The organism is Micromonospora sp. NPDC049900, from assembly GCF_044461025.1.
GTDB lineage: Bacteria > Actinomycetota > Actinomycetes > Mycobacteriales > Micromonosporaceae > Micromonospora.
In genome coordinates this window covers 437-58,107 of the sequence record NZ_JBITKM010000021.1, presented here as the reverse complement: position 1 = coordinate 58,107, position 57,671 = coordinate 437, and the positions used below count along the sequence as shown (strand labels likewise).

The 57,671-nt window shown below is 72.2% G+C and carries 49 protein-coding genes and 1 pseudogene; 5 read left to right on the top strand and 45 right to left on the bottom strand.

The genetic code is table 11. The features are described 5' to 3' along the window. Positions 1 to 222: 222 nt before the first annotated feature. From aroQ to ACIBMZ_RS28045, 26 genes and pseudogenes are all read right to left on the bottom strand, one after another. Entirely contained in the window at positions 223 to 663 is a 441-nt protein-coding gene (gene aroQ / locus ACIBMZ_RS28170; RefSeq protein ID WP_396698932.1) for a type II 3-dehydroquinate dehydratase, read from the bottom strand. Positions 664 to 721: 58 nt separating this feature from the next. Beyond that, positions 722 to 1,798 (bottom strand): 3-dehydroquinate synthase, encoded by a 1,077-nt coding sequence (gene aroB, locus ACIBMZ_RS28165; protein WP_396698930.1) that lies wholly within the window; start codon positions 1,796 to 1,798, stop codon positions 722 to 724. 9 nt (positions 1,799 to 1,807) lie between these two features. After that, positions 1,808 to 2,329: a shikimate kinase gene (locus ACIBMZ_RS28160; RefSeq protein ID WP_396698928.1), complete on the bottom strand. Its 522-nt coding sequence runs from the start codon at positions 2,327 to 2,329 to the stop codon at positions 1,808 to 1,810. Then, on the bottom strand, positions 2,326 to 3,504 hold the full coding sequence (gene aroC, locus ACIBMZ_RS28155) for a chorismate synthase (RefSeq protein ID WP_396698926.1): 1,179 nt from the start codon (positions 3,502 to 3,504) through the stop codon (positions 2,326 to 2,328). Before aroC ends, ACIBMZ_RS28160 begins: the two co-directional genes overlap by 4 nt. Before the next feature lie 96 nt (positions 3,505 to 3,600). Continuing rightward, positions 3,601 to 4,521, bottom strand: a complete 921-nt coding sequence (locus ACIBMZ_RS28150) for a glycosyltransferase (protein WP_396698924.1) — start codon at positions 4,519 to 4,521, stop codon at positions 3,601 to 3,603. Beyond that, the gene (locus ACIBMZ_RS28145; protein WP_396698922.1) at positions 4,518 to 5,207 is read right to left on the bottom strand and encodes a glycosyltransferase; all 690 of its coding nucleotides are present in this window, start codon (positions 5,205 to 5,207) and stop codon (positions 4,518 to 4,520) included. Before ACIBMZ_RS28145 ends, ACIBMZ_RS28150 begins: the two co-directional genes overlap by 4 nt. Further along, positions 5,204 to 5,680, bottom strand: coding sequence for a UDP-N-acetylglucosamine--LPS N-acetylglucosamine transferase (locus ACIBMZ_RS28140; RefSeq protein WP_396698962.1), 477 nt, complete (start codon positions 5,678 to 5,680; stop codon positions 5,204 to 5,206). The genes ACIBMZ_RS28145 and ACIBMZ_RS28140 overlap by 4 nt, the downstream gene beginning before the upstream one ends. A 224-nt stretch (positions 5,681 to 5,904) precedes the next feature. Beyond that, positions 5,905 to 7,167, bottom strand: coding sequence for a hypothetical protein (locus ACIBMZ_RS28135; RefSeq protein WP_396698921.1), 1,263 nt, complete (start codon positions 7,165 to 7,167; stop codon positions 5,905 to 5,907). After that, a complete protein-coding gene (locus ACIBMZ_RS28130; protein ID WP_396698919.1) occupies positions 7,164 to 8,066 on the bottom strand; it encodes a sulfotransferase domain-containing protein in 903 nt (300 codons plus the stop codon). Before ACIBMZ_RS28130 ends, ACIBMZ_RS28135 begins: the two co-directional genes overlap by 4 nt. A gap of 7 nt (positions 8,067 to 8,073) precedes the next feature. Beyond that, the gene (locus ACIBMZ_RS28125; protein ID WP_396698917.1) at positions 8,074 to 9,657 is read right to left on the bottom strand and encodes a lipopolysaccharide biosynthesis protein; all 1,584 of its coding nucleotides are present in this window, start codon (positions 9,655 to 9,657) and stop codon (positions 8,074 to 8,076) included. Then, entirely contained in the window at positions 9,654 to 11,000 is a 1,347-nt protein-coding gene (locus ACIBMZ_RS28120; protein WP_396698915.1) for an O-antigen ligase family protein, read from the bottom strand. The genes ACIBMZ_RS28125 and ACIBMZ_RS28120 overlap by 4 nt, the downstream gene beginning before the upstream one ends. Positions 11,001 to 11,004: 4 nt before the next feature. Further along, positions 11,005 to 12,630 (bottom strand): lipopolysaccharide biosynthesis protein, encoded by a 1,626-nt coding sequence (locus tag ACIBMZ_RS28115; protein WP_396698913.1) that lies wholly within the window; start codon positions 12,628 to 12,630, stop codon positions 11,005 to 11,007. Continuing rightward, on the bottom strand, positions 12,623 to 13,165 hold the full coding sequence (locus tag ACIBMZ_RS28110; protein WP_396698911.1) for an acyltransferase: 543 nt from the start codon (positions 13,163 to 13,165) through the stop codon (positions 12,623 to 12,625). The genes ACIBMZ_RS28115 and ACIBMZ_RS28110 overlap by 8 nt, the downstream gene beginning before the upstream one ends. 94 nt (positions 13,166 to 13,259) lie before the next feature. After that, the gene (locus ACIBMZ_RS28105) at positions 13,260 to 15,161 is read right to left on the bottom strand and encodes a hypothetical protein (RefSeq protein ID WP_396698909.1); all 1,902 of its coding nucleotides are present in this window, start codon (positions 15,159 to 15,161) and stop codon (positions 13,260 to 13,262) included. 264 nt (positions 15,162 to 15,425) lie between these two features. Continuing rightward, positions 15,426 to 17,135 (bottom strand): glycosyl hydrolase, encoded by a 1,710-nt coding sequence (locus tag ACIBMZ_RS28100; RefSeq protein ID WP_396698907.1) that lies wholly within the window; start codon positions 17,133 to 17,135, stop codon positions 15,426 to 15,428. A 320-nt stretch (positions 17,136 to 17,455) separates the two neighbouring features. After that, positions 17,456 to 17,644 (bottom strand): DUF397 domain-containing protein, encoded by a 189-nt coding sequence (locus ACIBMZ_RS28095; RefSeq protein WP_396698905.1) that lies wholly within the window; start codon positions 17,642 to 17,644, stop codon positions 17,456 to 17,458. Continuing rightward, positions 17,641 to 17,736: pseudogene (locus tag ACIBMZ_RS28090) on the bottom strand (XRE family transcriptional regulator); the annotation flags it as partial. The pseudogene ACIBMZ_RS28090 and the gene ACIBMZ_RS28095, both read right to left, overlap by 4 nt. A gap of 817 nt (positions 17,737 to 18,553) precedes the next feature. Continuing rightward, positions 18,554 to 19,381: a shikimate dehydrogenase gene (locus ACIBMZ_RS28085; RefSeq protein WP_396698903.1), complete on the bottom strand. Its 828-nt coding sequence runs from the start codon at positions 19,379 to 19,381 to the stop codon at positions 18,554 to 18,556. Further along, positions 19,378 to 20,574, bottom strand: a complete 1,197-nt coding sequence (gene mltG / locus ACIBMZ_RS28080; RefSeq protein WP_396698901.1) for an endolytic transglycosylase MltG — start codon at positions 20,572 to 20,574, stop codon at positions 19,378 to 19,380. The genes ACIBMZ_RS28085 and mltG overlap by 4 nt, the downstream gene beginning before the upstream one ends. After that, positions 20,571 to 21,032 (bottom strand): Holliday junction resolvase RuvX, encoded by a 462-nt coding sequence (gene ruvX / locus ACIBMZ_RS28075; RefSeq protein WP_350695004.1) that lies wholly within the window; start codon positions 21,030 to 21,032, stop codon positions 20,571 to 20,573. The genes mltG and ruvX overlap by 4 nt, the downstream gene beginning before the upstream one ends. 73 nt (positions 21,033 to 21,105) lie before the next feature. After that, on the bottom strand, positions 21,106 to 23,784 hold the full coding sequence (gene alaS / locus ACIBMZ_RS28070) for an alanine--tRNA ligase (RefSeq protein ID WP_396698899.1): 2,679 nt from the start codon (positions 23,782 to 23,784) through the stop codon (positions 21,106 to 21,108). After that, the gene (locus tag ACIBMZ_RS28065; RefSeq protein WP_396698897.1) at positions 23,781 to 24,086 is read right to left on the bottom strand and encodes a hypothetical protein; all 306 of its coding nucleotides are present in this window, start codon (positions 24,084 to 24,086) and stop codon (positions 23,781 to 23,783) included. Before ACIBMZ_RS28065 ends, alaS begins: the two co-directional genes overlap by 4 nt. A gap of 20 nt (positions 24,087 to 24,106) precedes the next feature. After that, entirely contained in the window at positions 24,107 to 24,568 is a 462-nt protein-coding gene (locus tag ACIBMZ_RS28060) for a DUF948 domain-containing protein (RefSeq protein ID WP_396698895.1), read from the bottom strand. 149 nt (positions 24,569 to 24,717) lie between these two features. After that, entirely contained in the window at positions 24,718 to 25,374 is a 657-nt protein-coding gene (locus tag ACIBMZ_RS28055; RefSeq protein WP_396698960.1) for a hypothetical protein, read from the bottom strand. A 3,296-nt stretch (positions 25,375 to 28,670) separates the two neighbouring features. Beyond that, positions 28,671 to 30,209, bottom strand: a complete 1,539-nt coding sequence (locus ACIBMZ_RS28050; RefSeq protein ID WP_396698893.1) for a replication-associated recombination protein A — start codon at positions 30,207 to 30,209, stop codon at positions 28,671 to 28,673. Between the two features lie 75 nt (positions 30,210 to 30,284). Next, positions 30,285 to 30,488, bottom strand: coding sequence for a hypothetical protein (locus tag ACIBMZ_RS28045; protein ID WP_396698891.1), 204 nt, complete (start codon positions 30,486 to 30,488; stop codon positions 30,285 to 30,287). A gap of 118 nt (positions 30,489 to 30,606) precedes the next feature. Here ACIBMZ_RS28045 and ACIBMZ_RS28040 point away from each other — a divergent pair, with 118 nt between their 5' ends. Further along, positions 30,607 to 31,386 carry a GNAT family N-acetyltransferase gene (locus tag ACIBMZ_RS28040; RefSeq protein WP_396698890.1) on the top strand — a complete coding sequence of 260 codons (780 nt, stop codon included), beginning with the start codon at positions 30,607 to 30,609 and terminating at the stop codon, positions 31,384 to 31,386. On the opposite strand, the gene ACIBMZ_RS28035 is transcribed toward ACIBMZ_RS28040, so the two are convergent. From ACIBMZ_RS28035 to ACIBMZ_RS28020, 4 genes are all read right to left on the bottom strand, one after another. Continuing rightward, positions 31,305 to 32,591 carry an MFS transporter gene (locus tag ACIBMZ_RS28035; RefSeq protein ID WP_396698888.1) on the bottom strand — a complete coding sequence of 429 codons (1,287 nt, stop codon included), beginning with the start codon at positions 32,589 to 32,591 and terminating at the stop codon, positions 31,305 to 31,307. The two genes, ACIBMZ_RS28040 and ACIBMZ_RS28035, sit on opposite strands and share 82 nt — an antisense overlap. Next, the gene (locus ACIBMZ_RS28030; protein ID WP_396698886.1) at positions 32,588 to 33,181 is read right to left on the bottom strand and encodes a helix-turn-helix domain-containing protein; all 594 of its coding nucleotides are present in this window, start codon (positions 33,179 to 33,181) and stop codon (positions 32,588 to 32,590) included. Before ACIBMZ_RS28030 ends, ACIBMZ_RS28035 begins: the two co-directional genes overlap by 4 nt. 254 nt (positions 33,182 to 33,435) lie before the next feature. Next, the gene (aspS, locus tag ACIBMZ_RS28025; protein ID WP_396698884.1) at positions 33,436 to 35,241 is read right to left on the bottom strand and encodes an aspartate--tRNA ligase; all 1,806 of its coding nucleotides are present in this window, start codon (positions 35,239 to 35,241) and stop codon (positions 33,436 to 33,438) included. Between the two features lie 287 nt (positions 35,242 to 35,528). Beyond that, on the bottom strand, positions 35,529 to 36,581 hold the full coding sequence (locus ACIBMZ_RS28020) for a S1 family peptidase (protein ID WP_396698882.1): 1,053 nt from the start codon (positions 36,579 to 36,581) through the stop codon (positions 35,529 to 35,531). A gap of 246 nt (positions 36,582 to 36,827) precedes the next feature. On the opposite strand from ACIBMZ_RS28020, the gene ACIBMZ_RS28015 reads away from it, so the two are divergent. After that, positions 36,828 to 37,658: an SGNH/GDSL hydrolase family protein gene (locus ACIBMZ_RS28015; RefSeq protein ID WP_396698880.1), complete on the top strand. Its 831-nt coding sequence runs from the start codon at positions 36,828 to 36,830 to the stop codon at positions 37,656 to 37,658. A 93-nt stretch (positions 37,659 to 37,751) separates the two neighbouring features. Here ACIBMZ_RS28015 and ACIBMZ_RS28010 read toward each other — a convergent pair whose 3' ends face one another. Beyond that, on the bottom strand, positions 37,752 to 38,222 hold the full coding sequence (locus tag ACIBMZ_RS28010) for a winged helix-turn-helix transcriptional regulator (RefSeq protein ID WP_396698878.1): 471 nt from the start codon (positions 38,220 to 38,222) through the stop codon (positions 37,752 to 37,754). Positions 38,223 to 38,277: 55 nt separating this feature from the next. Between ACIBMZ_RS28010 and ACIBMZ_RS28005 the strand changes: the two genes are divergently transcribed. Further along, complete coding sequence (locus tag ACIBMZ_RS28005; protein ID WP_396698876.1) at positions 38,278 to 38,784, top strand: PaaI family thioesterase; 507 nt, start codon at positions 38,278 to 38,280, stop codon at positions 38,782 to 38,784. A gap of 134 nt (positions 38,785 to 38,918) precedes the next feature. Here the strand turns inward: ACIBMZ_RS28005 and hisS are convergent, their stop codons facing one another. Both hisS and ACIBMZ_RS27995 read right to left on the bottom strand, forming a co-directional pair. Further along, positions 38,919 to 40,247: a histidine--tRNA ligase gene (hisS, locus tag ACIBMZ_RS28000; protein WP_396698874.1), complete on the bottom strand. Its 1,329-nt coding sequence runs from the start codon at positions 40,245 to 40,247 to the stop codon at positions 38,919 to 38,921. 52 nt (positions 40,248 to 40,299) lie between these two features. Continuing rightward, the gene (locus tag ACIBMZ_RS27995) at positions 40,300 to 41,019 is read right to left on the bottom strand and encodes an MBL fold metallo-hydrolase (protein WP_396698872.1); all 720 of its coding nucleotides are present in this window, start codon (positions 41,017 to 41,019) and stop codon (positions 40,300 to 40,302) included. 247 nt (positions 41,020 to 41,266) lie between these two features. Here ACIBMZ_RS27995 and ACIBMZ_RS27990 point away from each other — a divergent pair, with 247 nt between their 5' ends. Together ACIBMZ_RS27990 and ACIBMZ_RS27985 are read left to right on the top strand one after the other, a co-directional pair. After that, on the top strand, positions 41,267 to 42,178 hold the full coding sequence (locus ACIBMZ_RS27990; RefSeq protein WP_396698871.1) for a peptidylprolyl isomerase: 912 nt from the start codon (positions 41,267 to 41,269) through the stop codon (positions 42,176 to 42,178). Between the two features lie 62 nt (positions 42,179 to 42,240). Continuing rightward, on the top strand, positions 42,241 to 43,080 hold the full coding sequence (locus ACIBMZ_RS27985) for a peptidylprolyl isomerase (protein WP_396698869.1): 840 nt from the start codon (positions 42,241 to 42,243) through the stop codon (positions 43,078 to 43,080). A gap of 358 nt (positions 43,081 to 43,438) precedes the next feature. Here the strand turns inward: ACIBMZ_RS27985 and ACIBMZ_RS27980 are convergent, their stop codons facing one another. The 12 genes from ACIBMZ_RS27980 to ACIBMZ_RS27925 form a co-directional block, all read right to left on the bottom strand. Beyond that, a complete protein-coding gene (locus tag ACIBMZ_RS27980; protein WP_396698958.1) occupies positions 43,439 to 45,883 on the bottom strand; it encodes a RelA/SpoT family protein in 2,445 nt (814 codons plus the stop codon). A 197-nt stretch (positions 45,884 to 46,080) separates the two neighbouring features. Further along, positions 46,081 to 46,647, bottom strand: a complete 567-nt coding sequence (locus ACIBMZ_RS27975) for an adenine phosphoribosyltransferase (RefSeq protein WP_350695032.1) — start codon at positions 46,645 to 46,647, stop codon at positions 46,081 to 46,083. Positions 46,648 to 46,750: 103 nt separating this feature from the next. Further along, positions 46,751 to 47,959 (bottom strand): protein translocase subunit SecF, encoded by a 1,209-nt coding sequence (gene secF, locus ACIBMZ_RS27970; RefSeq protein ID WP_396698867.1) that lies wholly within the window; start codon positions 47,957 to 47,959, stop codon positions 46,751 to 46,753. Position 47,960: 1 nt separating this feature from the next. Continuing rightward, positions 47,961 to 49,844, bottom strand: coding sequence for a protein translocase subunit SecD (gene secD, locus ACIBMZ_RS27965; protein ID WP_396698865.1), 1,884 nt, complete (start codon positions 49,842 to 49,844; stop codon positions 47,961 to 47,963). 290 nt (positions 49,845 to 50,134) lie between these two features. Then, on the bottom strand, positions 50,135 to 50,473 hold the full coding sequence (gene yajC, locus ACIBMZ_RS27960; RefSeq protein ID WP_350695037.1) for a preprotein translocase subunit YajC: 339 nt from the start codon (positions 50,471 to 50,473) through the stop codon (positions 50,135 to 50,137). A 135-nt stretch (positions 50,474 to 50,608) separates the two neighbouring features. Beyond that, positions 50,609 to 51,679 (bottom strand): Holliday junction branch migration DNA helicase RuvB, encoded by a 1,071-nt coding sequence (gene ruvB / locus ACIBMZ_RS27955; protein ID WP_396698863.1) that lies wholly within the window; start codon positions 51,677 to 51,679, stop codon positions 50,609 to 50,611. Next, positions 51,676 to 52,278 (bottom strand): Holliday junction branch migration protein RuvA, encoded by a 603-nt coding sequence (ruvA, locus tag ACIBMZ_RS27950; protein WP_396698861.1) that lies wholly within the window; start codon positions 52,276 to 52,278, stop codon positions 51,676 to 51,678. The genes ruvB and ruvA overlap by 4 nt, the downstream gene beginning before the upstream one ends. Next, complete coding sequence (gene ruvC / locus ACIBMZ_RS27945) at positions 52,275 to 52,802, bottom strand: crossover junction endodeoxyribonuclease RuvC (RefSeq protein ID WP_396698859.1); 528 nt, start codon at positions 52,800 to 52,802, stop codon at positions 52,275 to 52,277. Before ruvC ends, ruvA begins: the two co-directional genes overlap by 4 nt. Positions 52,803 to 52,940: 138 nt before the next feature. Beyond that, on the bottom strand, positions 52,941 to 54,053 hold the full coding sequence (locus ACIBMZ_RS27940; protein WP_396698857.1) for a sodium:proton exchanger: 1,113 nt from the start codon (positions 54,051 to 54,053) through the stop codon (positions 52,941 to 52,943). Positions 54,054 to 54,145: 92 nt separating this feature from the next. Next, positions 54,146 to 54,862: a DedA family protein gene (locus tag ACIBMZ_RS27935; RefSeq protein ID WP_396698855.1), complete on the bottom strand. Its 717-nt coding sequence runs from the start codon at positions 54,860 to 54,862 to the stop codon at positions 54,146 to 54,148. A gap of 216 nt (positions 54,863 to 55,078) precedes the next feature. Further along, positions 55,079 to 55,678, bottom strand: a complete 600-nt coding sequence (locus ACIBMZ_RS27930) for a TetR/AcrR family transcriptional regulator (RefSeq protein ID WP_396698854.1) — start codon at positions 55,676 to 55,678, stop codon at positions 55,079 to 55,081. Between the two features lie 19 nt (positions 55,679 to 55,697). Beyond that, the gene (locus ACIBMZ_RS27925; protein ID WP_396698852.1) at positions 55,698 to 57,260 is read right to left on the bottom strand and encodes an MFS transporter; all 1,563 of its coding nucleotides are present in this window, start codon (positions 57,258 to 57,260) and stop codon (positions 55,698 to 55,700) included. Positions 57,261 to 57,671 lie beyond the last annotated feature (411 nt).

The window sequence follows — 57,671 nt, the reverse complement described above, 5'->3', positions numbered from 1 at the left end:
CCGCTGCCCGCCGCCGTCCCACCCACCCCGCGACCCCCGATCCGGCAGCCCCGGCGGGCGACGATGGATGAGACAACGGGGACCAATCCGCCATTCGTTCGTCACGGTCAGTAGCGTGGCCCGGGCCACCAGGAACCGCCACCCCGAGACGATCACCCAGTACGACCATCACCCGTGGTCGTCGTCATGGTCCACGGGTCAGCGCAGGAGCGCCCTGGTGGGTCAGCCGTCCTGGTCGAGGTGGGTGGCCAGGTGGTGCAGCGCCAGGCGGTACCCGTCCACGCCGAGCCCGCAGATGACCCCGGTGGCCACCGCGGAGACGACCGAGTGGTGCCGGAACTCCTCCCGGGCGTGGATGTTGGAGATGTGCACCTCGACCAGCGGGGCGCGTAGCAGGGCGCAGGCGTCCCGGACGGCGATCGAGTAGTGCGACCACGCGGCCGGGTTGAGGACGACGGCCGCACCCTCGTCCGCGGCGTCGTGCAGCCAACCGAGCAACTCGTGCTCGGCGTCGGTCTGCCGGACGGTGACGCTGAGTCCCAGTTCCCGTCCGGTCGACTCGCAGAGTTCGACCAGGTCGGCGTAGCTGGTCATGCCGTAGACGTCGACCTGCCGGGTGCCCAGCCGCCCCAGGTTCGGCCCGTTGAACACGTAGACCTTCATGCTGAGCCTGCTTTCGTTCGCGACTGCGGGGCTCGCAACCCCGGCTCACTCCTCGCACTCACTGGGACACCGCGCGGTACGCCTCGAAGAGCAGCTCGTCGTCGGGGCCTTCGAGGATGGCCGGGCGGGCCAACCCGTCGAGCACCACGAAACGCAGGCGGCTGCCCCGGGCCTTCTTGTCGACCCGCATGGTGGCCAGCAGCCGGGGCCAGGCGTCGGCCGGATAGTCGGTGGGCAGGCCGAGTGCCGTCACCACGTCACGGTGTCGGCGGGCGGTGGGCTCGTCCAGACGCCCGGCCAGCCGGGCCAACTCGGCGGCGTACACCAGGCCGACCGCGACCGCGTGGCCGTGCCGCCAGCGGTACTCCTCGACCTTCTCGATCGCGTGGGCGAGGGTGTGCCCGTAGTTGAGCACCTCGCGTACGCCCGACTCGCGCAGGTCTCCGGCGACCACGTCGGCCTTCACGCGGATCGCGCGTTCGATGAGTTCCCGGACGACCGGGCCGGTCGGGTCGGTCGCCGCCGCCGGATCACGCTCGACCAGGTCGAGGATGGCGGGATCGGCGATGAAGCCGCACTTGACCACCTCGGCCATGCCGGCGGCCAACTCGACCTGAGGCAGGCTGTCCAGCGTGGTCAGGTCGGCGAGGACCCCGACCGGCGGATGGAAGGCGCCCACCAGGTTCTTGCCGGCGGCGGTGTTGATGCCCGTCTTGCCGCCGACCGCCGCGTCGACCATGCCGAGCAGCGAGGTGGCCACCGGCACCCAGCGGACCCCGCGCAGCCAGCAGGCGGCCACGAAGCCGGCCAGGTCGGTGACGGCGCCGCCGCCGAGCCCGACCACCGCGTCGGTACGCGTGAAGCCGGCCTCGCCGAGCCGGTCCCAGCAGTGCGCCGCCACGTCGACGTGCTTGCCGGCCTCGGCGTCCGGCACCTCGATCGTCAACGGCGTCACGCCGGCCCCGGCCAGCCGGGCACCGATCGCGTCGGCCGACTCCTTCAGCGACGCGGTGTGCAGCACCGCCACCCGGGTGGCGTCGGGCAGCAGGCCCGGCAGCGTGTCGAGCAGGTCCCGCCCGACGAGTACGTCGTACGGCCGTTCGCCGCCGACCGGGATCCGGGTCACCTCGTCCATCGCGGGAACCTAACCCTCCGTGCGCAAGAGCTGCGCGATCTCGGCGACGATCTCCTCCGGCGTCCGGTCGTCGGTCACCACCGTGTGGGTGGCCACCTCGGTGTAGAGCGGCCGACGCTGGTCCATCAGGTGTTTCAGGGTGGCCCGGGGGTTGATCGCGAGCAGCGGTCGTCCGGCACCGAGGCCGACCCGCCTGACCGCGTCGGGCAGCTCGACGGAGAGGTGCACAACCCGGTGCCCGACCAGCGCCGCCCGGTTCTCCTCGGCCAGCACCGCGCCACCGCCCAGGGCCAGCACGCCGGAGCAGGAGGCCAGTGCCGCCGCCACCGCGGCGCGTTCCAGGGCGCGGAAGTGCGGCTCGCCCTCGTCGACGAAGATCTCCGGGATCGGCTTGCCGGCGAGGCGTTCGATGTCGGCGTCGGTGTCGCGGAACTCGACCCCGAGCGTGGCCGCCAGCCCCTGCCCGACGGTGGTCTTGCCCGAGCCGGGCGCACCGACCAGGACACAGACCGGGCGGGTCGAAGCGGTCACCGGATCACCAGTGCGTCGAGGTAGCCGGCCAGGTTGCGCCGCATCTCGGCGACCGAGTCGCCACCGAACTTCTCCACCGCCGCCTCGGCCAGCACCAGCGCCACCATCGCCTCGGCGACGACGGCGGCGGCGGGCACCGCGCAGACGTCGGAGCGCTGGTTGATCGCGGTGGCCGGTTCGCCGGTGGTCACGTCCACCGTCGCCAGGGCACGGTTCAGCGAGGAGATCGGCTTCATCGCGGCCCTGACCCGCAGCGGCTCGCCGGTGGTGATGCCGCCCTCCAGGCCACCGGCCCGGTCGGTGACCCGGCGGACACCGGTGGCGGTCGGCATGATCTCGTCGTGCGCCTCGGAGCCCCGGGACCGGGCCTGCTGCCAGCCGTCGCCGATCTCCACACCCTTGATCGCCTGGATCGACATCAGCGCGGTGGCCAGTCGGGCGTCGAGCTTGCGGTCCCACTGCACGTGGCTGCCCAACCCCGGCGGTACGCCGTACGCCAGCACCTCGACCACGCCGCCGAGGGTGTCGGCGGCCTTCTTCGCGGCGTCGACCTCGGCGACCATCCGGGCGCTCGCCTCCGGGTCGAGGCAGCGCAGCGGGTCGGCGTCGATGCGCTCGGCGTCCTCGGGCCGGGGGCGCAGCCCCGGCTTGACGGCGACCGGCCCCAACTCGACCACGTGCGAGACGATCTCGACGTCGAGGGCCTGGCGGAGCAGGGCCTTGGCCACCGTGCCGACGGCCACCCGGGCGGCGGTCTCCCGCGCGCTGGCCCGTTCCAGGATCGGCCGGGCGTCGGTGTGGCCGTACTTCTGCATGCCGGCCAGGTCGGCGTGACCGGGCCGGGGCCGGGTCAGCGGGGCGTTGCGGGCCTGCCGGGCGAGTTCCTCCGGGTCGACCGGGTCGGCGGCCATCACGGTGCGCCACTTGGGCCACTCGGAGTTGCCGACCCGCATCGCGACCGGGCTGCCCAGCGTCACGCCGTGCCGCAGGCCGCCGATGATCTCGATCTCGTCCTGCTCGAAGGACATCCGCGCGCCTCGGCCGTAGCCGAGCCGGCGACGCGCCAACTCCCCGGCGACCTCGGTGGAGGTCACCTCGATCCCGGCCGGCACCCCCTCCAGCATCGCGACGAGAGCGGGCCCGTGTGATTCTCCTGCGGTCAACCAGCGCAACACAGCGGCCAGTCTGTCACGCCGGGTGCCCGCCGACGCGCACCGCCCGCCGCGTCCCGCCCTGCGGACGCGGCGAACGGCGCGACGGGTCCCGGTCGGTCAGATGCCCCGGCCGCGCTTGTGCAGCGTGCGCAGCACGGCGTCGGCGCGGACCACCCGTCCGGCCACGGCCAGTGCGAGGTACGCCCGGGGCTCCCGCGGGTTGCGGCGGATGGTGCGCCGTGCCCAGCGCATGGCGCCGCGACGGTCTCCCGAGGCGGCCCGGGCGAAGGCGATCTGCCCGGCGACCCGGGCCTCCCCCGCCGGCTGGGTGGCGAACTCGGGATACCGCTCCAGCAGCCACTGCAACGCCTCGGAGATGGTGTCCCAGCGTTGGGCGAAGTACGACCGCTTGTGCCAGCGCACCGTCACGTACGGGGTACGCAGGTTGACCAGCGGGGCGCTGCGGGCGGCCCGGAGCAGGAACTCGTAGTCCTCCGCGTAGCTGCCCGGGATCTCCTCGTCGACCAGCCCGAACCCGTCCCGCAACGCGGCCGTGCGGATCACGAAGGTCGACGGGTGCAGCTCGGTCATCCGGTCCCGCAGCAGGTCGGCCAGGCTGATCGAGTCGCGGTCCAGCACCCGCTCGACGGTGTGCCCGTCATAGGTGACCCGGATGCCGCAGCTCACGAACTCGGCGCCGGGCACCGCGTTCAGCGCGTCGACCTGGGCCAGCAGTTTCCCGGGCAGCCACTCGTCGTCGTCGTCGCAGAAGGCGATCAGCTCGCCGGTGGCCGCCAGCGTGCCCGAGTTGCGAGCCCCGGCCAGCCCCGGCGTACGGGTGTTGGTCACCACCCGGACCGTCCGGTCCGGGCCGGACAGGTTGACCAGCGACGGGTCCGGCTCGGACTGGTCGTAGACCACGACCACCTCGACCGAGCCGGGATAGTCCTGCGCCACGATCGCGCGGACTGCGGCCCGCAGCAGCTCGGGACGGTCCCGGGTGGGCACCACGGCGCTCACGCTCGGGTAGGAGGTCATCGGTTCCGCCTTCCGTTCGGACCGGGCGTTCGCCACGGCCGCCACCACGGCCGGTGACGCCGCTGCGCGGCCTCGGCCACCAACTCCTCGACGATGGTCCCCACCCGGCGGACCGCGGCCCGCTGCCCCTCGGCGGCCTCGGCGTCGACCGTCACGGCGAACCGGGACCGGTCGGCCCGCCCGGCGGCGAGCGCGTCGCGCAGCTCCTGCCGGGACTCGCAGAGCGCCACCAGCCCGGCCGTGCCGAGTCGGCGGGCGAACAGCAACTGGTGGTCGTCGACGTGCTCGCCCCGGGTCGGGTCGCGGGGCACCACGATCGGCAGGTGCCCGTGCCGACGCGCCTCCAGGATGGTGGCCGGCCCGCCGTGGCAGACCACCAGGTCGGCACCGGCCATCGCGGTCTGCAACTCGGCGTGGCCGAGGAACGGCACCGCGTCGGGCAGCCCGTCGGCGCGGGTGTGCCCGTGCTGCACGGTCAGCACCACCTCGCCGGCGACCTCGCCGTGCCAGTCCCGCAGCCAGTCGACCAGCCGGTCGAAGGGGTGCTTGTCGGTGCCGACCGCCACCAGGATGCGGGTCCGGCCGTCCGGGTGCGGCCCGCGTGGCGCCGGCACCCGGCCCGGCTCGGTCCGGGCGGGACGCGGGCGTACCGGCGCGACCCGGTGCGCGTCGCCGGCCGCGCTCACAGCAGCGTCCCGACGACGGTGGCCTCCGGGTACTGGCGGCGCTGCTCCTCCCACTGCACGAGCATCGCCGACAGGAACGGGCGGCACAGCCGGGCGGTCAGCGTCGGCGTGTCGATCCGGTCGTAGACCTCGATGTAGACGGTCGGGATCCGGCGCAGCCGGGCCAGCACCACGAACGGGACGGCCACGCCCGCGCCGGTGGTGACCACCGCCGCCACGTTGCGTCGGCGCAGTACCCGGGCCGCCAGCACCGCGTTGCGCAGCAGGTTGCGCACGTTACGGGTGGTCGGATGGTACGCCGGGACCACGTCCTCCCCGGCGAGCAGCGACACCGCCTCGGGTGTGTCGAAGGTGACCCAGCACCGTCGCCACGTCTCGTACCAGGGCCGCAGGGCCAGCAACTGGGCCAGGTGCCCGCCGCTCGAACCGACCAGCAGTATCACCGGCTGCTGGTCGGACCCGGGCTCGTCGATCTTCGCGTCCACGCGACTCCCCACAAGTTCGCTTGGAATTCCTGTCGGCGCCACGCAGCAGCAGACCACACGTCGCCCGGTGGTGAAAGGTGTGACCGGGTGTTACGTGATCTCCGTACGTGGCGGTTGCGGTAGGCCGAGTGGTCGACCGCCCGTCAACCACTGTCACCACCTGGAGTTCTCTCGTCACTGTCCGACGTCGACAGTGTGGTGCAGCGGACGGATCAGCCGCTATGTCGTTTCTCGATGGTGTCCAGCAGCGCGGGATGCAGCGCCGGATTCCACCCGGCCCCGGCGTCCGCCAGCCGCCAGGTCCGCAGCCACATCTCCACCAGGTACGCGTCGGCGACCAGCCGTTGCCGGGCCCGGTCCAGCCCGAGGGCGGCACCGTGTCGGGCCAACTCCGCGTCGACCTGTCCGGCGGCGTGCGCCGCCGGTTCGCCGCGCAGCACCACCGACCGCTGGAACGCGTCGTGGGCCAGGTCGAACCCGACGGGCACGTCCGGCCCGCTGTGCTCCCAGTCCCAGGCGATCAGGTCACCGTCGTGCCGACCGAGGTTCCACGGCACCCAGTCGCCGTGCCAGTGGCCGAACTCCACCGCCACGTCACCGTGTCGACGGGCCAGTGCGGCGACGGCGGCCACCGCGCGGTCGCCGATCCCCTCGGTCGCGGCCGACCGCTGCGCCTGCTCCGTCAACCGGGCCAGGAACACCGAACCGGCGAGCGGTCGGGACGCGGTCGTCGCCCCACCCCGGCGGGCCACCGCGAGCAGCGCCGCGATCTCCGGCGGCCCGTCGACCGGTACGCCCCGGATCCGGGCCGGCAACGGTTCGACCACCGCCACCACCTGCCCGGCGAAGCTCAACTCGGTGAGCAGCCGGGGAGTCCCGGGGTGCCCGTCGACCCCGGCCGAGGCGGCCACCTCCCGCAGCGCCGCCGCCTCGGTGGTGACCAGTGCGCGGGTGGCGTCGTTCCAGCCGATCTTCGCGTAGCAGCGCGGCGCACCGGTGCCGTCGAACAGTTGCAGGGTCGGCTTGTGGTTCGGGTCCGGTGGCCGCACCCCGCACGCCGCGTACAGCGGCTCGTCGCCGAGCGCGGCGGCCACCCGGGCGGCCAACAGCGCCTCGGCCGGATCCAGCCCGGTGGGCACCGCGACGGTGAGCACCGGAAACGAGGCCCGGTCGACGATGCCCACCCGCGCCGCCGCACCGAGCGCGGCCCGCATCGCCCGCACCTTCGCCGGCCGCAGCGCGTTGTACGCCAGCAGCGCCGCCGCGGTGACCCGGGGCACGCCCAGCGGCAGCAGGAACCGGGCCCGGGCGATCGACGGCACGACCGCGTACCGGGCCACCACGGTGTGCCCGGCGGGCGGCTCGGCGTCCACCGCGAGGGCGATCCGCTCGTCGCCGAAGACCGCCCGGGTGACCCAGCCCAGCCCGTCGCCGCGCGAGCGGGGATCGGCCGTCGCGGTGGCGGCCGTCGTCACGCGACCCGGTCCGGCCAGTCGAGCGACAGCCCCAGCCGTTGCCGCAGCGCCTCGTTGTGCGGACGGTAGTACTCGGTCAGCTCGGCGCGCAGGTCCGCCTCCAACGGCGCCGACCGCCGGTCGTTGTAGACCTTGAAGTCGGGCAGGTCGAACGCGGGCAGGCCGAGGAAGTCCAGGGTGCGACGGTAGGTGGCCCGCGCGTCGCCGTACAGGTCCTCGCTGGGCAGGAAGAGCAACTGCGAGCGGTCGAACCGCTCCAGCCACGGCTCCAGGTGCTCCAGGTAGCGGCCCCGGGCCCGGTAGGTGTACCAGTCGTACGCCTCGCTGAAGTACTCCGGTTCGGCGATCAGCCGTTCCCGCTCCCCCGCCGTACGCTCCGGCTCGGCGGCCAGCGCGGCGGCGAAGTCCAGCGGCTCGACGCCGTTGGTCCGCCGCTCCTTCCAGTGCGAGTACGCCCGCTCGACCGGATCCCGCAGCAGCACGATCAGCTTCACCGAGGGCATCAGCGCGGCGACCCGCTCGGCGGCCAGCGGGTGGAACATGTACAACGGTGCCGCCTCACCGACGCGCACCAGGCCGCCGTGGCGGCTCTCCAGCGCCTCCCGCTGGCGCACCGTCGGGAAGTGCGAGCGATACCACGCCTCGCCGCGACCCCAGTGCTCCTCGAAGTAGTGCGAGGACTTCGTGTTCCAGGCCGGGAAGAGCCGGGGCACCAGCGGATGCTGGATGAGGTAGTTCCAGAGCGACGTGGTCCCGCCCCGTTTGGTGCCGATGATGAGGAAGTCCGGCAGCGGACGCCGGTCGCTGGTGCGGACCCCGTAGTCGACGAGGCTCTCCCGCACCCGATTCGTCACCTGGGTCGGCACCAGTTGCTTCACCCGGTCCCGGATGGACGGCACGACGACCTCACCTGCCCTTCGACGGCGGGGGCGGGGTGCCCTGCGGCGACCCGCCCCGAATCTGCACCATGGTCGCCCGGATGCCACGTCGCACCCGGGGTAACGTCAACAAGCCGACGCAGCCGGCGGCGAGCACGGCCACCGCCACCAGCAGGCCGGGAATGCCCCGCCCGCCCACCACCAGGCCGACCGCCGAGGCCAGCCCGACGCCGCCGACGGTGGCCGCCGCCGCGCGCAGCATCCCCGCGTCGACCAACGGCTGGCCCACCACCAGCCGGGCGCAGGTGACGGCCGTGAGGTTCTCGGTGGCGATACCGGCCGCCCAGGCCAGGGCCGCGCCGGTCGCGCCGAACGCGGGGATCAGCAGCAGGCCGAGACCGACGGTGACCACCAGTCCGGCCAGCGCGCCGGCCAGATGCAGCCCGCTGCGCCCACCCATCAGCAGCAGGCTCTGCACGTTGCCGACACCGGTGTTGATCAGCATCGCCAGGGCGAGCACGGTCAACGCGGCGGCACCGGCGGTGAACTCGGGACCGAACAGTGCCAGGAAGGCCGGGCCGAAGACGGCGAGCAGCAGGTAGACCGGCCAGGACAGCACCAGCCCCCAGGTGGTCAACTGCCGGTGCACGGCGGCGGCGGCGACCCGCTCGCCCCGCCCCAGCAACCGCGACAGTTGCGGTGAGACCGCCACCCGCAGGCCCTGCATCGCCAACTGCCCGGCGAGCACGTACCGGCCCACCGCGCCGAACACACCGGCGTCGGCCTGGGTGGCCAGGGCCGAGGTGAGCAGGACGCCGACCCACATGCTGCCGGCGTCGATCGCCGCGGAGGCGGCCCGGGGCAACGCGAACCGCCAGAACGTGGCCCAGTCGGTCCGCTCCGGGCGCAGCCGGGCGCCGTGGCCCACACCGAGCGGCCGGGCGACCATCATCAGGCAGGCCAGCACCCCGACGGCGGCCGGCACCAGCCAGCCGGTCATGCCGGCGACCAGCCCGCCGCCGACCAGCAACGCCGCGCCGACCAACGCCGGTCGGGCCACCGGCAGCAGCAGGAACTGCACCGCCACGTACGAGCGGATCGGGCGTACGCAGCGCACCACGGCCAGCAGCAGGTTCATCGCGACCACCACCGGCACCGCGACGAACGTGACCACCAGCAGCGGCTCCCCCGCCGGGCCGAGCAACCGCCCGGCCAGCGGACCGGCGAGCAGCGCACCGCCGATCGCGATCAGCACCGCGAACAGCAGCGGCGGCACCAGGGCCACCGGCAGCACCCGGGCGGCGTCGCCGTCGGTTCCGGTGCGCCGCCGGGGCAACGCCCACATCAGCCCGGTCTCCGCGCCCAGGGTGCAGACCGCGGCGGCGACGGTCACCACGCCGATCGCGGCGAAGAACGCGCCGGACCCGGTCGTGCCGTACCCGCGGGTGATGACGACCGCCAACACGAAGCCGAACAGGCCGCTGGTGGCCGCGCCGACCAGCCCGGCGACGCCGCTGCGGACGCTGCGCCGGGTCTCGGTCGCGCCGTCGTCCCGGCCCGGATCCGACCCGGCGGGCCGGTCGGCGGCCGGGGAACTGGTGGTGACGGTCATGTGGGCTGCACCGCCGGTCGAGGTCGGGGCCGCCCGGCCGCGCGGTGCACGTCCCGCTCGGTGAGCGCCATCGCGAAGCCGACCGCGAAGAAGGCGACGGCGAGGTTCTGGTTGGCCATCCCATAGAACGGCACCTGCACCAGGCAGACCACCGGCACGATGGAGAGCCACTGCCCGGCCGCCGAGGTGGCGCGGGCACAGACGAACGCGGCGACCACGAACCAGGCGAGGAAGCAGAGCAGCGCGGGTACGCCGTGACTGAACAGCACCATCCAGAGCTGCCCCTGGGTGCCGATCGGCGCGTCGGCGGAGACGGTGTCGACGTTCACCGGGGCCCCGTAGCCCAGCCATGGTGAGTCGCCCACCCGGCGCAGCACCTCGGAGTAGAGCGACAGCCGGTCGGTGTTGGTGTCACTGGACTCGACCCGGTTGCCGATCAGCTCGGTCACCGGGATGAAGAGCGTGACCAGACCGCCGACCAGCACCACGCCGACGATCGAGGCCGCCACCCGGACGTTGCCGCGCAACGCGGCGCGCAGACCGAGCACGGCCAGGCCGGCGCCGAGGCTGAGGAACATCGCGCGGTTGAGCGTGAGGAAGGCCGGTGCCAGCGACAGCGGCAGCGACGCGAGCAGCGCCCAGCGCAGCAGTCCCCGCCGGCGCAGCATGGTGAAGGCGACCACGCAGGGCAGCGTGATCGCGTACGCGCTGCCGTAGTTGTTGGTGTACGCGAAGGGCGCCGCCGGTCGGAAGATCGGATTGAGCGACCGGATGCTGTACTCGGCGGTGGACAGGTGCACCATGTCGTTGATGAACGGCGTGCCGGCCACCCCACCCGGCAGCAGCACCTCGACCGGCGTGGTCATCTCGAAACGCGGTATCACCACGCCCAGCCAACCCAGCACGACCAGCCCGAACCAGAACGCGCAGAGCGGCACCAGGACGGCGGTCTGGTCGGGGCGTTCCCGGGCGACCGTGTAGACGTAGACGCCGACCACCACCGCGGTGAGGTAGAAGCCCAGTCGTAGGGCGAAGGTCAGCAGCGACACCGGCGACTGCAACTGGGTGACGCTCACCAGCACGATGGCCAGGAACAGCAGCCAGATCCCGGTCGCGGGCGGCAGCGGCACCCGCCCCCGGGTGACCAGCAGCACGAACAGCAACGCGCCCAGCAGCGGCCAGCCGAGATAGAAGAAGCCGGCCAGCCACCAGATCGGCACCAGCCCGAACATGGCGATCAGCGGCCACAGCGGCAGCCGGGGCGGCGGGGCGACCACCGACGGGGTGCCGCCGGCTGCCGGCGGTGCCGGCTCGGTGGCCGGCGGTGCCTGGATCACCGGCACCGCCTCAGCCCCGGCCGCTGCGCGAGAGCACGAAGCCGAGCGGATTCACCCCGGCCGCCCGCAGTCGTTCGGCGAGCCGACGCAGGTCGGTCTGCCGGGTCCGGTCCCGCTCGACCACCACCACCGCGGTGCCCTGCCGGGCCACCGCGACACCCCGCTCGTCGGCCTCGGCCGGCGGGGCGTTGTAGAGCACCAGGCGCTTGTCGGCTCCCTGCCGCCAGGTGCCGAACCGGACGCTGCCGGCACCCACGGTGATCGTGTCGCCGCCGTTCACCTGGCCGTTCGCGGTCGGGGTGACAGTCGCCTTGGCGGAGGTGACCCGGGGGATCGTGATCGTCGCCTCCGGGTCGGTCGAGGGACGCGCGCCCGGCGGGTGCGGCGAGGGACGGCGGATCACCTCGGTCGGCGAGTCGTCCGGCCCCTCCATGCTGACCGGCCGGGCCGGCGCGGTACGTGGCTTCGGCACGGAGGGTCGGCTCGGGTCGATGCTGGGCGGCAGCCGGTCCCGGTCGGCCTGCACGGCGGCGCGCAGCCGGTCGAGCCGGCCGCTGTCGTCGGCGACGAACACCTCGCGCCCGGCCACCGCCAGTGCCACGGCAAGACCGGCGGTGATCGCGCTGGCGTCCTCCCGGGCGGTCACCACGGCGACCCGGGCGGGATGGCGTACCCGCTCGGCGATGGCCATCGCGACGTAGCGCACGTCCGCGTCGACGGCCCGACCACGCAGGCCGGTGTACCGGATGGTGCCCAGCAGCGGCAGGCCGGTGTTGTCCTTGGCGTCCACGACGGTACGCACCCGCCGGTCGAAGGACTCCCAGGCGAACGCGAGCACCAGGCCGACCAGGGCGCCACCGAGCAGCCCGGCGGCCATCAGCATGGGCGCGTTGCCGGCCGCCGAGGTCAGCGCCCGCTCGGCGGACTGGGTGACCCATCCCGGGTTCACGTCGACGGCGGCGATCTCGGTGCGGGCGGAGTTGAGCTGGGTGAGCTGGTTGTTGATCGCGCTCAGCTCGGCGACCGCCACGTTACTGGTGGTGGTGTCCCGGGAGTTGTTCACCCGCCGCTGTGCCGCGGCCTGCTGCGTGGCGACCTTCTCGATGCTCTCGTCGTACGAGCGGAGCATCTCCTCGCGCTGCCGCTCGTACATGGCCCGCCGGACGTTGAGGTAGCTCTCCGCGGCGAGGTTGGCGCCGAGGACCGCGTCGTCGGCGTCGCGGGCCTGGTAGACGAAGCGCAGGATCTGCCCGCCGGTGGGCACCTCGACCTCGAGGGCGTCGCGGACCGACCGCTGGTCCGAGCCGAACTCGTCGGCCAGCTTCCCGACCACCTCGGTGCCGGTGGCGATGCGGCTCTCCACGTTCATGTTCACCGCCCGGTCGGCGTTGGCACCGCTGGGCGTGAACGCGTCGGTGACCACCGGACGGACCGCCACCACCGCGTTGGCGCTCACCGCCGACGGGGCCAGGAAGGCGTAGCCCGCAGCGGCCACCAGCCCGAACACCGCGACTGCGGCGACCTGCCGGATCCGGTGCAGCGGCACGCGCAGCACGTCGGTGATGGTGACGGACCGAGGCGACGTCTCGGCGTTCGCACCGTCGTTGGCCCAGGGGCTGGGAGCGGCATCAGTCATTGAACTTCTTCACCGTTTGTTGTGGGTTGCCGATGACCACGACCCCGGGCGGTACGTCCGTCCGCACCACGGTCGCAGCCCCCACCACGCTGTCCCGGCCGATCCGTACGCCCTTCATGACCAGCGCGTGAGCGCCGATCCAGACGTTGTCCTCGACCGTGATCGGCGCACGCGTGGCCGGGGTGGGCGGATCGTGCCGCTGAGCCGGTGGCAGGTTGTGGAAGTCATTGTCCAGCAACTCGCAGTCGGACAACAGGCACCGATTCCCGATCGTCACCGACGTCCACGTGCCCACCCACGTCGCGTTGAGCAGGCAGTCGGCTCCGACGCGTACCTCGCCGGGCCCGGCGAAGCGGACCAGCTTGTTCAGCCGGGTCCGGTCACCGATTGTCACCCGCACCCCGCGCCGCAGACGGATCCGTCCCCGGATCTCGACATCCCGCCCGAGGGTCAGGCGCGGATAACGCAGGCCGTACCAGCGACGCTTGATCGCGAAGACCACGCGCACCACGAGGCCACGCCGGATGTCGCTCAACGGTCCTCCCCACGTTCCGTTGGGCCGGCGACGGTGGATCCGCCGCCGGCCCAACGTGAACAAATTACCGAGGTTACATTACGAACAGTGAACGCTACTGCACGGAGAAGAACATCGACGGAGTCGACCAGGTCAGTTCCGTGGTAGCGGTGGCGATCACCGTAGCCTCGGCACCGGTGGCCACGGCAGCGGGGGCCAGGGTCGGATCGAATGGCACGCTGCGCAGCGATCCGTTCGTCGCCCCGAAGACGATCTTCCCGTTCACCCAGGCCATGCCGCGCACGGTGGACCAACTGACACCCGTGGTCGGCACGGTGAACTCGGTGGCACCCAGGTAGTTGCCGTCGATCTCGAAGAACCGGTAGTACAGGTTGTTCTGCCCGGTCCGGGTGTAGTAGAGCCGGCCGTCGAGGAAGAACGCCCCGGTCAACTGCGCCGGGTTGAACCAGTCGTTGTAGCCGGACGCCTCCCACGGCACACCGATGGTGGTGCCGTTGAACATCGAGATGTCGATCCGGCTACCCGTACGCGACCCGGAGACCAACCGCGACCAGTAGATCCGGTCGTCCACCCGCCAGGTCGCCCCGGCACCGGTGTAGTTGGCCTGGCTCACCGTGGTCGCGGTGCCGAGAGTGCTCCCGTCGAACGGCACCTTCGCCAACTCACCGCTGCCGACGTTGAGGTACAGGTGGCCGCTGGCGGCCGTCGGAGGGTTGCGCGGGGTGATGGTGCGGCCACCGCTGACCGGGAACATGCCCAGCCGGCCGTGGTACTCGTTGCCCATGCCGTCGGAGTTGTGCCCGAAGTACAGGCCGTCCGGACCACGCCAGAGCACCGGCACGGTCGAGCCCCACGAGCTGGCGCCCGACGGCAGCGCCGAGCCGCCGCTACGACGCGGGTTCCAGTTCACCGGCATGCCGGTGGCCGGGTTGACCGCACCGATACCGAGTCGGTCGATCGCGCCGTTGCCGGCGCTGTCACTGGCGTTCGGGTTGTTCAGCCAGCGGAAGTGCCCGCCGAGGTAGATGACGTTGTCGGCCACCTCGACCGAGGTGATGGTGTCGTTGCCGGTGAAGTTGACCCAGGTGGCGTTCTGGCCGCTGCCCCGGGCCGCGGTCTCGAAGCGCACCAGCGCGTCGCAGTACGCCGACGGCCAGCCCGCACCGCCGTTGGTGCCCACGACGAACCAGCTCCCGTCGGCACCGAACCGCACATCCTGCACGTAGTGCACGAAGGTGGTGGGGGCCGCACAGGGCGCCACGAACCGCTCGCTGCTCCAGTCGATCACGCTGGGCGTGCCGGTCAGGTCGATCAGCGCGATCTGGTTGCGCGGCAGGTCGTTGACGAACATGAAGTTGCCGCCGACCACGAGCGTGCTGCCGTCCGGCGACACGTCGATGGCCCACGCGTACATGCTGGTGTCGTGTCGACCGACCGAGGTGTTGATGTTGAAGGTCGGGTCGATCGCACCGGTGGTCGCGTTCAGCCGCCCGAGCCCGGCGTGCGCCGTGCCGTTGAGCCAGTTGAACGCCCCGGCCACGTACAGCCAGTTGCCGTGCAGCACCATGTCACGCACGGTGCCGCCGTCGGACCGACCCACCCAGGTGTCGATGATCATGCCGGTGGACGGGTCGAGCGCCACCAGGTTGCGGCGGGCCACCCCGTTGACGTTCTTGAAGACACCGCCGACGATCAGCGTCCCGCCGGGACCCGCGATGAGCGAGTTGACCGCCCCGTCGAGCACCGGCAGGAAGGTGGTGGAGATCGTCCCGGTGGTCCGGTTGTAGGCGAAGAGGTAACGCTGGGTGGTCCACGACGAACTGACGGTCTGCCGGATCTGGGTGAAGCTGCCTCCCACGAACACCGTGTTGCCGACCTGTGCGAAGGCACGGGCCTCACCGTCCCGCGCGTGCGGGGTCTCGTCGGCGGGGTTCGCGGACACCAGAGTCGCCGGTTCGGGAACCGGCACCACGGCGGCGGATGTCGCGCTGGGCACGGCCAGGACGGCCGCGACGGTTGCTAATGCGACAGCCCCTGCCCGTACGCGCTTTCGGCGGGTGTTCCGCCACGGGAAGGAGATTATGGGCACGCTGCGCCTCCAGGGTGGACGGGAATGTGCGTTGCGTAGCCTCTCCCGTTCGCCCCTGGGGCGATATCCGCCGATTGGGCGGTCAGTTCATCCAGTTGCGGACATCACCGCGGGCGGTCGTATGTCGGACAACACCGGTACGGCATCCGACCGCCCACGGGTTACCTGAGGTCAGCGGCTCCCTCCGGTGGGTTGCCGAAGGTAACTGTCCCGTCCGGCGGCGGCGAAACCGGCCACCGCCGAGGCGTCCTGGTTCATTGTCATGTTGCAGACGTTCGTCGTCTTCGTCATGCCCGGGGAGTTGAAGTAGATCGCGGCCTTGATCTTCGGGTGGGCCTTCAGCGCCGCCGGGAACTCCTCGAACCACCGCCGCTTCGCGTTCGGGTCGGCGCTGTCGAAGTTCGTGCCGAACTCGGCCAGCATCCGGGGCTTGCCCTTGCCGATGCCGGTGTCGTCCAGCCAGCGGTAGAACGAACCGATCGTGGTGCTCGGGCTCTTCCAGGTCGTACTGCCGTTGCAGACGTGGAAGTTGTACGGGTCCCAGGCCACCCAGTCGACGTAGTCGTCACCCGGGTACAGACCGGCGTACCGGTTGTAGTGGCCGGACCAGCCCATCATCGTCCAGACCCACACCGCGTTGCGGACGTCGGCCTTGGCGAAGCGGTCGTGCACGTACCGCCAGGCGCGGACGAACTCCGCGTCGCTGCCCTTCTCCGGCTCGTCCTCCGGCTCGTGGTCGAAGCCCATGAACACCGGCACCCCGGCCGCCTTGATCCGGCCGGCCACGTCGTCGATCGTCTGGTCGTACCGGCCGCTGTACACGTCCCGCCAGGTGAGCACCGTGCCGGACGAGAAGACCCGGCTCTCCCAGGCGAAGAACATCAGCCGACCCTCACGCATCTGCTGCTGCTGGTACGCGTCGGGGAAGGCACCGTTGCTGCCGCTGTTGGAGAAGTCGTGGTAGCGGTGCACGATGTCGAACGTCCGCCCGACCTGCTTCTCCACGTCGGTGATCGCCTTACCGTGGTCCCATCCGCTGCCCGCGCCGGAGGGTGAGTACATCCCCCACCAGGCACCGCAGGACGGCACCAGCTTCGCCGACACCTGACCGCACGCACCGGAGTCCGCCGGTGGCTTGGTCGGCGTCGGGCTGGGCCGGGCCGGGCTCGGGCTCACGCTCGGCGACACCGTCGGCGAGGCGGGTGGACGGGTCGGCAGCGCGGCCGAGGGCGTCGGCGAGACGCTGGTCGGCGCGGGCGTCGGACGCGTACCCGTGTCGTAGCGCAACACCAGGCGGGGACGGACGTCCGGGTTGCGGTTCTCCCCCGACGCCCAGTAGATCCGCGTGCCCAGCCCGGCCTGTGCCAGCGACACCGTCCAGGTGCCGTTGCCGGTCACCAGTTCGGAGACGTCCCACTCGTTGAAGCCCTTGCCGACGCCGGACACCGCGTCCAGGGCGGCGCCGACCTGACCGGGAGCCGGTCGGGCGGCCCGGGCGTCGAGCCCGGAGTCGTGCGCGGTGACCGCCGCGTCGAACGCCTGCCAGGAGTGCACCCGCAACGTCGCCCGGATGTTCGTCGCGTTCGCGGGCAGTGAGGTCACCGAGAAGGCGAGGACCGCCTGCCGGTCTCCCCGGGGGTTGCCGTCACACGGGGCGGCGCAGGTGGCCAGCGTCGTCTTGACGCTGTTGTCGCCGTCCTGCGGAACGCTCGTGGCGGTGGTGTCGAACACCACCGGAATGGAGATGTCGTCGTCGGCGATCAGGGGCACCATGGTCGCGCCGATGCCGAGCACGACCGTGGTGCTCAGGACACCGAGCACCACGGCCTTGCGCCGGGGGCCCTGGTGCCGGATGAGGCGGTGCAGTCCGCGCCTGGCCACTCAGACTCCTTGTGAATTCGGCGATAACGCTGTGGAGCGTATCGGCGTACACAACAGAGCGTGCGAATGACCGGGGAACCTAAGCGCGTCTTAAAGTTCGCCTAAGCCGACGCTGCGACACCGCGCCCGGCCCAAGCTGCGGCAGGGTACCGGCAATCTGGCGACTCAGCACCGGCCGATCCGCAGGTCAGCGCCGCAGCGGGTCCCCATCTCCGCGCCGGACCGGTGCCGCACCTCAGCGGCGATCGATGATCTACCCCACTGACGGCCCATGCGCAAGTCCGCGCCGATCGATGCCGCGTCCCGGCGGCACGTGCGGCTCAGTTCGGGGCGGCCTGCTTCGCCGGCGTGACGAACGACTGCCAGGCGGCAGGCGCGAACCGCAGGGTGCCGCCGGCCCGGTCCTCGGTGTCGCGCACCAGCACGACGCCGGAGAACTTGTCGGCGACCTCCACGCACGACCCGCCGTTGGTCCCTGAGTAGGTCGACGTACACCTGGCACCGGTCATGTCCATGTCTGCGCCACTTCCCTGATCAGTTCGAGTGACTGCCTGCGCGGGAACGCCTCACCCCGGACCGCCTCCCACGTCCGTTGGAGCGTCTTTCCCCCACCTCTGCCCGATCCGCTCGCGGATTCGTCAAGCCCACCCGCTTGCGCCGATGACGTGCGCGGGGGACCCGCGCACGTATCGACGCTAGTGGGGTCCTATCCAGACTGTCACCTGGCGAAGCCGCTCCCATCCAGGAAGGACGGGGTGGTTTCGCATACCGGGGCCGCCCGTGGATCCCCCACACCCGGGCGGCCCCGTCCACCCCAGGAAATGGAGGACGACTTGCGTACCCCGGTCGCCTGGTACCAATGCCCGAGGACGGTTCTGCCGTCCCTGTCGCCGCCACGACGTCGACGCGGCACCCACCTGCCCGAGTGGATGCGTCAGCCGACCCGGCCGCTGCCCCGGCAACGCCCCGGGCGCCCCGGCAGGCTGACTCCGGGGCAACAGTGGCGGGCGAACGGGGGCCGCCCATGATCGCCACGCGCCCCTTCGCCACGCGCCCCTTCGCGCCCGGGGGTGGCCCACCTCCGGTGCGACCGCACGCCCGTGCCGCCGACGTCCCGCACACCCCGCTACGGCCGATGTGGTGCTGCCGCGCCGACGGGCAACCCTGGCCGTGCGGCGAGGCCCGACTCCTGCTCCGCGTCGAGTACGACGGCAACTCCACCGGCACGAAGGCCCTCACGAGGGCAGTTGCGTACCCAAGCGCAAACGGGATCACGGTCGCGCGAGCAGCTAGGGCACTCGATCCAGGATGTAGTGGCCTCGCGAACAGACGAATACCACTCGATCCACGATCAAGCGAACGGTCGGCCCGAACGGCCAGGCTGCCCGAACGGCCAGGCTGCCCAGCGGCCAGGGCGGTCAGGCGGACCGAGCGGCAGCCAGCGCGGCGGCCATCGCGGCGCGGGGGGCGGGGACGCCGGTGAACTGCTCGAACTGGCCTACCGCCTGGGCCAGCAACAGGTCCAGGCCGGAGACCACCGGGCAGCCGGTGGCAGCGGCCGAGGCGGCCAGCGGCGTCGGCCACGGATCGTAGATGGCGTCGAAGAGCACCGTGGTGGGACGCCAACGCACCACACCGGCAAGCTCGTCGGCAGCGCCCTTCGGCACGGTGGAGATCAGCAGGTCGACGTCGGCCAACGCCGCCGCGTCCGCCCAGGGCACGGCGGTGAGGGCCAGCCCCAGCGCGCTCGCCACCGGCGCCAGCTCGTCGACCGCTGCCGTGCGGCGGGCCACCACGGTCACCCCGGTCGCGCCCAGCCGGGCCGCCGCCGCCAACGCCGCCCGCGCCGTGCCACCCGCACCCAGCACCGTGACGGACGCACTCGCGCGTACGCCTGCGGAGGTGAGCACGTCGACCATGCCGGTGACGTCGGTGTTGTCCGCATACCAGGTGCCGTCGGAACGGCGTACCAGCGTGTTGGCCGCGCCGACGGCGGCGGCGACCGGCGAGACCTCGGCGGCGACGCTCAGCGCCGCCTCCTTGCCGGGCATGGTCACCGACAGCCCGGCCCACTCCGGGCCCAGCCCGGCGACCAGGTCCGGCAGCTCCGCCGCCGCGCACTCGATCCGGGTGTACGACCAGCCGGTGAGCCCGGCGGCGGCGTACCCGGCGTTGTGAATCACCGGGGAGAGCGAGTGTGCGATGGGCTTGCCCAACACTGCCGCCCGCCGTGCCACCACCGTCACAGGACGCCGTTCTCCTTGGCCTTCTGGATGTTGCGCTCGTGCTGGCTGTAGTCCTTGGTGAAGGCGGAGTTGCCTTCCTTGTCGATCGCCACGAAGAAGAGCCAGTCGCCGGCCGGCGGGTCCATCGCGCCTTCCAGCGCTTCCTTGCCCGGATTGTTGATCGGCGTCGGGACCATGCCGCGCAACTTGCGGTTGTACGGGTTGTCCGGGTTGTCGAGGTCGCTCCGCGTCATCTGGCCGGAGGTCTTGCCCTCCTGCCCGATCATCTCGAAGTAGTAGTTGACCGTGACGTCCATCTCCAGGCAACTACAGTCGAACGTGCCCGAGTAGACCCGGTTGTAGGCGACCCGGGCGACCCGACCCAGGTCCTTCTTGGTGCCGGCCTCGGCCTGGGCCAGCGACGCCACGATCAACGCCTCGTACGGGCTGATCCCGCCGCGTTCCTTCTGCACCCGGTCGGCGAAGTCCATCTGCCCGGTGACGGAGAGGAAGTGGTCGACCATCTGCCCCAGGATCACCTCGGCGGTGGCGTTCGGCGGGATCTCGTAGGTGTCCGGGAAGAGGAAGCCCTCGATGGACTTGCTCGACTTCTTGCCGTCCTCGCGCTTGAACCACCAGTCCGGTACGCCCAGCTTCTCCGGGTCCTTCGCGGCGGCCTCGAACTCCTTGACCGGGATGTCGGTCTGCTCGCTGAGCAGCTTGAAGATGCTCTTGGCGGTGCGGCCCTCGGGGATGGTGAGCCCGTTGACGATCCGGTTCTGCGGGTCGAGCATCGCGGCCAGGGCGTTCGCGCCGCTCATCTCCTTGCGCAGCTTGTACGTGCCGGGCTGGATGTTACGACTGCGGGAGTTCTCCTGGGCCGCCTCGGTGAACGCCTTGGTGCTCTTGATCACACCGGCGTCGCGGAGCACCACGGCCATGTCGGCCAGGAAGGCGCCCTGCGGGATCTGGATCGTCACGTCCTCGGTGCCGTCACCGTCGAAGTCCGGTGTGACGAAGTAGCTCTGGATCCGGTCGAAGCCGTAGAAGGCACCGCCACCGATGCCGCCGAGCAGCACCAGTGCCAGCAGCAGGGCGAGCACTGTCTTGCCCCGCCCGCCACCGGAGCGGCCGTTGCGCCGCCGTCCCCGGCGGTGCTTGCCCTTCTCCCCCCGGTCCTGCTCGTCGAACCCGAGGTCCAGATCGTCAGTCATTCGGTCCGCCTCCGCTGCGCATCCAGCCAGCTCTGCAGAATCTCCACCGCGGCGGCCTGATCGACCACCGCCCGTTGTCTCTTCCCCCGGACACCGCGCTCGGCAAGCCTACGACTCGCCACTACCGTCGACATCCTCTCGTCGGTCAGCGTCACCGGAACAGGCGCTATCACATCGGCCAGTTGTCGAGAGTACGCCTTCACGTGTTCCGCTGCGGGGCCGTGTTTACCCGCCAGGTTCACCGGTAGGCCCACCACCACCTCGACCGCCTCGTGCTCGGCGACCAGTGCGGCCACCTCCGCGAGGTCCGTCGGCACCGCGTCTGGCCTGGGGTTCTGCTCACGCGAGAGGGTGACCAGAGGAGTGGCGAGAACCCCGTGCGGATCCGACCGGGAAACCCCGATCCGCACCTGTCCGACGTCCACACCCAACCGCACACCCCGGGACAACCCGGTCACGCTTCGTCACCTCGCCCGATATACACGGCAGGGCGGACCTGCTCGGCCCGCCCTGCCCTGAGGTTCTGAGGACTCACGCCTCGGCGACCGCCTTCTCCACGGTGAGCAACAGGGTGGCGACCTCCGACTCCGGCAGCCCACCACCCTGGGCCAGGTCCGGACTGCCACCGCCGCGCCCGGAGAACGCCGCCTTGACCAGGTCGTTGGCGGCGAGGCCCCGGTTACGGGCGGCCGAGTTCACCGACACCACCAGGGACGCCTTCCCGTTCGCACGGGCCGCCACCGCGACCACGCCCGGCCGGGCCACGTCGATCCGACCCCGGATCTCCTGGGCCAGCGTGCGGACGTCGTTGCCGGCCGCCCCCTCTGGTGCCTCGATGCCGACATAGGCCACCCCACGCACGTCCCGGGCCTGCGCGGCGAACGCCGCCGCACCGCCCAGCACGAGCTGGGCGCGCAGCTTCTCCAGCTCCTTCTCCGCGTCGCGGAGCTGGGTCACCGTCTGCTCGACCCGGTCCGCCACCTGCTCGGAGGGGACCCGGTACAGCTCGGCCAGCCGGGACACCAGCAGGTGCTCACGGGCCAGGAAGTTGAACGCGTCCATGCCGACCAGCGCCTCGACCCGGCGTACCCCGGAACCGATGGACGACTCCGACAGGATCTTGACCAGGCCGAGCTGGCCGGAGCGGGCCACGTGGGTGCCGCCGCACAGCTCGCGGGCGTAGTCGCCGACCTCGACCACCCGGACCTGGTCGCCGTACTTCTCGCCGAACAGCGCCATGGCACCGATCCGACGCGCCTCCTCCAGCGAGGTGACGAAGGCGTGCACCTCCAGGTCCGCCAGGAGCACCTCGTTGACCTGCTGCTCCACGTCGCGCAGCACGCTCGGCGCCACCCCGGTCGCGGTGTTGAAGTCGAACCGCAGCCGACCCGGGGCGTTCAGCGAACCGGCCTGGGTGGCGGACTCGCCGAGGAAGTTGCGCATGGTCTGGTGCACCAGGTGGGTCGCGGTGTGCGACCGGGAGATGGCCCGCCGACGGCTGGTGTCGATCTCGGCGTACCCGGTCTCACCGGCCCGCACCTCGCCCCGGACCACCCGGGCCCGGTGCACGATCAGCCCCGGCACCGGCTGCTGCACGTCGAGGACCTCGACCTGACCGCCACCGACGGTGATCATGCCGACGTCGGGCTGCTGCCCGCCGCCCTCGGCGTAGAACGGCGTGGTGTCCAGGACCAGCTCGACCAGGTCGCCCTCGACCGCCGCCGCGCGCGGCCCGTCGGTGCCGAGCACCGCCCGCACCGTCGACTCGCGGGAGACCTCGGTGTAGCCGGTGAAGGTCACCGGACCACCGGCGTCGAGCACCGACCGGTACGCCGACAGGTCGGTGTGTCCGGTCTTACGCGCCTGCGCGTCGGCCTTGGCCCGGGAGCGCTGGTCGGCCATCAGCCGCCGGAAGCCCTCCTGGTCGACGGTGAGGCCCTGCTCGGCCGCGATCTCCAGGGTCAGGTCGATCGGGAAGCCGTACGTGTCGTGCAACTGGAACGCCTTGTCACCGGAGAGCGCCGGTCGACCCGCCGACTTCGTCTCGGTGATCGCGGTGTCCAGGATCGTGGTGCCCGCCCGCAGGGTCGCCAGGAAGGCGTCCTCCTCCGCGTACGCGTACGCGGAGATCCGGTCGAAGTCGGCGGCCAGCTCCGGGTACGAGGGCGCCATGCAGTCCCGGGCCACCGGCAGCAGCTCGGGCAGGGCCCGCTCCTGCCAGCCGAGCAGCCGGACCGCGCGGATCGCCCGACGCATGATCCGCCGCAGCACGTAGCCACGGCCCTCGTTGGACGGGGTCACCCCGTCGCCGATCAGCATCAGGGCGGTACGCACGTGGTCGGCGACCACCCGCAGCCGGACGTCGTCGGGGTGCGACTGGTTCGCCGCGTGCCCGGAGTGCGCGCCGTACCGCTTGCCGGTCAGCTCGGCGGCGCGGTCCAGGATCGGCCGGACCTCGTCGATCTCGTACAGGTTGTCGACGCCCTGCAGGATGGAGGCCATCCGCTCCAGGCCCATGCCGGTGTCGATGTTCTTCTTCGGCAGCTCACCGACGATCCGGAACTGCTCCTTGCTGAGCACGTCCGCGATCTCGTACTGCATGAAGACGAGGTTCCAGAACTCCAGGTACCGGTCCTCGTCGACCTCCGGGCCGCCCTCGGCCCCGTACTCCGGGCCCCGGTCGTAGTACAGCTCGGAGCAGGGACCGGCCGGGCCGGGGATGCCCATCGACCAGAAGTTGTCCTTCTTGCCCCGGCGCACGATCCGCTCGACCGGCACACCGACGCGCCGCCAGATGTCGTACGCCTCGTCGTCGTCCAGGTAGACCGTCGCCCAGACCCGCTCCGGGTCCAGCCCGAAGCCGCCCGCCTCGACCGGCTTGGTGGCCAGCTCCCAGGCGAACGGGATCGCGCCGTCCTTGAAGTAGTCGCCGAAGGAGAAGTTGCCGTTCATCTGGAAGAACGTGCCGTGTCGGCTGGTCTTGCCGACCTCGTCGATGTCCGGCGTACGGATGCACTTCTGCACGCTCACCGCACGGGAGAACGACGGCGTCTGCTGCCCCAGGAAGTACGGAACGAACTGCACCATGCCGGCGTTGACGAACAGCAGGTTCGGGTCGTTGATGGCGGGCAGCGGAGCGGACGGCACCACGGCATGGCCGTTCGCCTCGAAGTGGGCGAGATACCGCCGCTTGATCTCCGCCGTCTTCATCGCTGGGGTTCCTCCGGAAAGATGTCTCTGTCACCGACGCGCGGCTCCTCGCGCACGTCGGCGAACTGGTCGTCGAACGCCTCGCCCTGGGCGAACGCCTCGTGGATCTCGTGTTCCCGCTCGGCCATCCCGGCGCGTACGTCCGCCACGAAGCTACGCAGTTCCTCGACGAGACCGCCAGCGGATTGCGACAGGTTGTCGGCGATGCCCGCCGGGGTGTACGCGTGCGCGGCACGGGTCGCCTGGCGGACCACCACCACGCCGACGGCCAGACCGATGCCCAGCCAGAACAGCCGCTTCATGCTCGTACCTCCGACGCCGGTCAGCGGTTGCCGCGCCGGGCGGCGCGCCGCTGGGACTTGATGGTGTCGCGGACCTCGCGCTCGGTCTCGGCGTTGCGTCGGGCCGAGGCGGCCTTGCGCACGCCGTAGCCGAAGGCGGCCACCTTGACCAGCGGGTTGGCCGCCGCGGCCGAGACCACGGTGACCAGGTTGGCGACGTTGGCGCTGATGTTCTGCGCGTGGCTGGTCATGGTGTCGACCTTGGCGAGCTGGAGGTTCACCCCGTCGAGTGACGTCTGCACCTGTTCCAGGGTGACGTTGACGTTCCGCACGGTGGTGTTGACGTCACCGAGCAGCGGCCCGGTCCGGTCGTTGAGGTCGTTGATCATCTGGGTGGTCGCGTCCACGGTGTGCCGCAGCCGCAGGATGGGCAGCGTCAGGATCAGCACCAGCATCGCGAACGCGATAGCCGCGATCAACGCCGCGACCTCCAAAAAGCCCACGCCTGTCCTCCTCAACACGGTCCCGGGACATCACGGCCCACGAGACGTACGACCTTCTCGCCCTCGCCGTCACCGGTGGCCCGCCACGCGCTCGTCGGCAGCGGGCGGGCCGCCAGATGCAGACCCTACCGTCCGTGATGACAATCGGCTCAGGACGGTGGTGACGGCGTCAACTCGCCCAGCGGATCGTCGGTCAGCGTCGGGAAGGGATCCTCACCGGTCAGTGACGGATCGGTGTCCGGCTGTGGCCTGGTCCGCTCGTCGTCGATCGCGTTGCGGACCTTCACCGACACCAACGAACCGGAGCACTCCTCGGCTGCGGTCGACGGGTCGGGCGACGGCACCACCGCCGGCTCACCGTCCACCGGCGGCGGTACGCAGGTCGGCTCCCGGACCCACAGGTCCAGCGTCAACTCGTCCCGCCGCCAGCAGGTGTAGCTGCCGTTCTCCTCCTGCTCCGGGCAGTACGCGGGCCGCCAGGGCTGCCAGCCGTCACCGCTCAGCGCGGCCTCGTACACCTGGGCCGTCTCCTCCGGCGACCGCTCGGAGGTGACGGTCCGCTCGCGCAACCGGCAGTCCAGCAGGCACCAGCGGCTGCCGCTGGCGTAGTCCTCCGGCTGCACCGCGGCCCACTCCGGCACCTCCAGTTCGTCGAGCGCGACGAAGACCGGGTCCCGGTTCATCGCCTGCACGCCGAAGAAGGCCGGCACGCCGGCCAGCAGGAGCACGCTGACCAGGGCCAGCAGCAGCGTACGACGACGCTGCCCGGCACCGGTCTGCCGGCGCGTCTCCGGGTCGACGTCCACCGCCTCGTCGTCGGGCCGGTCGCCGTCGCTGTCCTCCGGGTCGGCGGGGCGCCGTACCGCCGGTTCCGGCGCGGGCCGGGGCCTGCTCGGGTCGGCGGACGGCACCACGGCGGCGGCCCGGGCCACCGCCTCCCCGGCAGCCGGTGGCGGGGGCACCGCTGCGGCACCGGACGGTTCCGGGCGGGCCGGGTCCCGTTGGGGCGGAGCGGCCCGACCGGCCGGGCGGTCGTCGAGGCGTGGGGCCGACGCGGCGGCGCGGGCCACCGCGGACGGCGGTTCACCGGGGCCCGACCCACCGTCGGGTCGGCCCGGCCCGCCCTCAGGGCGTCCCGGGGCACCGTCGGGTCGACGGGAGCCCACCTCGGGGTGCATCGGGCCGCCGTCGGGGCGACGCCGTCCGACCTCCGGGTGGGGCGGTCCGGCAGGCCGGGCAGCCCCCCGAGCGGGCCCTGGCGGCATGCCACCGGGACGGCCCGGTCCTGCCGCCGTCGTGTCGGGGCCGCCGGAACCACGCGGCGCACCGGCGTCCGGAGGCATCGGGCCACGCGGCGGCGGACCGGCATCGGGGGGTACGGGGCCACGCGGCGACGCGCCGTCGGAAGGAGTCAGTCCACGCGGTGCGCCGGAGTCCGGCGGCATCGGCGCACGCGGCGACAGACCGTCCGGGGACACTAATCCACGCGGCCCGTCCGGGGACACTGGTCCACGCGGCGGCGGGCCGGCGTCGGGGCGGGCGGTCCCGCGCGGCGGACCGGGGGGAACACCCTCCGTCGGCCCGGTGCCGCGCGGCGGACCGGCCGGACCGCCGTCCGGGCGGCCGACCGGCCGGGTACGGCCGGTGGATGCCTCGGGTCCGGGACGGCCGGCGGGTCCCCCCGGTCCCATCGGAGCGGTACCGGGCGGTTCGGCCCGGCCCCGCCCGACCGGAGGTCCATCCCGTCGAGCCCGATCGACCGGCGCACCATCGGGTCGAGCCCGATCGACCGGCGCTCCGTCGGGACGGCCGGGCTCGCCCGGCGGCCCGTCGGGTCGGCCGCGATCGGTCCGGGGCGCATCCGGTCGGCTACGACCGGCGGGCGCTGCGTCGGGTCGTCCGTGGTCGCTCGGCGGGGCGTCGGGGCGGCCACCACCGGGGCGTCCCGGCGCGGCAGGGCCGGCTCCGGGGATGGCCGCGGCGGGCCAGCCCGGGATGCCGCCCGGGTCGGTCTGGTCGTCCGGGTTCGCGCGCGAGGGGCCGTCCGCGTCACGACGACCACCGAGCATCGCCGTACCACCGGACGGGGTGCCGCCCGCGTGCCCGGCCGGACCGCCCGGTGTCGTGCCGGGCCGCCGCTTGACCGTCGGCAGCGCCGGATCGGTGTGGTGCCCGCGCCCGGCCTGTCGCAGCCAGTCGGCCGGCCGTTCCGGACGCCCGGCCCGGCCGTCACCGGGTCGGGTCGCGAACGGCCGCTCGCCGGTGTCACCGGGCCGCGTCACGTACGGGCGCTCACCCGTGTCGCCGGGCCGCGCCACCACAGGTCGTTCCCCGGTCTGACCGGCCCGGGCGGCGAACGGCCGCTCGCCGGTGTCACCGGGTGCGGGAGCGCGGCCGGAGTCGTCGGCGGCCCGCCGCCCCGGAGGCGGCGTCTCCTCGCCGCCGGCCGCGCGGCGACCCCGAACCGGGTTCTCGGTCGGCGCGGCGGCCCGGCGGCCGGCCGGCGGCGTCGCCGGTTCCTCAGGTGCGGCGCGGCGGCCCCGGAACGAGGAGTCGGCCCGCTCGGGCGACACGGTGCGGGGCTCCGACGGGGTGACGGGCATCGCCGACGGATCGCCGGACGGCACTCCGGGAATGGCCGGCGCGTTGCCGGACAGCGGGACGATCGGTTGTTCTTCCTCGGGCTCGGCGGCGCGGCGGCGACCACCCCGGCGGCCTCCCGACGGCGCGACGGAGGGCCCACCGGCGACGGCGGGGCCAGCCGGTCCCGACGACGGGCGGATACCGGGGTCGGTTGTCGGTACGCCGTCCTCCGCAGCCCGGCGGCCACGGCGGGGCACCGGGCCGGTGGTGTCGGACGGAGCCGTGCCGACCTGCGGCGTCGCGGACTGGTGGGTCGCGGCATCGGCCGGGCGGGGCGCGGTCGGGCGGGGTCCGGCAGGGCCACCGACGCCCGGGGCCGTCGCATCGGGGTCGGTGCGGTCCGGGGTACGCGGACCGGCGCCCGCCTCCGGCGGCGGTGTGCCCCGGACCGGGCCGCGCGGGACGGTCCGGCGTGCACTGGCCGGAATCCCGCTGGGCCGACCGGCGGGGTTCCGTCGTGGCGTGGGCTGGTGTGGCGCGGGACCGGCCGGTCCGCCGGACTCGGGTCCGGCGGGCACGCCCGGAACCGGGCCGGTCGGCGCGCCGGAGACCGGGCCGGACGTCATCGCGGAGGGGTGGCCGCCCGGCCCGCCCGAGACAGGTTCGGCGGGCCCGGGACGTCCGCGCCAACCGGGCGGGCCGCCCGCGTCGGCGGGCCAGCCGCCGGTCGGCTCACCCGTCGGGCCGTTCTCCCGTCGCCCGCCGGGCGGCGGTGCGGTCGCGAACGAGGGACCACCCGGAGCGCGGTCACCCGGGCCAGCAGGCGGCCCGGCGGCGAACGGTGGCCCGCCCGGCGCACGGTCACCGGGCCCAGCAGCAGGCGGCGGGCCGGAACCGAACGGTGCACGGTCGCCGGGGCCGGCGGAAGGCCGGGGGCCGGGGCCGGCGGGCGGCCGGGGGCCGGGCGACGAGGGCTCGGCGGCGGGCGGCCGAGGCCCGGAAGTGGGCGGTGCAGCGTGCGGCGGTGCACCGACGGGCGGGCGGGGGGCCGGTGCGCCCGGCCACGGCCCGTCGACCGGACGGGAGCGTGGCGGCTCGGCCGGGAGCCGGCGGGGCGGTGCGGCCGGTGGACCGGCGGCCGGATCCGGCATGCCGGGCGGCATCGCGGCCCGGCCACCGGCTACCGGTGGCGGAACGGACCCCGGCGGAGGCGGCGGGACGGCCCCGGAGGGGGGTGCCGGACGTCCGGTGGGCGGCTGCCCCGGACGGACCGGAGGCACCTGACCGGGCCGGTCGGTGACCGGCGGGGCGGGGCGGGCGCCGGGGCCGTCCGGAGCCGGGGCGACCCCGTCCGGGCCCAGTTCCCCCCGCTGCTGCTTGGCCGAGCGCAGGTCGTCGATCCAGCCGAAGTCCTCACCGGCGCCCGGGTCCTCCGGGGCGGCCTCGGGCTTGTTCCGGCCCCAGCGACGGCCCTTGGGACGCCGCTCGTCCGGGCCGTCCTCCGGTCGCTCCGACGATTTCACTGTTGACCCTTCCCGTCGGCGCCGCGGCCGACCTCATCCGCCGCGTGGGCGTCCGTGACCGTGGACTGGCCGCCGTCGACTCCGGACGGGGGCGTCTCGGCCCGGCCCGTCGTCGCCACCCGGTCACCCGTGGTCTCCGCCGGTACGCGGGCGGGCGCGGGCAGCCCGCGGACGATCCGGCGCAGCAGCGGCAGCCGGGTGGCCACCGACCGTTCCGCACCGTGTTGGCTCGGCTGGTAGTAGTCGGTGCCGACCAGGTCGTCCGGCACGTACTGCTGGGTGAGCACGCCCCGCTGGTCGTCGTGCGGGTAGCGGTACCCGATGCCGTGGCCGAGCCCGCGCGCCCCGGCGTAGTGGCCGTCGCGCAGGCCGCGCGGCACCGGGCCGCCCCGGCCGGCCCGGACGTCGGCGATCGCCGCGCCGATCGCGGCGGTTGCCGAGTTCGACTTGGGGGCGGTGGCCAGGTGGATCACCGCCTGGGCGAGGTTGAGCTGCACCTCGGGCAGGCCGACGTACTCGACGGCGTGGGCGGCGGCGGTGGCGACGCTCAACGCGCCCGGATCGGCCATGCCGACGTCCTCACTGGCGAAGATGACCAGCCGTCGGGCGATGAACCGGGCGTCCTCACCGGCCACCAGCATCCGGGCCAGCCAGTGCAGCGCGGCGTCCACGTCCGACCCGCGCATGCTCTTGATGAACGCGCTGGTCACGTCGTAGTGGGCGTCACCGGCCCGGTCGTAGCGCACGGCGGCGGTGTCCACCGCCTGCTCGGCGGTGGCCAGGTCGATCCGGCCGGTGCCCAGCGCGGTCGCCGACCCGGCCGCCGCCTCCAGCGCGGTGAGCGCCTTGCGGACGTCCCCACCGGCCAGCCGGACCAGGTGGTCCTCCGCCTCCGGTGCGCAGTCGAGCGCGCCGCCCAGGCCACGCTCGTCGGTCAGGGCCCGACGCAGCAGCGCGCGGACCGCCGCGTCGTCGAGCGGCTGGAGAGTCAGCAGCACACACCGGGACAACAGCGGGGAGATGACCGAGAAGTACGGGTTCTCCGTGGTGGCGGCCAGCAGCGTGACCGTACGGTCCTCGACGGCGGCGAGCAGCGAGTCCTGCTGGGTCTTGCTGAACCGGTGCACCTCGTCGATGAACAGGACGGTCGGCGGGCCACCGGTGCGCCGCTGACGCCGGGCGGTGTCGATCACGGCTCGGACGTCCTTGACGCCGGCCGAGAGCGCCGACATGGCCACGAACCGCCGGTCGGTGGCGGCGGCCACCAGGTGGGCGATGGTCGTCTTGCCGCTGCCGGGCGGCCCCCACAGGATGACCGACATCGGCGCGTTGCCGGCGACGAGTTGCCGCAGTGGTGCGCCGGGCGCGAGCAGATGGTCCTGGCCGACGAGTTCGTCCAGGGTGGCCGGGCGCATCCGGACCGGGAGCGGTGCGTCCGGACCGACCGGGGTGAAGCCGCCGACGCCGTCGGAACCCGTCGGCGCACCGGGTGCTGCCGTGGGTTCACTGAGGGTGAACAGGGCGTCGGACTCCATCACGAGAACAGTACCGGGCTCGACCGACAACGCCGGAATCGCGCTGCCGGCCGAGCCCGGGATGATCGTTCTCGGTCAGCCGCGCCCTGGGCGGCGACCCCGGTACCAGCGGCCACCGCCGCCCCGGCTGCCGAAGCCGGCCAGGTGCAGCGCGAGCAGCAGAAGCCCGATCAGCACGAGGGTGTTCCAGTTGAACAGATCCGGTGCACCGAGATTGCTGTTCAGCAGGTCGAGCAAGAGTGCGAAGCCGAAAACCGCGGCGGCGGCGATGGCGAGCATGTCGTTCCTCCGGTGGGGGTTCCAGTAGGTTCGGCGCGGGATGTACCCGATCGGTCGGCTCGCCAATCTCCACCCTGGATCAGAGTCACCCCGTAGCGCCCCCACCTAGGCTGTTCCCGTGATCATCGCTGCCGAGGCCCTGGTCGGCCGGGAGGCGATCCTGGCCGCCGTGGACCACCATCCCTTCTTCCGGCACACGGTGCCGCGACACGCTCCGGTGCGCGGCTGGCGGCACGACGGGGCGGTGTGCTGGCTGCGGTCGTCGACGGAGTCGACGGTCTGTGCCGCCGTCGGGGTGCCGGGCGCGGCCGTCGAACTGGTCGGCGCGCTCGCCGAGGAGCGGCTGCTCGACGCGGGCCAGTGGGCGCACCTGCCCCGGCTGGATCCCGCCACCGACCGCGCCGGTACGGCCGGGGCGGCGTACCAGGACTGGGACTTCCTCTGGACGACCGGCGCGCCGCCGCCGCAGTCCGGCGAGGAGCGGGTGGTCCGCCTGAGCGCGGCGGACCACCCGGCGCTGACCGCGCTGATCGACGAGGCGTTCCCGACCAGTACGGCGCGGCCCGGTGGCGCCGGAATCGTCGACTGGTACGGCATCCGCGACGGCGACCGGCTGATCGCCGCCGGGGCGGACCGGACCCGGGGCGAGGTCGGCTTCCTCGCCGGGCTGGTGGTCTCCCCGACGCGGCGCAACCGGGGTCTGGGCGCGGCGCTGACCGCCGGCCTGACCCGCACGCTGTCCGCGCGGTACGACACGGTGGCGTTGGGCGTCTATCCGGACAACGTCGGCGCGATCCGGTTGTACCGGCGGCTCGGCTACACCGGCAGCTTCCCGCTCACCTCGGTCCGGCTCGCCGCGTCGGCGGACGCCCGGGCGGCCCGCCAGGCCGGCAGGTAGAGCGGCGCGGCCACGGCCAGCACCACCGCGCCGACCAGCATCGCCGTGCCCACCCCGGCCCGATCGCCGACGAGACCGAGCACCACCCCGCCCAACGCCCCCGCCGGCATGGCGACCATCGAGTTCACCGAGATCACGCTGTTGCGGTAGGGCCCGTCCACCTGCCGGTGCAGCAGTCCCATGTGCAGCGGGTTCGACGCGCCGTGCACGGCGTAGCAGGCGATGAAGGCGACCAGCACACCGACCGGGCCCGCGAACAGGGCCATACCGACGACCGTGACCCCCTGCACGATCCGGAGCAGGGCGGCACCGGGTGCGGCCCCCAACCGGCGGATCAGCAGCGGGGTGAGCGCCGCGCCCCCCGCGGACGCCAGCCAGGCCACGGTGTTGGCCGGACCGAGCAGGGCGGCGGCGCGGTCGCCGTCCCCCACCACCTCGGCGAGCCGGACCGGCAACAGTCCCTCGAAGGTCATCGTGCCGAAGCCCCAGAACAGCTCGACCGCCACCAGCGCGAGCAGCACCCGGGACCGACGCAGCAGGCCGAAGGCCTCACCCACCATGCGCGGTGCCGCACGGACCGAGGACCGCAGCGCGCCGGCACCGGCCACCGGACGCCGCTCCGCCAGCAACGTCAGCAACGCCACCAGGGCGACGGCCTGCAACAGGACCGCGACCACGATCGGCGTGGTGAGCGCGCTGACCGGGCCCACCGGCCCCAGCGCCACCAGCCCACCGCTGAGCAGCGCCCCGGCCGCCATGGACAGGCCGAGGACCGTGCCACCCTGGCCGAGCCCCTTCTCGTACGCGGCATCGGGGTCGACGGCGAGCGTGCTGTTGACGTACCAGGACTCCAACGGGCCGCTGTCCAGGGCCCGGAACACACCCTGCAACGCCCAGACGGCGACCAGCAGGGCGACGGAGTCGGCGACCACCAGCAGGGCCAGCGACGCCAGGCCGACCACGTTCGCCACCACCAGCACCGGCCGACTGCCCAGCGCGTCGGCGAAACCGCCCGTCGGCAACTCCAGGGCGAGCACCACCACCCCCTGGGCCGCGACGGCCAACCCGATCTGGGTCAGGGTCAGGCCCCGCTCCTGCATGAGCAGGATGATCACCGGGATCATCAGGCCGACCGGAAGCCACCGGAGCCCGTGCAGGACCAGGAAACGACGGCGGATCTGGAGTACGGACAGGTCGCTGGTCACTGCTTCGTCCCCATCGACAGCGGGTGGCTGGCCAGCACCACCTGCACCTGCTCGGCGCCGGGCGCGTCCGGGTCCGCCTCGGCGTGGTAGCGCTGGAGGATCTGCAACAGCTCGGCCTGGAGTTCCTTCAGCCGGCTGGCGGGGATGGTCATGAAGACGTCGCTCATGCCGAAGGCCTCCCGCCACTCCGGCGACCACCTGTCGCGTACCGCGAACCACCGCTCCGCCTGCTCGACGAACAGTCGCACCTGATCGGCCTGGATCCACTCGATCGCGGCCCGGGCGTCCGGGTCGTCGTCGAAGTCGGTGCTCTCGAAGCTCGTGACGTCGTGCGCGGCCCGCCACCAGCGTTGCCGCCCGCTACCCCGGTCGGGCTCCTCGACGACCAGGCCGACCTCGGCCAACTGGCGTAGGTGGTAGCTGGTCGCGCCGGTGTTGGTGTCCAGCAGGTCGGCGAGGGTGGTGGCGGTCGCCGCCCCCTTCACCCGAAGCGCACCGAGCAGCCGGTTGCGCAGCGGGTGTGCCAACGCCCGGACCTGTCGGTGATCGATGTGCACCCGTCGCGGTGCCGGCTTCCGCACGTCTCCCATGACCACACGGTAGCCGTGCACAGTTTCTATGCACAAGTTCTGTGCATAGAAACTGTGCACCCGGGCCGGGCGCAGGTGATCGAGTCGGGCTCAGGTGGAGAGCAGCTCGGTGACGCCCCGCAACCGCGTCCGCAGCAGCGTGGCCGCGCGGGTCGAGTCCAGACGTACCGCTGCCGGGGCGCGACACACCGACGGCCCGCGACGCAGGCGTGCGGTCGGCGGGCTGCTGGCCCGCCGACCGCACGCGGTGTCGGTCAGGTGGGGTCGGCGACCGGGGCGGCCGGGCCGGCGGTGCCGGTGTGCGGGACATGGGCGGGCTTGGGCTTGGCGTCGATGCCGGCCTCGGTGCGCTGCTGCCCGGTGATCGGGGTGGGCGCGCCGGTCAGCGGGTCGAAGCCGCCGCGCGTCTTCGGGAAGGCGATGACCTCGCGGATCGAGTCGACCCCGGCCAGCAGCATGCAGACCCGGTCCCAGCCGAACGCGATGCCGCCGTGCGGCGGCGGGCCGTAGCTGAACGCCTCCAACAGGAAGCCGAACTTGTCCTGCGCCTCCTCCGGCGTGATGCCGAGCAGGTCGAAGACCCGCTGCTGCACGTCGCGGCGGTGGATACGGATCGAGCCGCCGCCGATCTCGTTGCCGTTGCAGACGATGTCGTACGCGTAGGCCAGCGCCCGGTCCGGTGCCTCCTCGAAGCGGTCGACCCACTCGGCGTTCGGCGAGGTGAACGGGTGGTGCACGGCCGTCCAGCCACCGTCGTCCGTCTTCTCGAACATGGGGGCGTCCACCACCCAGCAGAACGCCCAGGCGCTCTCGTCGACCAGACCGGCCCGCTTGGCGATCTCGATCCGGGCCGCGCCGAGCAGCTCCTGTGCCTCACGGGCCTCCGGACCGGCCGCGAAGAAGACGGCGTCGCCCGGCTTGGCGCCGACCGCGTCGGCCAGCCCGGCCAGGTGCTCGGCGGAGAGGTTCTTCGCCACCGGTCCGCGCGGCTCACCGGTCTCGGCGTCCAGCACCACGTAGGCCAGCCCCTTGGCACCGCGCGCCTTGGCCCAGTCCTGCCAGCCGTCCAGTTCCTTGCGGGTCTGGCTCGCCCCGCCGGGCATCACCACCGCGCCGACGTAGCCGCCCGCGTCGATCGCCCCGGCGAAGACCCGGAACTGGGTGCCGCGCAGGTAGTCGGTCAGCTCGGTCAGCTCCACGCCGTAGCGCAGGTCCGGCTTGTCCGAGCCGTACCGGGCCAGGGCGTCGTGCCAGGTGATCCGCGGGATCGGCCGGGGGATCTCGTACCCGGCCAGGTCGGACCAGAGGGCGGCGGCGATCTCCTCACCGAGGTCGATGACGTCGTCCTCGGTGACGAAGGACATCTCGATGTCGAGCTGGGTGAACTCCGGCTGCCGGTCGGCCCGGAAGTCCTCGTCGCGGTAGCAGCGGGCGATCTGGTAATACCGCTCCATGCCGCCGACCATGAGGAGCTGCTTGAACAGCTGCGGCGACTGCGGCAGCGCGTACCAGCTACCGGGTTGCAGGCGGACCGGGACCAGGAAGTCGCGGGCGCCCTCCGGGGTGGACCGGGTCAGCGTCGGCGTCTCGATCTCCAGGAAGTCCCGCTCGTGCAGCACACCACGGGCGAGCTGGTTGGCCCGGGACCGCAGGCGCATCGCCCGGGCCGGGCCGCCCCGGCGCAGGTCGAGGTAGCGGTACTTGAGACGGACGTCGTCGCCGGCCACCACCTGGTCGTCGATCGGCAGCGGCAGCGGGGCGGCCTCGGAGAGCACGTCCAGCTCGGCGGCGGTCACCTCGATCTCGCCGGTGGGCAGTTCCGGGTTCTCGTTGCCCTCCGGGCGGCGGGTGACCTCACCGACGACCTTGACGCAGTACTCGTTGCGCAGCGCGTGCGCGTCCTCCGCACGGAAGACGACCTGGACCACGCCGGTGGCGTCGCGCAGGTCGACGAAGATGACACCGCCGTGGTCGCGCCGGCGGGCCACCCACCCGGCGAGCGTCACCGTGGTGCCGGCGTCCGTCGCGCGCAGGCTGCCGGCGTCATGGGTACGGATCACGACGTGCGTCTCCCTCGTCTGGCTCTACGTCCGTTGCTCCCGGCATTCTGTCAGCCCGCACCCGCTCTCGTTCCCCGGGTGTGCAAGGAAGGGCCCCCTGCTACCGCCTCGTGCATAGCAGGGGGCCCCTGCTAACAGCAGCGCGCCGGCAGCGTTAGCAGGGGACCCGTGCTCTACCGCAGGCGTTAACAAGGTGCCCTTCCTTTCACGCGCAAGCCGGGCGGGCCGCCGGAGGAGGAATCCGGCGGCCCGCTGGCGGAGGAGAAGGTCAGGTACCCGAGTACGGATCAGTAGACGCTGACCCCGTACCGGCTCAGCACCGGTCCGATCGGCTGGAAGAACGTGGTGCCGCCGATGCTGCAGTTGCCGCTGCCGCCGGAGGTCAGGCCGAGCGCGATGGTGCCGCTGAACAGCGAGCCGCCGCTGTCACCCGGCTGGGCGCAGATGTTGGTCCGGATCAGGCCGCGCACCTGGCCCTCGGCGTAGTTGACGGTGGCGTTGAGGGCGGTCACCGAGCCACTGCGGACGCCGGTGGTGCTGCCGGAACGCTGCGCCGACTGCCCGACGTACGCGCTGCCGGAGGCGGTGATCTCCCGGTAGGTGCCGTTGTAGAGGTAGACGTTGCCCGGCTGCACGACGCTCTGGTTGGCGTACCGGACGATGCCGTAGTCGCTGCCCGGGAAGACGCTGCCGGTGCGCGAGCCGAGCAGCGAGGTCTGCGCCGAGTTGCTGTACCAGTTCGCGGCGATGTTGGTGCAGTGGCCGGCGGTCACGAAGTAGTAGGTGCTGCCGGCACGCACGTTGAAGCCGAGCGAGCAGCGCCCGCCGCCCTGTGCGTAGATCGCCTCGCCACCGGAGATGCGGGTGCTGAGCACGCCGGCCTCGGCCTCGATGCGGACGGCGCCGTTGGTGCGCGCGGCGGCGGCCTTGACCCGCTCCAGCTTGGCCCCGGTGACGGTGCTGTCGACGGAGACGACGACCTGGTTGGTGGCCGGGTCGGTCCACCAGGCGGTGCCCGGGATCGCGGCGGAGCGCTCCAGCGCGGCGGTGGCCCGGTCCAGCTCGGCCGCGCCTCGCTTGACCAGCTTGGGGGTCGCACCGGCGGCGGCCACCTGGCGGGCCGCGACGGCGTCGGTCACCGCGACGACCATGGTGCCGCTGGCGTCGGCGTAGGCGCCGGCCGCGCGGTCACCGAGGCGGTCGGCGAGGGCCGCCGCGGCGTCGGGTGTGGCGGACGCGGGCGCCGCGTGGGCCGGCGCGCCGGCCAGTACGCCGGCGACGAGAGTTCCGGCGGCGGCGACGGAACCGACGCGGCGAAGCATTGACCTTGTGGGTCGCATGTAACAGCCTCCCGGTAGGGGGTTTCATGCCCTGTCACGTCGACAGGAGCGGGGGCAACTCGGCCACCTGGGGAAATGGCCGAGCGAGGGAAAGTATTCACACATTTAAGATCGTCAACAAGCCCCGACTCCGGCCGAATCGACCAACCGCCTCGAAGTAATCGCTGCGCAACATTGTGGACACAGACGGTCGTCTATACGCTCTGGTCACCGCCGCCACCCGGCAACCGTGAACCGGAGGCCACCATGACCCTCGTCCGACGCGCGCTGGCCACCCTTGCCGGCGTCACCGCGTTCGTTCTGCTCGCCACCGCGCCCGCCCTGGCCGCACCCGGCCCGGCACCGACCTCGATGGCCAGCCTCGGCGACTCGATCACCCGGGGCTTCAACGCCTGCGGGTGGTACGTCGACTGCACCAGCCGATCGTTCAGCACCGGCGACGACTCCACGGTCAACAGCCACTATCTGCGGATCCGCCGGGCCGAACCGGCGATCAACGGCCGCAACCACAACGCTGCCCGCACCGGCGCGAAGTCCGCCGACCTGAGCGACCAGGCCGCCACCGCGGTCAGCCAGGGAGCCGGGTACGTGACGATCCTGATCGGCGCGAACGACGCCTGCACCGGCTCGGAGTCGAGCATGACCTCGGTGTCCACCTTCCGGGCCAACATCGACTCCGCGCTGAACCGGCTCAAGTCCGGGCTGCCGAACGCCCGGGTCTTCGTGATCAGCATCCCCGACGTGCACCGACTCTGGACGGTCGGCAAGGACAGCGGCAGCGCGCGTACCGCCTGGTCGTTGTTCGGGATCTGCCAGTCGCTGCTGGCCAACCCGACCTCCACCGCCCAGGCCGACGTGGACCGACGCAACCGGGTCCGGCAGCGGGTGGTCGACTTCAACGGCCAGCTCGCGGCGGCCTGTGCCGCGTACGGCTCGAACTGCCGGTACGACGGCAACGCCGTCTTCGGCTACCCGTTCGCCCTCTCCCAGCTCTCCGGCTGGGACTACTTCCACCCGAACGCCGGCGGCCAACAGGTCCTGGCGAACGTCTCCTACCCCGCCGGCTTCGCCTGGTAGCCACCGGAGACCGCCCGGCGGCAGCACCGGAACCCGCGCCGGGCCCCACCGCCGGACACCGGTCCGGCCTCACCGCCGGTGACCGGCCGGGTGTCACCGTCGACGGGCACCCGGCCCCGGACGCGGCACCACGTCACGCGGCTCGGTGACGTGGTGCCCGTCCGCGCAGCGCAGTTCCGCCCGGATCTCGGCGCCGCAGTCGCGGTGTCCGACGCTCAACGGTGGCCCCTCCGGGTCGGCGAGGTAGCGGTCCCCCCAGGCCAGCACGGTGACCAGCACCGGCCACAGGTCCATTCCCTTGGCGGTGAGCCGGTACTCGTGCCGCAGCCGACTGCCCGGCTCGCGGTACGGCTCGCGCCGCAGCACCCCCTGCGCGACGAGTGTGGCCAGCCGGTTGGTCAGCACCTGCCGAGGTACGCCCGTGCGTACCCGCATGTCGTCGAAGCGGCGGACCCCGCTGAACACCTCGCGGAGCACCACCAGGGTCCACTTCTCGCCGAGGATCTCCATGGCGCGGGCGACCGTGCAGTTGTCGATCGACCAGTCCAGGGCCACGGGTCTCATACTCGCCAGGCTAGGTCTGATTGACAGACCCAGCAAGCACTGCCAGGCTGCGTCCATGACGCAGACGCAGGGTGCGACGCGCAGCCGTACCTTCTCCTGGTCCGACCCGGGCCTGAACGCCGCCCAGGTCGGCCGGCGCAGCGGACTGGAACTGCTCCGCGCGATGATCGCCGGAGAGCTGGCCGCTCCGCCGGTGATGCACCTGATCGACATGTCCCGGATGGAGGCCGATGAGGGCCGGGTCGTCGTCGAGCTGGAGCCGCAGGAGTTCCACTACAACCCGCTCGGCACCGTGCACGGCGGCGTGCTCTCCACGCTGCTGGACACCGCCGCCGCGTGCGCCGTGCACACCACGCTGCCGGTCGGTGTGGGCTACACCTCGCTGGACCTGAACGTGAAGTTCCTCCGCCCGGTGACCATCCGTTCCGGGACGCTGCGCTGCGAGGGCACCGTGCTGCAACGCGGCCGGCGGACCGCCCTGGCCGAGGCCCGGCTGACCGACGGGCAGTCCCGCCTCGTCGCGCACGCCACGTCGAGCTGTCTGCTGCTTCCCCAGGAGTGAGGGTAAGGAGGGGTCCCCTCCTAACGCCTCGTGTATAGGAAGGGCCCCCTCCTTACATCCGTGCCCTTCCTTGCATCCGAGCCGCCGCGGGTGCGGACGTCGTCGAGAGAGCCAGCGACGTCCGCACCCGCGGCCTAGCTCACCAGCGGTCGCAGGTCCGCCGCAGGAGGCGCCCACTCCCCCGCCGCCGCCACGACCTGCTCACCGGAGCGGATGTCCTTCACCTCGTCGGGGGCACCCTCCGCACCCGGGAACCAGACGTACGGGATGCCGCGCCGCTGCGCGTACCGGATCTGCTTGCCGAACTTCGCCGCGCTCGGCGACACCTCGGTGGGTACGCCCCGCGACCGCAGCGCCTCGGCGACCCGGTTGCTGTCGGCCCGCAGCTCCTCGTTGGTCACCGCCACCAGCACGCAGGTCGGCACCTCTCGCGACACGGTCAGCGCCTCGGCGCCGAAGAGCAGCCCGAGCAGCCGGGTCACCCCGATCGAGATGCCCACTCCGGGGAAGCGGGTGGTCCCGGCGCTGGCCAGGTTGTCGTACCGGCCACCGGAGCAGATCGAGCCGAACTTCTCGTACCCGATCATCTGCGTCTCGTACACGGTGCCGGTGTAGTAGTCCAGGCCCCGGGCGATGCGCAGGTCGGCCACGCAGAGGCCGGGCGAGTGCGCGGCGGCGGTCTCCACCACGGCGGTCAACTCCGCGACGCCCTCGTCCAGCAACGGGTCGTCGACCCCGAGCGCGCGGACGGCGTCGGCGAACGAGGCGTCCGGCGCGGAGATCTCGGCCAGCGCCAGGCACGCCTTGGCCTGCGCCTCGCTCGCCCCGGCCGTGGTCGCCAGCAGCTCCGCCACACCGGCCGGGCCGATCTTGTCGAGTTTGTCGACCGCGCGCAGCGCCGCCTCGGGGTCGGTCAGCCCGATGCCCCGGTAGAAGCCCTCGCAGATCTTGCGGTTGTTGACCTGGATGCGGACCGGTGGGATCGGCAGCGCCCGCAGCGCGTCGCCGATGACCAGCGGCATCTCCGCCTCGTGGTGCCCGGCGAGGGTGTCCCGGTCGACGATGTCGATGTCGGCCTGGAGGAACTCGCGGTACCGCCCCTCCTGCGGACGCTCACCCCGCCACACCTTCTGGATCTGGTAGCGGCGGAACGGGAACTGGAGCTTGCCGGCGTTCTCCAGCACGTACCGGGCGAACGGCACGGTCAGGTCGAAGTGCAGGCCGAGGGCGTCGTCACCGGCCGGACCCTCCGGATCGCCCTGTAGGCGCCGGATCACGTAGACCTCCTTGGAGGTCTCCCCCTTGCGCAGCAACTGGTCCAGCGGCTCGACGGCCCGGGTCTCCAGCGGCGCGAAGCCGTACAGCTCGAAGGTGGACCGGATCCGGTCCAGGACGTACTGCTCGATCATCCGCTGGGCGGGCGTCCACTCCGGGAAGCCGGAGATGGGCGTGGGCTTGCTCATGATGCTCCTTCGGCACCCGCGCGCGGCGCGGGGAGGTCCTGGTCCGCGGCGGCTACAGGCCGCGGGTGGGGGCCGCCGGTCGTCCGCCGTCCATCCCGGCCACCTCGACGAGGTACGGATTGGTGGCGCGCTCGCGGCCGATGGTGGTGGTGGGGCCGTGGCCGGGCAGTACGACGGTGTCGTCGGCGAGTGGGAGGATCTTGTCCCGCAGGCTGGTGACCATCGTCGGCATGTCGCCGCCGGCCAGGTCGGTGCGGCCGATCGAGCCGGCGAACAGCACGTCACCGGAGAGGCAGATCTGCTCCGCCTCCCAGGGCGAGCCGGCGCCGGGCAGCCGGAACAGCACCGACCCGCCGGTATGGCCCGGCGCGTGGTCGACGGTGATCTCCAACCCGGCGAGGCTGAGCGTCGTGCCGTCGGCCAGTTCCGCGACGTCCTCCGGCTCGGCGTACGGCAGCCGGCCACCGAAGAGCTGGGTGAGGTCCATCGACAGGGCTTTCGTCGGGTCGGCCAGCATCTCCCGGTCGGCCGGGTGCACGTACGCGGTGATGCCACGCGCCCCGCACACCGGCGCCACGGAGAAGGTGTGGTCGAGGTGCCCGTGGGTGAGCAGGACGGCCGCCGGGTGCAGGCGGTGCTCGGCGAGCAGAGCGTCGAGCCGGTCGATCACCCCGATGCCGGGGTCGACCACCACGCACTGCTCCCCCGGCGCGGCGGCGACCACATAGCAGTTGGTGCCGAAGGCGTCCGCGGGAAAGCCGGCCACGAGCACGTCCGCTCCCCTTCCGTCGAGTCGTCCTCGCCAGCAGCCTACCGGCGTCCCCGGCGGACCCGGACCGCTCGGTCCTCGCGGCACGCGGGGGCAGTGACGGACTCCGATGCGGATGTGCAACGACCTCGTACACGACTTTCCCAGCCGGTACCCGTACACTCTGGCGGGCGTGTGGCGTGGCGCACCTGCCGCCCGACGGGTACGCGACCACCAGGTGACGACCAGGGTAGAGGAAAGGGGAGCACGGGTGGCTTCCAGCAGGGACCGGCAGCGCAAACTGGCGCGGGCCAAGCTCGACCGGCAACAGGCCCGCCGGGCCGCCACCGTCAGGCGCCGTCGGCGCATTCGAGCCGGTGTCGGTACCGCCCTGATCCTCGTGCTGGTCGTCGCCGGCTCGGCGTGGGCGCTGGGCGCCTTCGACCGCGAACCGACGCAGGACACCGCGAACGACGAGGTCTGCCTCTGGACCCCGCAGAACACCGAGGGCAACCCGAACCTCCGCCAGGTCGGCGAACCGGCCGCCACCGGTCTGCCGGTGACCGGCACCCGGCCGATGACGATCACCACCAACCAGGGCGACCCGATCTCGGTCGAACTGGACCTGGCGAATGCCCCGTGCGCCGCCGCGAGCATCGCCCACCTGGCCGGGCAGGGCTTCTACAACGACACCAAGTGCCACGAGATCACCGCCGACGGGGCGGTGCGCTGCGGCGACCCGAGCGGCACCGGCCTCGGCGGCCCGTCGTACTCGTTCCACAACGAGAACGTGCCGACCGCGCCGGAGGCGTCGCCCAGCCCGTCGCCGGACTCACCGCCCACGTACCCCAAGGGCACGGTGGCGATGATCAGCAACCCGCCGGGCGCCAACGGCAGCCAGTTCCTGATCTTCTTCGAGGACTTCACCACCGCCGAGCCGGCCTTCCCGGTCATCGGCCGGGTCACCGGCGGCCTGGACGTGGTGGAGAAGATCGGCGCCCTGCCGACCGTGGAGAATGAGGCTGGGGAGAAGGTCAAGCCGAAGGACGACGACGTGGTCATCCAGAGCCTGACCGTCGGCGAGCCGGGGCTGGACCCGGCGTCACCGGCCGAGCCGACGCCGAACGGCACGGCGAGCCCGGCGGCCTCCGGCGCACCCGAGGCCAGCGCGAGCGCCGGCTGAGCGACACCCGGCGGTTCCACCCACCGCAGCGGCATCCACATACAGTCCAGGAGGATCGAGGCGTGACGTCCACCAGAGAGCGGCAGCGCGCGGCGGCCCGCGCCCGGCTCGAGAAGGAGATGGCCGAGCGGGCGACGCGGGCGCGCAAGCGCCGCCAGACCCAGGCGGTGGTCGGGGCCGGAGTGGTCCTGCTGCTGGTGGTCGCCGGCACGGCCTGGCTCGCCACCAACCTGATCGGCGACGACAGCGGCGGCGACACCGCGGCCCAGGGCGGCAGCACCGCGGAGTGCGGCTGGGTGGAGATCCCGGCGGGTGAGCGGACCCCGACGACCAAGGACGTCGGGCTGCCGGACACCGAGCAGAGCCGGGTCGGCACCCAGACCATGACGATCACCACCAACCTCGGTCCGATCACGGCCCGCATCGACCGGGCGGCCGTGCCGTGCACCGCGGGCAGCTTCACCCACCTGGCCGAGCAGAACTTCTTCGACAACACCAAGTGCCACCGCCTGGTGACCGAGGGCATCAAGGTGCTCCAGTGCGGTGACCCGAGCTCCACCGGCGACGGCTGGCGGGAGACCGACGGCACCGGCGGCCCGGCCTACCGCATGCCGGAGGAGAACCTGCCCACCGACAAGCGTCCGCCGTACGAGGCCGGCGTCATCGCGATGGCCAACTCCGGTCAGCCGGCCAGCACGGGCAGCCAGTTCTTCATCGTCTACGGCGACTCGCCGCTGGACCCGAACTACACCGTGCTCGGCACGATCACCGACGGGATGGACATCGTCAACGACGTCGCCAAGGCCGGTGACGACGGCGCGTTCGCCCAGCAGGCCGGTGGCGGTCACCCGAAGAAGGAGATCGTCATCACCGACCTCACCATGAGCGCACCCACCGGCTGAGCTCCCCCGCACACCACGAAGCGCCCGTCGGCCCAGCCGACGGGCGCTTCGTCATCCCCCACCCCACCCGCCACCTACCCTGCCCCCTGCCCCCTGCCCCCGCGATCATGGAGTTGTGGCTGGCGCATAGGAGGACAAAGCACCCATAAGATCAGCCATAAGTCCATGATCGACGCAGGCGACGCGCGGGGCGCAGGCGAGGGCGTCGGGCGCGGGGCGACGCGCGGGCGACGCGGGTGGACGGACGACGGCGGGTGGGTGACGCGGGCGGGCATCGTCAGGGACCAGGCCAGCGGCGTGAGGGACGGAGACCACAGCGGCGGCGCCGGGTCCCCGGGGACGGAACGAGGCGGGTCGGTCAGGCGCCGGAGGTCACCCGGTAGGCGTCGAAGACGCCGTCGACCTTGCGGACGGCGGCCAGCAGGTGCCCCAGGTGCTTCGGGTCGGCCATCTCGAAGCTGAACCGGCTCACCGCCACCCGGTCCCGGGTGGTGGTGACGGTGGCGGAGAGGATGTTGACCCGCTCCTCGGAGAGCACCCGGGTGACGTCCGCCAGCAGCTTGTGCCGGTCCAGCGCCTCCACCTGGATGGCGACCAGGAACGTCGAGGCGGAGGTGAGCTTCCAGCTCACCTCGACCACCCGTTCGCCCTGGGCGCGCAGATCCTCGGCGTTGGCACAGTCGTCGCGGTGCACGCTGACCCCGCCGGAGCGCGTCACGAAGCCGAACACCGTGTCCGGCGGCACCGGGGTGCAGCAGCGGGCCAGCTTGATCCAGACGTCGCTGACGCCGCGTACGACCACACCCGGGTCGTGGCTGGAGGCCCGGCTGCGCGGCGGCCGGGTGGCCACGGCGGTCTCGGCGATGTCCTCGGCCGCGCCCTCCTCGCCGCCGTAGGTGGCCATCAGCTTCTGCACCACCGACTGCGCGGAGACCTGACTGTCCCCCACCGCCGCGTACAGCGACGCCACATCGGCCAGGTGCAGGTCCCGGGCGATCGCCATCAGGTTGTCGGAGGTGAGCATCCGCTGCAACGGCATGCCCTGCTTGCGCATCGCCTTGACGATCGCGTCCTTGCCCTCCTCGATCGCCTCCTCGCGGCGCTCCTTGTTGAAGTACTGCCGGATCTTCGTCCGCGCCCGGGGACTCTTGACGAATCCCAACCAGTCCTGCGTCGGCCCGGCCGTCTCCGACTTCGAGGTGAAGATCTCGATCACGTCGCCGTTGGACAGCGTCGACTCCAACGGCACCAACTTGCCGTTGACCCGCGCCCCGATGCACTTGTGCCCCACCTCGGTGTGCACCGCGTACGCGAAGTCCACCGGCGTCGACCCCGTCGGCAACGGGATCACGTCGCCCTTCGGGGTGAAGACGTACACCTCCTGGCTGGACAGGTCGAACCGCAACGCGTCCAGGAACTCGCTCGGGTCCGCCGCCTCCCGCTGCCAGTCCAGCAACTGCCGCAGCCACGTCATCTCGTCGATGTGCGCCGGCGGCCCGACGATCTGGGTGCCCTTCTCCTTGTACTTCCAGTGCGCCGCGATACCGAACTCCGCCGTACGGTGCATCGCGTACGTCCGGATCTGCATCTCCACCGGCTTGCCGGTCGGCCCGATCACCGTGGTGTGCAGCGACTGGTACATGTTGAACTTGGGCATCGCGATGTAGTCCTTGAACCGCCCCGGCACCGGCTGCCAGTTCGCGTGGATCACCCCCAACGCCGCGTAGCAGTCCCGCACCGTGTCGACCAGGATCCGCACACCCACCAGGTCATAGATGTCGTTGAAGTCCCGACCCCGCACGATCATCTTCTGGTAGATCGAGTACAGGTGCTTCGGCCGACCCGTCGTCTCCGCCTTGATCTTGGCGGCCTTCAGGTCGACCTGGACCTTCTGCGTCACTTGCCGCAGCAACGCCTCGCGCTGCGGCTGGTGCTCTCCGATCAGCCGGTTGATCTCCTCGAACCGCTTCGGGAACAGCGTCCCGAACGCGAGGTCCTCCAGCTCCCACTTGATGGTGTTCATACCCAGGCGGTGGGCCAGCGGGGCGAGGATCTCCAGCGTCTCCTTGGCCTTCTGCTCCCGCTTCGGCGCGGGCAGGAAGGAGAGCGTCCGCATGTTGTGCAGCCGGTCGGCCAGCTTGATCACCAGGACGCGGGGGTCCTTGGCCATGGCGACGACCATCTTGCGGATCGTCTCGGCCTTCGCCGCGTCGCCGAGCTTGACCTTGTCGAGCTTGGTGACGCCGTCGACCAGCAGCGCGACCTCGCCGCCGAAGTCGGTGCGCATCTGGTCCAGCGAGTATTCGGTGTCCTCGATGGTGTCGTGCAGCAGCGCGGCGACCAGCGTGGTGGTGTCCATGCCCAGGTTGGCCAGGATGGTGGCCACCGCCAGCGGGTGGGTGATGTACGGGTCGCCGGACTTGCGGTACTGACCGGAGTGCCACCGCGCGGCGGTGTCGAAGGCACGTTGCAGCAGCCGGGCGTCCGCCTTGGGGTGGTTCTCCCGGTGTGACGAGATCAGCGGCTCCAACACCTCGCTGACCTGGGAGGACTGCCACGGCGCGTTGAACCGCGCCAGCCTCGCCCGGACCCGTCGCCCGGTGGGCGCGTTGGACAGCCCGAACCCGCTGCTCGGCAACGGGTCACCGGCGGCTGCGACGGACCCGCCGTCGGCCGCGCTGGGGACCGCCACGTCAGCGCTGGGGCGTACCGTACCGGGCACCCCGGCCACGGCCGGTGTGGCGCCGTCGGGGTCGGTCAGCGAGCCGTTCGCGTCACCTGTCGGGTGCACCGTGCCCTCCACCGGAGGGACGACATCGTGGGACACCGGCCTCCTCACCGCTCGCCGGGGAAACCGACCGTGCGTCGGCCGGTCTGGTCTCTCGCGCCTCTCGAACGGCTCACCGTCCGGTCAGCAATGGGCAATGCTACCCGCACCGACGGTGCCCTGCCGCTCCGCCGGACGTACCGTGCCGCCTCCGTCGCCGGGGGCGGGTCGGTTCAAACGGTCAGCAGGGCATGGACGGGACGCGGCGCCAGTTTCGCCCGCCCGCCGAGGAAGGAGAGCTCCAGCAGCACGGTGAAACCGGCGACCGTGCCGCCGGCCCGTTCCACCAGGTCCAGGGTCGCCGCGGCGGTGCCGCCGGTGGCGAGTACGTCGTCCACCACCAGCACCCGGTGCCCGGCGGTGAACGCGTCCTGGTGCACCTCCAGCGTCGCCTCGCCGTACTCCAGCTCGTAGGAGGCGGCGTACGCGGGACGGGGCAGCTTGCCGGCCTTGCGCACCGGCACCACGCCGACCCCGGTCGCGTACGCGATCGCGGCGGCGACCACGAAGCCGCGCGCCTCGATGCCGACCACGGTGTCGAAGGAGTCCCGCCCGTGGTGGGCGACGATCCCGTCGATCACGGTGCGGAAGGTCTCTCCGTCGGCGAACAGCGGCATCAGGTCCTTGAACATGACGCCCGGCTTCGGGAAGTCGGGCACGTCCAGCACCCGGCTGGCGACCAGCCGGGCGGTCTCCGGGCCGCTGTCGCCGCGTACCGCGGTGCTGTGGGTCTCCGTCACGACGCTTCCGTTCCCTTCCACCAGACAACGGCGCCCTGCACGCTGTTCGCACAGCATGCAGGACGCCGTCGTGTTCGTCCCTACCGGGTCGGTCCCGGCCCGGTCAGCGCCGTTTGCCGCCACCCGGGCGGTTGCCGCCACCGCCGCTCGGGCGGCCGCCACGGGCGCCACCGGAGCGCTTGCCGGCCGGACGCGCGCCCACCTTCGGCGCGGCGGCACCGGCCAGGGCGGCACCCGCCTCGGCGGTCACCGGCTCCTCGTCGGTGTCGGTCGTCTCGGTCGACTCCGCCTTGCGGGAGCCCTTGGTCGTCGCGGCGTCCCGGGTCGTCCCGGCCCGCCGGGCCTGCACCCGCTTGTTGTGCGCGTCGATCCGCGGGTCGCGGTTCTTGAGCACCACCAGCAGCGGCGTGGCCAGGGTGATCGAGGTGATGAAGGCCATCGCCATACCGACGAAGAGCACCAGGCCGAGGTCCTTCAGGGTGCCCGCGCCGAGCAGGCCGGCACCGATGAAGAGGATGCCGCCGACCGGGAGCAGCGCGACCACCGAGGTGTTGATCGACCGCATCAGGCTCTGGTTGACGGCCAGGTTGGCTGCCTCGGCGTACGTCTGGGTGTTGCTCGCGGTGATCCCTCTGGTGTTCTCCTGCACCTTGTCGAAAACCACCACCACGTCGTACAGGGCGAAGCCCAGGATGGTGAGGAATCCGACGATCGTCGACGGCGTGACCTCGAAGCCGACGATCGAGTAGAGGCCGGCGGTGAGGACCAGGTTCATCACCAGCGAGAAGATCGCCGCGATGGCCATGTTCAGCTCGAAGCGCAGCACCAGGTAGACGGTGACCAGCGCGATGAAGATGACCAGACCGAGCAGCGCCCGGTTGGTGACCTGGCTGCCCCACGCCTCGCTGACCCGGTTGCTGCTGATCGACTCGGGGTCGATGTTGAACTGCTGGCCCAGGGTGGTCTTGACCGCCTGGACCTGCTCGCCGTTCAGCTCGGTGGTGCGCAGCTCGTAGAAGTTGCCGCTGCCGCCGCCGACCTGCTGCGCGGTGACCACCGTGCCACCCTGGGCCGACAGTGCGTTCTGCGTGGCCGCCTCGGCGTCCTGGAGCGTGCCGACGCTGGTCGGGATCTGGAACGAGTTGCCACCGGCGAACTCGATGCCGAGCTTGAACCCGTTGAAGATGACGCTGGCCAGCGCGATCGTCGCCAGCACCGCGGCGATGGTGAACCACATCTTGCGCTTGCCGACGATGTTGAGGCCGGCCTCGCCCCGGTAGAGGCGAGCTGCCAGACCGTTCTCAGCGGACATGTCACGCCTCCTTGGCGCGCTGGTTGCGAGGCTGGGTCGGCGCCGAGCGGGCGGGCAGCACCCGGCCGAGCCCGCTGACCCGCGGGGACAGGAACGCCTTGGTGCTGGCGAGCATCGTCATGATCGGGTGTCGGAACAGGAACACCACGAGCAGGTCGAGCACCGTGGCCAGACCGAGGGCGAAGGCGAAACCCTTCACCGTGCCGACCGAGACGATGTAGAGCACCACCGCCGAGAGGATGGTGATGGCGTTGGCCGAGATGATCGTCCGGCGGGCCCGGATCCAGGCTCGCGGCACCGCGCTGCGCGGGCTGCGGCCCTCGCGGATCTCGTCCTTGAGTCGTTCGAAGTAGATGACGAACGAGTCCGCCGCCACACCGAGCGAGACGATGATGCCGGCGATGCCGGCGAGGGTGAGCGTGAAGCCGATCTGCCGGCCGAGGAACACCAGCGAGCCGAAGAGCAGCAGCGCCGAGGCGACCAGGCTCAGGAAGATGACCGAGCCGAGCAGGCGGTAGTAGAAGAACGAGTAGATGATGACCAGCAGCATGCCGATGCCGGCCGCGAGCAGACCGGCCCGCAGGTGGCTGGCGCCCAGCGTGGCGGTGACGTTCTGCTGCTCCTGCGGCTCGAAGGTGACCGGCAGGGCACCGTAGCTGAGGTAGCCGGCCAGCTCGCTGGCCTCGGCGTTGGTGAAGTTGCCGGTGATCTGCGAGCTGCCGACGAGCACGCCCTGGATCTGCGGCGACGAGATGATCGTGTTGTCCAGCACCACGGCGACACGGCAGCGACCCTCGTCACCGAGCGCGGAGGCGTCACAGGCCTGGCCCTCGTTGTTGAACGCCTCGCGGGTCAGCGCGGTCCACTTCTCCCCGCCGCTGCGGGTGAAGTCCAGGCTGACCACCCACTGGCTGGTCTGGTCGCGCACCGCGGTGGCGCTGCTGACGTCGGTGCCGAGCACCTTCGCCACGTCCAGCAGGTTCTTGATGGAACCGGCCTCGCAGGAGACCGCCTGCTGCTCCGGGTCGGAGATCGAGGCCGGCGGCCGGTCGTCGAGCTGGAGGCAGCTGATGGTCGGCACGTTGAACTGCATCTGCGTCGGCAGCACCGCGACCTCGCGGCCGGACAGCTCGGCGAAGGGCGCGAGCTTCTCGGCCAGCGACGGGTCGGCGGCCAGGTCCGCCGGGGCCTGGAGGCCGGTGGCGGCGGCCCACGCCTCGGCGCCGACCTTCTGCTCGACGGCCTGCCGCTGCTCCTCGACGCTCTGCGGCACGTCCTCCTCGGCACTCGGCGAGGGCGAGGGGGTCGCGGCGGGCGACTCGGTGGGCGTCGGGGTCGGCGCGCCACCGCCCTGGCCACCGGCCGACGGCGAGGAGGTGACCTCGGCCTCGGGCGTGGGCGACGGGCTCGCGGCGGCGTCCCCGGACGGCGTCGGCTCGACCGACCCGCTCGGGGTCGGCGCCGGGGTGCGGACCGTGCCGCTGCCGTCGGCGATCTTCAGCACCTTGCGGAAGCGCAGCTCGGCGGCGCTGCCGACCTCGGTGAGGTCGCGGTTCTCGCCGGGCAGGGAGATGACGATGTTGCGGTCGCCCTCGGTGATCACCTCGGCCTCGGCCACGCCGTACGCGTTGACCCGGCTCTCGATGATCTGGCGGGCCTGTTCGAGGTTCTCCGCCGTCGGGGCCCGGCCGTCGAGGGTGTTGGTGGCCTCCAGCGTCAGCCGGGTACCACCGACCAGGTCAAGACCGAGACGAGGCTCGAGCCGTTCCTTCCAGCCCCCGCTGGCGCCGGCCGAGAAGAACACCAGAAGGTAGAGGACGATGAAGATGGCCCCGAGTACGGCCAACTGCCGTCCCGGGCGCATCTGTCCCTGAGGTGGTGCCACGGCTGTCCTGTCTCCCTGTACGGTCGCGCCGCCGCGGGCGCGGCGGCGGGTCGGCCGGCTGCCCGGCCCACGGTCTGCCTTCCGACGGCGCCCGGGCCGGTGCCGCCGCCTCGGGTGGCCGACGCGGACGCGTGGACCGGCCGAGCCGGAACACCGACGCCCGGCGTCGGCCATCTATCCAGTTGTCGCACTCGCGCCACGTGTGGCGGCCACCCGCACGGGGACGCGTCCGGGTGACTCCCACCCGGGCGCGGTGACCGCCGCGGCGGCGGCCCGGGTGGGCGCGGTGTTCAGTCCTTGACGGTGTCGCTCTCCTCGACGGGCGACTCGACCGGCCGCTCCGCCTTGGTGACCACCCGGGCGATCGCCGGGCGGGCGTAGCGGGTCTGCACTCCGGGAGCGATCTCGAGCAGCACGCTGTCGTCCTCGACGCCGGTCACCGTGCCGTAGAGCCCGCCGATGGTGACCACCTCGTCGCCGGCGGAGAGGCCGGTCTGCATCGCCTCGGCCTCACGGCGGCGCTTCTGCTGCGGGCGGATCATCATGAAGTACATGACGCCGAAGAGCAGCGCGATCATGAGGATCGGCGTGAAGCCCGCCGCTCCTCCGCCTTCTGCTGCGTAGAGCACGGTTGTAGACCTTCCCATTGGCCTCCATCACGGTGCTGGCACCGAGCGGAGGCGGATTTTCACATCCTGTGCGGACCGCGGCGAGTCTAGTCGCTCTATCTGGGAACGCCGAATGCGGCACAGATCACGAACAGATCACGGCTGGTCGCTGTCCACCGAGAACAAGTCGGGCACAGCAGGAGCCTCGAACCCAAATGTACCATTCGGGGGCGTACGTCCCAGGTGGTGCCAGGCGGCCTCGGTCGCCACCCGGCCGCGCGGCGTCCGGGCCAGCAGCCCGGCCCGCACCAGGAACGGCTCGCAGACCTCCTCCACGGTGTCCGGCTGCTCCCCCACCGCCACGGCCAGGGTGGACAGGCCGACCGGGCCGCCCCGGAACGAGTCCACCAGCGCGGTCAGCACCGCCCGGTCGAGGCGGTCGAGGCCGAGGGCGTCCACGTCGTACACGGTCAACGCCGCGCGCGCGGTCTCCACGGTGACCACCCCGTCGGCCCGGACCTCGGCGAAGTCGCGGACCCGGCGCAGCAGGCGGTTGGCGATCCGGGGAGTGCCCCGCGACCGGCCGGCGATCTCCGCCGCGCCGTCGTCGGTGATCGGCACGCCGAGGATCCGGGCCGAGCGGTGCAGCAGCAGCTCCAGCTCGGCGGGGACATAGAAGTCGAGGTGGGCGACGAACCCGAAACGGTCCCGCATCGGGCCGGTCAGCAGCCCGGCCCGGGTGGTCGCGCCGACCAGCGTGAACGGCTCGACGTCGAGCGGGATGGCGGTGGCCCCGGGTCCCTTGCCGACCACCACGTCGACCCGGAAGTCCTCCATCGCGCTGTAGAGCAACTCCTCGGCGGGGCGGGCGATCCGGTGCACCTCGTCGATGAAGAGCACGTCGCCCTCGGCGAGGCTGGTCAGGATCGCGGCCAGGTCGCCGGAGCGCTCGATCGCCGGGCCGCTGGTCACCCGGATGCCGGTGCCCAGCTCCGCGGCGACGATGTTGGCCAGGGTGGTCTTGCCGAGGCCGGGCGGCCCGGACAACAGGATGTGGTCCGGCGGCGAACCGCGCCGCATCGCGCCCTGCAACAGCAGGTCGAGCTGGTCCCGGACGCGGTGCTGGGCGATGAACTCGTCCAGCCGCTTCGGCCGGACGCTGACCTCCGCGTCCCGCTCCGCATCGCTGACGTACGCCGAGACCAGCCCGCCGTCGGGCGCGGTCACCGGGACCGGCCCAGCAGCCGGATGGCCTGCTTGAGCAGCACCGGCACCGGCGGCGTGGGTCCGTCGACGGTCTCCGCGACGGCGGTGACCGCCTGGTCGGCCTGACCGGCCGTCCAGCCCAGCCCGATCAGCGCCTGGCGGACCTGCTCCGGCCAGGCCCCGCCGGTCACCCCGGCCGCGCCGTCGGCGCCGACGGCCACCGGGCCGATCCGGTCGCGCAGCTCCAGCACCAGACGTTCGGCGCCCTTCTTGCCGATCCCGGGTACGCGGGTCAGCGCGCCCGTGTCGGCGTTGGCGATCGCCTTGCGTACCGCGTCCGGGGTGTGCACGGCGAGCACCGCCTGGGCGAGCCGGGGCCCCACTCCGCTCGCGGTCTGGAGCAGCTCGAACAGCGCCCTCGCGTCGTCGTCGGCGAAGCCGTAGAGGGTGAGTGAGTCCTCCCGCACCACCAGGCTGGTGGCCAGCCGGGCCGACTGACCCACCCGCAGGTCGGCGATGGTGCCGGGAGCGCACTGCACGGCCAGGCCGACCCCGCCCACCTCGATCACCGCGTGGGCCGGGCCGGTCGCGGTCACCACGCCGCTCACACTGGCGATCATCTCGCTCCTCCTCGTCTCGCCCGGTCCGCCGCGACGGCCAGTCTGGACCGGGTGCCGCCCCGCCACACATGGCAGATGGCCAACGCGAGGGCGTCCGCGGCGTCGGCCGGACGCGGCGGCTCGGGCAGCCGCAACAACCGGGTGACCATCGCCGTGATCTGCGCCTTGTCCGCCTTCCCGGAGCCGGTCACCGCCGCCTTCACCTCGCTCGGCGTGTACGTCTGCACCGGCAGCCCGGCTCGCGCCCCGGCGAGGACGGCGATCCCGCTGGCCTGCGCGGTGCCCATCACCGTACGCACGTTGTGCTGGCTGAACACCCGCTCCACGGCCACGCTGTCCGGACGGTGCTCGGCGACCAGCTCGGTCAGCGAACGGTCCAGGTGCAACAGGCGGGCGGGCAGCTCGTCACCGGGATCGGTGTAGACGACGTAGTAGGCGATCAGCGTGCACGGCTTCCCCGGCACCCCCTCGACCACGCCGACCCCGCATCGGGTCAACCCCGGGTCGACGCCGAGCACCCGCACGCCGCCTCCTCCCCCGGCCACCGGCCAGTACGTGTGTTCGACACCCTACCGATGCCGTCTGCGAGACGTGCTCCGGGACACGCCCGCCGCCCGCCCACTCGGCCGCACCACCGGAGTCGCCGTGCGCCCGAGCCGGTCTCAGCCCCACCAGAACAGCGAGCCGAGCACGGTGTAGAGCGCCACCAGCGCCAGTCCTTCGAGGTGGTTGACCGTGCCGTCGATGGTCACGAAGACCACGAGCAGGGCCGCCACGATGACCGCGACGATCTGCAACGGCGGGAAGATCAGCGTGAACTCACCGGCGCCGAGCAGCGGTGCGATCAGCATGAGCACCGGGGCCAACATCAACGCGACCTGGAGCGCGCCCTCCATGGTGATCGCGGTGGCGGTGTCGGCGTCGCCCCGCAGGCTGAGCTGCACCGCCGGGGCGAGCTGCGACAGGTTGCCGACGGTGGCCACCAGGAAGAGACCGACGAAGGCGGCGTTGAGGTTCATCGCCTCGGTCGCCGGCAGCAGGGCGTCCATCAGCCAGTCCGCCTCGAACGCGATGAGCAGACCGGCCACCGCGACCAGGATCAGGACGCGTGGCAGCGGCCAGGTGCCGACCTTGGCCTCACCGGCTCCGTTGTGCACCGGCGGCGGCGCGTCGGCGTCCTTGCCGAGCCGGAACGGCAGCGACACCACGAACACGGTGAGCAGGGCGATCGCCACCACGTAGGAGACCGCGGTGGTGTGCTCGGCGGCGGGAGTGCCGAGGTTGACCGCGATCGCCGGGGTGATCAGGGTGGCCATCAGCAGCACGAGCATGACCCGGGTGACCTTGGCGTGCCGGCCGTCGATGCTCATCGTGCCGTTGCGCAGCCCACCGGCCAGATAGGACAGTCCGTTGCCCAGCAACAGCAGGTTGAGCACCGACCCGATCAACGCGGCCTGCACCACGGCCACCAGGCCGGCGCGGAGCGCGAAGATGCAGATGATCAGCTCGGGCAGGTTGCCGACCACCGCCTGGAAGGTGCCGATGGCGGCCGGACGCATCCGCCCACCGAGCTGGTCCAGCGAGCGTCCGAGCACCGCCGAGGCGAGGGTGATCGCGGCCAGCGTGACGAAGAAGCGCAGGACCGGCGCCGCGCCGGTGAGATGGGCCAGGGCGGCGAGCATCGCACCGAGTGCGGTCGCACCCCACAGGAGCATGTCCACCAGGCGCCCGACGTCCCGACGGGGCTGGTCGATCTCGGCCGCCGACGTCTGCATGATCGAACCCTATGGGGCGGGGCTACTCCGACCAACATCTCCGGTGGCCGGTGTGACCCGGGCGACCGCGCCCGGGTCACACCGGGCGACGCTCAGTGCTTGCCGTAGTGCTCCCGGGTCTCGCGGATCGCCTCCTCGGCCGCCGCGCGCTCCTGCGGGGTGACGCCCCGCTTGGCGGCCATCCGCGCCCGCAGCAGCTCGAACGCGATCGGCAGCACGGACAGCCCCACGATGGCGATCAGGATGTACTCGATGTTCGTCTTGACGAACGGGATCTGGCCCAGGAAGTAGCCGAGGACCGTCACGCCGGTGCCCCAGAGGATGCCGCCCACCACGTTGTAGATGACGAAGGTGCGGTAGTTCATCCGGCTGACCCCGGCGACGATCGGGGTGAACGTCCGCACGATCGGCACGAAGCGCGCCAGCACCACCGACCGGGCGCCGTACTTCTCGAAGAACTCGTGGGCCTTGAGCAGGTTCTCCTGCTTGAACAGACGCGAGTTCGGGCGTCGGAACAGCGCCGGGCCGACCTTGCGGCCGAACAAATATCCCACCTGGTCGCCGGCGATGGCGGCGATGGTGATGAGCAGGCACACCAGCCACAGCGGATACTTGAGGTACTGGCCGTCGGCGACCAGCAGCCCGGTGGTGAACAGCAGCGAGTCACCCGGCAGGAAGAACCCGATCAGCAGGCCCGACTCGGCGAAGACGATCACCAGGATGCCGATCAACCCGAAGGTCGAGATCAACCACTCCGGATCGAGCCAGTCCGGGCCGAGAGCCAGGGTGGTGGTGATGGGCGTCGACAAGGAGACCTCCGAAGACCGCGGCAGGCGTCCCGACCGCCGCGGGACGCCCGTAGTCTAGGCCGCCGCCGATCGCCCCGGTGCCCGACATCAGTTCACACCGATTCGCGCAGGTCAGGGGCGTTGCGGTGGGTCGTGAGCCCGTCTCTCGTACCGCCGCGCCGTGCCCCTTGCGCGTCCGGACACCGTGCCGTGGTCGGCGATCGTGTCCCGTCCGCCTCAGCGGGCGGTGATGCCCTCCAGCACCTGGTCGACGACCTTCACCGGGAGGGTCGTGGTGTCGAGGTCCGGGTTCCAGTTCATCACCCGCTGGATGAGCATCGGGCCGGTGAGCATCGCCATGGTCACCTCGACGTCGAGGTCGGCGCGGAGTTCACCGTCGCGTACGCCCCGCCGCAGCACCTCCCGCATCACCGCCCGGCGCGGCTCGATGATGTTCTGGTAGAGCGCGTACTGCTCCGGGTCCCGTTTCACCACCGGCACCAGACACGGCATGATCTTCGCGGCCCGCGGGTCGATGTGCTGCCCGATGGTGCTGACCAGTGTGATCAGGTCGTCCCGGACGGACCGACCGGCCGGCTGCGGCGGGTCGCCCTTCAGCGTCCGCAACGCGTCGCTCAGCAACGCGTTCTTGCCCGGCCACCGGCGGTAGATGGTCGCCTTGCCGACCCCGGCCCGGGCGGCGATCGCCTCCACCGAGATCGCCTCGATCGTGCTGCCCTCCGCCAGCAGGTCCAGGGTCGCCTCGATGATGGCCTCGTCCGCGCGGACGCTCCGCGGCCGCCCGGGCGGTCGCGGAACGTCCGTACTGCTCGTCATGGCCGCATTGTTCCTGACATCAGGGCGCACCGGCCAACTCGGGCTCGCCGACCGGCACCGGCGCTGCGGCGTCGGCCCGGCCCGGCATCCACCGCAGCGCCACCACGACACCGGCCGCCGCGACCAGCGCGGCCAGCACCGCGGACAGGTGCATCGCCGAGACGAAGGCGTCGTCGGCCGCCGCGATCACCTGCGGTGCCGCCGGTCCGAGCTGACCCGCCACGCCGTACGCGCCGGAGATCGACTCGCCGGCCGCCGCCCGCGCCCCGGACGGCAGGTCCGCCACGGCCGGAGCGATACCGGTGCGGTACCCGGCGGCCAGCACCGAGCCGATAACCGCGACACCCAGCGCGGCGGCGACCTGGCGGATGGTGTTGCTGACGGCGGAGCCGACGCCCGCCTTCTCCCGGGGCAGCGCCGACATGATCGACTCGGTGGCCGGCGGCATGATGTTCGCCATCCCGGTGCCCTGGAGGAAGAAGACGACCAGCACCACCCAGATCGGCGTGGTGGCGTTGACGAAGGCGAACGCGGCCAGCGACACCGTGGTCAGCAGCAGTCCCACCGTCGAGACGGCCCGCGCGCCGTACCGGCGGACCATGGTGGCGCTGCGGGGCGCGAAGACCAGTTGGGCCACCGCGAACGGCAGGAACAACAGGCCGGTCTGCAACGGGCTGTAGCCGCGTACCAGTTGGAGATAGAACGAGCTGAAGAACATCACGCCCATGGCCGCGAAGAACACCAGCCCGATCATCGCCACCGGTGCGGCGAACCGTGGCACCCGGAACAGGCGTACGTCCAGCGACGGGTGGGTGCTGCGCCGCTCGTACGCGACGAACCAGGCCAGCACCGCCAGGCCGCCGAGGATCGTGGCCCAGACCAGTGGGCGACCGAAGCCGTGCTCGCCGCCGTCGATGATGCCGTACGTCAGGGTCACCAGGCCGACCACCGAGAGCAGGACACCGACCACGTCGACACGTCCCGGCGCGGGATCCCGCGACTCGGGCACCAGCAGCGCCACCAGGACCACGCCGATCGCCGTCACCGGCACGTTGATCAGGAAGACCGAGCCCCACCAGAAGTGCTCCAGCAGCAGCCCGCCGAGCACCGGACCGATCGCCACCGCAAGCCCCACCGCACCGGCCCAGATGCCGATGGCCCGTCCCCGTTCCCTCGGGTCGAAGACGTTGGAGATGATCGACAGGGTGGCCGGCATGATGGCCGCGCCGCCGACCCCCATCAGCGCGCGGGCCGCGATCAGTTGACCCGGATTCTGCGCGTACGCCGAGAGCAGCGAGGCCACTCCGAAGAGGACCAGCCCGATCAGCAGCATCCGCCGTCGCCCGGCCCGGTCACCCCACACCCCGAAGGTGAACAGCAGCCCGGCGAAGACCAGCGTGTACGAGTTGATCGACCACTCCAGTTCCCCCTGGGTGGCACCGAGCCCGTGCACCGGGTCGGCCAGCGTACGCAGCGCGACATTGAGGATCGTGTTGTCCAGGACGACGACGAGCAGGCTGATGACCAGCACTGCGAGGATCGCCCACCGCCTCGGGTGCCCGGTGTTCTCGTTCGGCTGCATCCCCCGACACCCTTCACATTTCGATACGGCCAAGTACCGTAATCATCCCGAGCGTAGGCGTCCCCATTCCGATACGGAACCGATCCGTATTCATTGTGACCCCAGTCACCACCCCTCCCCAGCGCCACTCCGCTCCGCTGACCCCGCTGGCCGGATGTAAGGAGGGGACCCTTCCTATACACCAGGCGCTAGCAGGGGACCCCTCCTTACACCCACCCCCGCCCCGCCGGACCCGGATGCAAGGAGGGGTCCCCTCTTAACCTCTCGGCACCTCTCGGCGCGCGGGCACGGGAGGAGCGAGGAGGGGGGGGGGGGGGGGGGGTTGTTGGGGGGGGGAGGGAAAGAAAAAAAACAAACCCGCACCGCCGAACCCCCCCGCCCGGAGAGTGGGAGTGGGGTGTAGGAGGTGGG

What these genes read in the sequence shown, in the direction of transcription:
- aroQ (WP_396698932.1), bottom strand. Translation starts at nt 663, where the DNA reads ATGAAGGTCTACGTGTTCAACGGGCCGAACCTGGGGCGGCTGGGCACC.
- aroB (WP_396698930.1), bottom strand. Translation starts at nt 1,798, where the DNA reads ATGGACGAGGTGACCCGGATCCCGGTCGGCGGCGAACGGCCGTACGAC.
- ACIBMZ_RS28150 (WP_396698924.1), bottom strand. Translation starts at nt 4,521, where the DNA reads ATGACCTCCTACCCGAGCGTGAGCGCCGTGGTGCCCACCCGGGACCGT.
- ACIBMZ_RS28125 (WP_396698917.1), bottom strand. Translation starts at nt 9,657, where the DNA reads ATGACCGTCACCACCAGTTCCCCGGCCGCCGACCGGCCCGCCGGGTCG.
- ACIBMZ_RS28115 (WP_396698913.1), bottom strand. Translation starts at nt 12,630, where the DNA reads ATGACTGATGCCGCTCCCAGCCCCTGGGCCAACGACGGTGCGAACGCC.
- ACIBMZ_RS28095 (WP_396698905.1), bottom strand. Translation starts at nt 17,644, where the DNA reads ATGACCGGTGCCAGGTGTACGTCGACCTACTCAGGGACCAACGGCGGG.
- mltG (WP_396698901.1), bottom strand. Translation starts at nt 20,574, where the DNA reads ATGACTGACGATCTGGACCTCGGGTTCGACGAGCAGGACCGGGGGGAG.
- alaS (WP_396698899.1), bottom strand. Translation starts at nt 23,784, where the DNA reads ATGAAGACGGCGGAGATCAAGCGGCGGTATCTCGCCCACTTCGAGGCG.
- ACIBMZ_RS28065 (WP_396698897.1), bottom strand. Translation starts at nt 24,086, where the DNA reads ATGAAGCGGCTGTTCTGGCTGGGCATCGGTCTGGCCGTCGGCGTGGTG.
- ACIBMZ_RS28050 (WP_396698893.1), bottom strand. Translation starts at nt 30,209, where the DNA reads ATGGAGTCCGACGCCCTGTTCACCCTCAGTGAACCCACGGCAGCACCC.
- ACIBMZ_RS28045 (WP_396698891.1), bottom strand. Translation starts at nt 30,488, where the DNA reads ATGCTCGCCATCGCCGCCGCCGCGGTTTTCGGCTTCGCACTCTTGCTC.
- ACIBMZ_RS28030 (WP_396698886.1), bottom strand. Translation starts at nt 33,181, where the DNA reads ATGGGAGACGTGCGGAAGCCGGCACCGCGACGGGTGCACATCGATCAC.
- ACIBMZ_RS28020 (WP_396698882.1), bottom strand. Translation starts at nt 36,581, where the DNA reads ATGCGACCCACAAGGTCAATGCTTCGCCGCGTCGGTTCCGTCGCCGCC.
- ACIBMZ_RS28015 (WP_396698880.1), top strand. Translation starts at nt 36,828, where the DNA reads ATGACCCTCGTCCGACGCGCGCTGGCCACCCTTGCCGGCGTCACCGCG.
- ACIBMZ_RS28010 (WP_396698878.1), bottom strand. Translation starts at nt 38,222, where the DNA reads ATGAGACCCGTGGCCCTGGACTGGTCGATCGACAACTGCACGGTCGCC.
- ACIBMZ_RS28005 (WP_396698876.1), top strand. Translation starts at nt 38,278, where the DNA reads ATGACGCAGACGCAGGGTGCGACGCGCAGCCGTACCTTCTCCTGGTCC.
- hisS (WP_396698874.1), bottom strand. Translation starts at nt 40,247, where the DNA reads ATGAGCAAGCCCACGCCCATCTCCGGCTTCCCGGAGTGGACGCCCGCC.
- secF (WP_396698867.1), bottom strand. Translation starts at nt 47,959, where the DNA reads ATGTCCGCTGAGAACGGTCTGGCAGCTCGCCTCTACCGGGGCGAGGCC.
- ruvA (WP_396698861.1), bottom strand. Translation starts at nt 52,278, where the DNA reads ATGATCGCCAGTGTGAGCGGCGTGGTGACCGCGACCGGCCCGGCCCAC.
- ACIBMZ_RS27940 (WP_396698857.1), bottom strand. Translation starts at nt 54,053, where the DNA reads ATGCAGACGTCGGCGGCCGAGATCGACCAGCCCCGTCGGGACGTCGGG.
- ACIBMZ_RS27930 (WP_396698854.1), bottom strand. Translation starts at nt 55,678, where the DNA reads ATGACGAGCAGTACGGACGTTCCGCGACCGCCCGGGCGGCCGCGGAGC.
- ACIBMZ_RS27925 (WP_396698852.1), bottom strand. Translation starts at nt 57,260, where the DNA reads ATGCAGCCGAACGAGAACACCGGGCACCCGAGGCGGTGGGCGATCCTC.